The organism is Cyanobium sp. WKJ7-Wakatipu, from assembly GCF_024345355.1.
GTDB classification, from domain to species: Bacteria; Cyanobacteriota; Cyanobacteriia; order PCC-6307; family Cyanobiaceae; genus Cyanobium_A; species Cyanobium_A usitatum.
Genome location: NZ_JAGQAY010000012.1, coordinates 1 through 53,723, shown reverse-complemented (window position 1 = coordinate 53,723; position 53,723 = coordinate 1). Strand labels below are relative to the sequence as shown.

General features: G+C 64.5%; 61 protein-coding genes and 1 tRNA gene (1 of these 62 running past the window's edge). 32 read left to right on the top strand and 30 right to left on the bottom strand.

Features of this window, described 5'->3' with window-relative positions:
* Nucleotides 1-561: the 3' portion of an ABC transporter permease gene (locus KBY83_RS08825; RefSeq protein ID WP_255019195.1), read on the top strand. The gene continues 303 nt to the left of window position 1, outside the view; only the last 561 of its 864 coding nucleotides appear in the window; the start codon falls outside the window, past its left edge; it ends in the stop codon at nt 559-561.
* Here KBY83_RS08825 and KBY83_RS08820 read toward each other — a convergent pair.
* Entirely contained in the window at nt 502-795 is a 294-nt protein-coding gene (locus tag KBY83_RS08820; protein ID WP_255019194.1) for a hypothetical protein, read from the bottom strand. The two genes, KBY83_RS08825 and KBY83_RS08820, sit on opposite strands and share 60 nt — an antisense overlap.
* 21 nt (nt 796-816) lie before the next feature.
* Between KBY83_RS08820 and KBY83_RS08815 the strand changes: the two genes are divergently transcribed.
* Nucleotides 817-1,029: a hypothetical protein gene (locus KBY83_RS08815; RefSeq protein WP_255019193.1), complete on the top strand. Its 213-nt coding sequence runs from the start codon at nt 817-819 to the stop codon at nt 1,027-1,029.
* A 21-nt stretch (nt 1,030-1,050) separates the two neighbouring features.
* Here the strand turns inward: KBY83_RS08815 and KBY83_RS08810 are convergent, their stop codons facing one another.
* Nucleotides 1,051-1,746, bottom strand: coding sequence for a TrmH family RNA methyltransferase (locus KBY83_RS08810; RefSeq protein ID WP_255019192.1), 696 nt, complete (start codon nt 1,744-1,746; stop codon nt 1,051-1,053).
* A gap of 157 nt (nt 1,747-1,903) precedes the next feature.
* Between KBY83_RS08810 and KBY83_RS08805 the strand changes: the two genes are divergently transcribed.
* The gene (locus KBY83_RS08805; protein ID WP_255019191.1) at nt 1,904-2,272 is read left to right on the top strand and encodes an MGMT family protein; all 369 of its coding nucleotides are present in this window, start codon (nt 1,904-1,906) and stop codon (nt 2,270-2,272) included.
* Between the two features lie 103 nt (nt 2,273-2,375).
* Nucleotides 2,376-3,749, top strand: a complete 1,374-nt coding sequence (locus tag KBY83_RS08800) for a 16S rRNA (cytosine(967)-C(5))-methyltransferase (protein ID WP_396093724.1) — start codon at nt 2,376-2,378, stop codon at nt 3,747-3,749.
* 7 nt (nt 3,750-3,756) lie between these two features.
* Here the strand turns inward: KBY83_RS08800 and KBY83_RS08795 are convergent, their stop codons facing one another.
* From KBY83_RS08795 to KBY83_RS08785, 3 genes are read right to left on the bottom strand one after another with little or no spacing between them, the layout of a single operon-like run.
* Nucleotides 3,757-5,871: a transglycosylase domain-containing protein gene (locus KBY83_RS08795; RefSeq protein ID WP_255019190.1), complete on the bottom strand. Its 2,115-nt coding sequence runs from the start codon at nt 5,869-5,871 to the stop codon at nt 3,757-3,759.
* Between the two features lies 1 nt (nt 5,872).
* Entirely contained in the window at nt 5,873-6,853 is a 981-nt protein-coding gene (chlG, locus tag KBY83_RS08790; protein ID WP_255019189.1) for a chlorophyll synthase ChlG, read from the bottom strand.
* An 11-nt stretch (nt 6,854-6,864) separates the two neighbouring features.
* Nucleotides 6,865-7,080: a DUF2862 domain-containing protein gene (locus tag KBY83_RS08785; protein ID WP_254942391.1), complete on the bottom strand. Its 216-nt coding sequence runs from the start codon at nt 7,078-7,080 to the stop codon at nt 6,865-6,867.
* A gap of 57 nt (nt 7,081-7,137) precedes the next feature.
* On the opposite strand from KBY83_RS08785, the gene hisF reads away from it, so the two are divergent.
* The 8 genes from hisF to KBY83_RS08745 all read left to right on the top strand — a co-directional run bounded on the left by hisF (nt 7,138) and on the right by KBY83_RS08745 (nt 13,764).
* Complete coding sequence (hisF, locus tag KBY83_RS08780; RefSeq protein ID WP_254996778.1) at nt 7,138-7,923, top strand: imidazole glycerol phosphate synthase subunit HisF; 786 nt, start codon at nt 7,138-7,140, stop codon at nt 7,921-7,923.
* Between the two features lie 45 nt (nt 7,924-7,968).
* Nucleotides 7,969-8,253 (top strand): hypothetical protein, encoded by a 285-nt coding sequence (locus KBY83_RS08775; protein WP_255019188.1) that lies wholly within the window; start codon nt 7,969-7,971, stop codon nt 8,251-8,253.
* Nucleotides 8,240-8,944: a bifunctional demethylmenaquinone methyltransferase/2-methoxy-6-polyprenyl-1,4-benzoquinol methylase UbiE gene (gene ubiE, locus KBY83_RS08770; protein WP_255019187.1), complete on the top strand. Its 705-nt coding sequence runs from the start codon at nt 8,240-8,242 to the stop codon at nt 8,942-8,944. Before KBY83_RS08775 ends, ubiE begins: the two co-directional genes overlap by 14 nt.
* A gap of 46 nt (nt 8,945-8,990) precedes the next feature.
* Nucleotides 8,991-9,881 (top strand): glycine--tRNA ligase subunit alpha, encoded by an 891-nt coding sequence (glyQ, locus tag KBY83_RS08765; protein ID WP_106502163.1) that lies wholly within the window; start codon nt 8,991-8,993, stop codon nt 9,879-9,881.
* A complete protein-coding gene (locus KBY83_RS08760; protein WP_254942386.1) occupies nt 9,878-10,072 on the top strand; it encodes a hypothetical protein in 195 nt (64 codons plus the stop codon). The genes glyQ and KBY83_RS08760 overlap by 4 nt, the downstream gene beginning before the upstream one ends.
* Before the next feature lie 123 nt (nt 10,073-10,195).
* Entirely contained in the window at nt 10,196-12,139 is a 1,944-nt protein-coding gene (locus KBY83_RS08755; protein ID WP_255019186.1) for a ComEC/Rec2 family competence protein, read from the top strand.
* 36 nt (nt 12,140-12,175) lie between these two features.
* Nucleotides 12,176-12,260 (top strand) — tRNA-Ser (locus KBY83_RS08750).
* 223 nt (nt 12,261-12,483) lie between these two features.
* Complete coding sequence (locus KBY83_RS08745; RefSeq protein WP_255019185.1) at nt 12,484-13,764, top strand: integrase arm-type DNA-binding domain-containing protein; 1,281 nt, start codon at nt 12,484-12,486, stop codon at nt 13,762-13,764.
* Here KBY83_RS08745 and KBY83_RS08740 read toward each other — a convergent pair.
* From KBY83_RS08740 to KBY83_RS08700, 9 genes are all read right to left on the bottom strand, one after another.
* On the bottom strand, nt 13,737-13,943 hold the full coding sequence (locus KBY83_RS08740) for an AlpA family transcriptional regulator (RefSeq protein WP_094591469.1): 207 nt from the start codon (nt 13,941-13,943) through the stop codon (nt 13,737-13,739). The two genes, KBY83_RS08745 and KBY83_RS08740, sit on opposite strands and share 28 nt — an antisense overlap.
* Nucleotides 13,944-13,993: 50 nt before the next feature.
* A complete protein-coding gene (locus tag KBY83_RS08735; RefSeq protein ID WP_255019184.1) occupies nt 13,994-14,761 on the bottom strand; it encodes a BRO family protein in 768 nt (255 codons plus the stop codon).
* The gene (locus tag KBY83_RS08730) at nt 14,758-15,042 is read right to left on the bottom strand and encodes a hypothetical protein (RefSeq protein ID WP_255019183.1); all 285 of its coding nucleotides are present in this window, start codon (nt 15,040-15,042) and stop codon (nt 14,758-14,760) included. The genes KBY83_RS08735 and KBY83_RS08730 overlap by 4 nt, the downstream gene beginning before the upstream one ends.
* Entirely contained in the window at nt 15,042-15,695 is a 654-nt protein-coding gene (locus tag KBY83_RS08725; protein WP_255019182.1) for a hypothetical protein, read from the bottom strand. The genes KBY83_RS08730 and KBY83_RS08725 overlap by 1 nt, the downstream gene beginning before the upstream one ends.
* On the bottom strand, nt 15,685-15,930 hold the full coding sequence (locus tag KBY83_RS08720; protein ID WP_255019181.1) for a hypothetical protein: 246 nt from the start codon (nt 15,928-15,930) through the stop codon (nt 15,685-15,687). The genes KBY83_RS08725 and KBY83_RS08720 overlap by 11 nt, the downstream gene beginning before the upstream one ends.
* Nucleotides 15,927-16,691 carry a hypothetical protein gene (locus KBY83_RS08715; RefSeq protein WP_255019180.1) on the bottom strand — a complete coding sequence of 255 codons (765 nt, stop codon included), beginning with the start codon at nt 16,689-16,691 and terminating at the stop codon, nt 15,927-15,929. The genes KBY83_RS08720 and KBY83_RS08715 overlap by 4 nt, the downstream gene beginning before the upstream one ends.
* A 126-nt stretch (nt 16,692-16,817) precedes the next feature.
* On the bottom strand, nt 16,818-17,501 hold the full coding sequence (locus KBY83_RS08710) for a helix-turn-helix transcriptional regulator (RefSeq protein ID WP_255019179.1): 684 nt from the start codon (nt 17,499-17,501) through the stop codon (nt 16,818-16,820).
* A 30-nt stretch (nt 17,502-17,531) separates the two neighbouring features.
* Nucleotides 17,532-18,071 carry a hypothetical protein gene (locus KBY83_RS08705; RefSeq protein WP_255019178.1) on the bottom strand — a complete coding sequence of 180 codons (540 nt, stop codon included), beginning with the start codon at nt 18,069-18,071 and terminating at the stop codon, nt 17,532-17,534.
* Nucleotides 18,017-18,367, bottom strand: a complete 351-nt coding sequence (locus KBY83_RS08700; RefSeq protein ID WP_255019177.1) for a DUF2786 domain-containing protein — start codon at nt 18,365-18,367, stop codon at nt 18,017-18,019. The genes KBY83_RS08705 and KBY83_RS08700 overlap by 55 nt, the downstream gene beginning before the upstream one ends.
* 43 nt (nt 18,368-18,410) lie before the next feature.
* On the opposite strand from KBY83_RS08700, the gene KBY83_RS08695 reads away from it, so the two are divergent.
* From KBY83_RS08695 to KBY83_RS08660, 8 genes are all read left to right on the top strand, one after another.
* The gene (locus tag KBY83_RS08695; RefSeq protein WP_255019176.1) at nt 18,411-18,632 is read left to right on the top strand and encodes a hypothetical protein; all 222 of its coding nucleotides are present in this window, start codon (nt 18,411-18,413) and stop codon (nt 18,630-18,632) included.
* Nucleotides 18,619-21,126 (top strand): AAA family ATPase, encoded by a 2,508-nt coding sequence (locus KBY83_RS08690; protein ID WP_255019175.1) that lies wholly within the window; start codon nt 18,619-18,621, stop codon nt 21,124-21,126. The genes KBY83_RS08695 and KBY83_RS08690 overlap by 14 nt, the downstream gene beginning before the upstream one ends.
* Nucleotides 21,127-21,517: 391 nt before the next feature.
* On the top strand, nt 21,518-22,231 hold the full coding sequence (locus tag KBY83_RS08685; protein WP_255019174.1) for a hypothetical protein: 714 nt from the start codon (nt 21,518-21,520) through the stop codon (nt 22,229-22,231).
* 97 nt (nt 22,232-22,328) lie between these two features.
* Entirely contained in the window at nt 22,329-22,676 is a 348-nt protein-coding gene (locus KBY83_RS08680) for a hypothetical protein (protein ID WP_255019173.1), read from the top strand.
* Nucleotides 22,677-22,679: 3 nt separating this feature from the next.
* Nucleotides 22,680-23,084 (top strand): hypothetical protein, encoded by a 405-nt coding sequence (locus KBY83_RS08675; RefSeq protein WP_255019172.1) that lies wholly within the window; start codon nt 22,680-22,682, stop codon nt 23,082-23,084.
* A complete protein-coding gene (locus tag KBY83_RS08670) occupies nt 23,081-23,614 on the top strand; it encodes a hypothetical protein (RefSeq protein ID WP_255019171.1) in 534 nt (177 codons plus the stop codon). Before KBY83_RS08675 ends, KBY83_RS08670 begins: the two co-directional genes overlap by 4 nt.
* Complete coding sequence (locus tag KBY83_RS08665) at nt 23,614-25,269, top strand: terminase (RefSeq protein WP_255019170.1); 1,656 nt, start codon at nt 23,614-23,616, stop codon at nt 25,267-25,269. Before KBY83_RS08670 ends, KBY83_RS08665 begins: the two co-directional genes overlap by 1 nt.
* Nucleotides 25,266-25,967: a sigma factor gene (locus tag KBY83_RS08660; protein WP_255019169.1), complete on the top strand. Its 702-nt coding sequence runs from the start codon at nt 25,266-25,268 to the stop codon at nt 25,965-25,967. Before KBY83_RS08665 ends, KBY83_RS08660 begins: the two co-directional genes overlap by 4 nt.
* 43 nt (nt 25,968-26,010) lie before the next feature.
* Here the strand turns inward: KBY83_RS08660 and KBY83_RS08655 are convergent, their stop codons facing one another.
* Nucleotides 26,011-26,754, bottom strand: coding sequence for a phospholipase D-like domain-containing protein (locus KBY83_RS08655; RefSeq protein ID WP_255019168.1), 744 nt, complete (start codon nt 26,752-26,754; stop codon nt 26,011-26,013).
* Nucleotides 26,755-27,157: 403 nt separating this feature from the next.
* On the opposite strand from KBY83_RS08655, the gene KBY83_RS08650 reads away from it, so the two are divergent.
* The 5 genes from KBY83_RS08650 (at nt 27,158) to KBY83_RS08630 (ending at nt 31,763) form a co-directional block, all read left to right on the top strand.
* On the top strand, nt 27,158-28,747 hold the full coding sequence (locus KBY83_RS08650) for a DUF4055 domain-containing protein (RefSeq protein ID WP_255019167.1): 1,590 nt from the start codon (nt 27,158-27,160) through the stop codon (nt 28,745-28,747).
* A 16-nt stretch (nt 28,748-28,763) separates the two neighbouring features.
* The gene (locus KBY83_RS08645; protein ID WP_255019166.1) at nt 28,764-29,261 is read left to right on the top strand and encodes a hypothetical protein; all 498 of its coding nucleotides are present in this window, start codon (nt 28,764-28,766) and stop codon (nt 29,259-29,261) included.
* A 3-nt stretch (nt 29,262-29,264) separates the two neighbouring features.
* Complete coding sequence (locus tag KBY83_RS08640) at nt 29,265-30,437, top strand: LysM peptidoglycan-binding domain-containing protein (protein ID WP_255019165.1); 1,173 nt, start codon at nt 29,265-29,267, stop codon at nt 30,435-30,437.
* 69 nt (nt 30,438-30,506) lie between these two features.
* Nucleotides 30,507-31,466 (top strand): hypothetical protein, encoded by a 960-nt coding sequence (locus KBY83_RS08635; RefSeq protein WP_255019164.1) that lies wholly within the window; start codon nt 30,507-30,509, stop codon nt 31,464-31,466.
* Between the two features lie 21 nt (nt 31,467-31,487).
* Nucleotides 31,488-31,763 (top strand): hypothetical protein, encoded by a 276-nt coding sequence (locus tag KBY83_RS08630; RefSeq protein ID WP_255019163.1) that lies wholly within the window; start codon nt 31,488-31,490, stop codon nt 31,761-31,763.
* Nucleotides 31,764-31,804: 41 nt separating this feature from the next.
* Here KBY83_RS08630 and KBY83_RS08625 read toward each other — a convergent pair whose 3' ends face one another.
* From KBY83_RS08625 to KBY83_RS08605, 5 genes are all read right to left on the bottom strand, one after another.
* On the bottom strand, nt 31,805-32,023 hold the full coding sequence (locus tag KBY83_RS08625; RefSeq protein WP_255019162.1) for a hypothetical protein: 219 nt from the start codon (nt 32,021-32,023) through the stop codon (nt 31,805-31,807).
* A 488-nt stretch (nt 32,024-32,511) separates the two neighbouring features.
* Nucleotides 32,512-32,850 (bottom strand): hypothetical protein, encoded by a 339-nt coding sequence (locus tag KBY83_RS08620; protein WP_255019161.1) that lies wholly within the window; start codon nt 32,848-32,850, stop codon nt 32,512-32,514.
* Between the two features lie 115 nt (nt 32,851-32,965).
* The gene (locus KBY83_RS08615; protein WP_255019160.1) at nt 32,966-33,232 is read right to left on the bottom strand and encodes a hypothetical protein; all 267 of its coding nucleotides are present in this window, start codon (nt 33,230-33,232) and stop codon (nt 32,966-32,968) included.
* 51 nt (nt 33,233-33,283) lie between these two features.
* Nucleotides 33,284-34,027 (bottom strand): L,D-transpeptidase, encoded by a 744-nt coding sequence (locus tag KBY83_RS08610; protein WP_255019159.1) that lies wholly within the window; start codon nt 34,025-34,027, stop codon nt 33,284-33,286.
* A gap of 96 nt (nt 34,028-34,123) precedes the next feature.
* The gene (locus tag KBY83_RS08605; RefSeq protein WP_094592161.1) at nt 34,124-34,324 is read right to left on the bottom strand and encodes a hypothetical protein; all 201 of its coding nucleotides are present in this window, start codon (nt 34,322-34,324) and stop codon (nt 34,124-34,126) included.
* 261 nt (nt 34,325-34,585) lie between these two features.
* Between KBY83_RS08605 and KBY83_RS08600 the strand changes: the two genes are divergently transcribed.
* The 7 genes from KBY83_RS08600 to KBY83_RS08570 all read left to right on the top strand — a co-directional run bounded on the left by KBY83_RS08600 (nt 34,586) and on the right by KBY83_RS08570 (nt 39,019).
* Nucleotides 34,586-35,494: a major capsid protein gene (locus KBY83_RS08600; RefSeq protein ID WP_261354021.1), complete on the top strand. Its 909-nt coding sequence runs from the start codon at nt 34,586-34,588 to the stop codon at nt 35,492-35,494.
* Nucleotides 35,495-35,559: 65 nt separating this feature from the next.
* Nucleotides 35,560-35,994: a hypothetical protein gene (locus KBY83_RS08595; RefSeq protein ID WP_094592159.1), complete on the top strand. Its 435-nt coding sequence runs from the start codon at nt 35,560-35,562 to the stop codon at nt 35,992-35,994.
* 10 nt (nt 35,995-36,004) lie between these two features.
* Nucleotides 36,005-36,712 (top strand): hypothetical protein, encoded by a 708-nt coding sequence (locus KBY83_RS08590; protein ID WP_255019158.1) that lies wholly within the window; start codon nt 36,005-36,007, stop codon nt 36,710-36,712.
* Nucleotides 36,713-36,792: 80 nt separating this feature from the next.
* A complete protein-coding gene (locus KBY83_RS08585; protein ID WP_254942882.1) occupies nt 36,793-37,035 on the top strand; it encodes a hypothetical protein in 243 nt (80 codons plus the stop codon).
* Between the two features lie 46 nt (nt 37,036-37,081).
* Nucleotides 37,082-37,759 (top strand): hypothetical protein, encoded by a 678-nt coding sequence (locus KBY83_RS08580; protein WP_255019157.1) that lies wholly within the window; start codon nt 37,082-37,084, stop codon nt 37,757-37,759.
* Nucleotides 37,760-37,771: 12 nt separating this feature from the next.
* Nucleotides 37,772-38,821, top strand: a complete 1,050-nt coding sequence (locus KBY83_RS08575) for a hypothetical protein (protein ID WP_255019156.1) — start codon at nt 37,772-37,774, stop codon at nt 38,819-38,821.
* A 3-nt stretch (nt 38,822-38,824) separates the two neighbouring features.
* Nucleotides 38,825-39,019 carry a hypothetical protein gene (locus tag KBY83_RS08570; RefSeq protein ID WP_255019155.1) on the top strand — a complete coding sequence of 65 codons (195 nt, stop codon included), beginning with the start codon at nt 38,825-38,827 and terminating at the stop codon, nt 39,017-39,019.
* Between the two features lie 11 nt (nt 39,020-39,030).
* Here KBY83_RS08570 and KBY83_RS08565 read toward each other — a convergent pair whose 3' ends face one another.
* The 10 genes from KBY83_RS08565 to KBY83_RS08520 form a co-directional block, all read right to left on the bottom strand.
* Complete coding sequence (locus KBY83_RS08565) at nt 39,031-39,660, bottom strand: sigma-70 family RNA polymerase sigma factor (protein WP_255019154.1); 630 nt, start codon at nt 39,658-39,660, stop codon at nt 39,031-39,033.
* Between the two features lie 360 nt (nt 39,661-40,020).
* Entirely contained in the window at nt 40,021-40,233 is a 213-nt protein-coding gene (locus KBY83_RS08560; RefSeq protein WP_190546106.1) for a hypothetical protein, read from the bottom strand.
* A gap of 238 nt (nt 40,234-40,471) precedes the next feature.
* Nucleotides 40,472-41,770, bottom strand: coding sequence for a HEPN domain-containing protein (locus KBY83_RS08555; RefSeq protein WP_255019153.1), 1,299 nt, complete (start codon nt 41,768-41,770; stop codon nt 40,472-40,474).
* Entirely contained in the window at nt 41,767-42,570 is an 804-nt protein-coding gene (drmC, locus tag KBY83_RS08550; RefSeq protein ID WP_255019152.1) for a DISARM system phospholipase D-like protein DrmC, read from the bottom strand. The genes KBY83_RS08555 and drmC overlap by 4 nt, the downstream gene beginning before the upstream one ends.
* On the bottom strand, nt 42,567-44,465 hold the full coding sequence (gene drmB, locus KBY83_RS08545) for a DUF1998 domain-containing protein (RefSeq protein WP_255019151.1): 1,899 nt from the start codon (nt 44,463-44,465) through the stop codon (nt 42,567-42,569). The genes drmC and drmB overlap by 4 nt, the downstream gene beginning before the upstream one ends.
* Before the next feature lie 20 nt (nt 44,466-44,485).
* Nucleotides 44,486-48,025 (bottom strand): DISARM system helicase DrmA, encoded by a 3,540-nt coding sequence (gene drmA, locus KBY83_RS08540; RefSeq protein ID WP_255019150.1) that lies wholly within the window; start codon nt 48,023-48,025, stop codon nt 44,486-44,488.
* A 3-nt stretch (nt 48,026-48,028) separates the two neighbouring features.
* Complete coding sequence (locus KBY83_RS08535; protein WP_255019149.1) at nt 48,029-48,403, bottom strand: DUF86 domain-containing protein; 375 nt, start codon at nt 48,401-48,403, stop codon at nt 48,029-48,031.
* A complete protein-coding gene (locus KBY83_RS08530; RefSeq protein WP_255019148.1) occupies nt 48,400-48,717 on the bottom strand; it encodes a nucleotidyltransferase family protein in 318 nt (105 codons plus the stop codon). The genes KBY83_RS08535 and KBY83_RS08530 overlap by 4 nt, the downstream gene beginning before the upstream one ends.
* Entirely contained in the window at nt 48,714-49,001 is a 288-nt protein-coding gene (locus tag KBY83_RS08525) for a hypothetical protein (protein WP_255019147.1), read from the bottom strand. The genes KBY83_RS08530 and KBY83_RS08525 overlap by 4 nt, the downstream gene beginning before the upstream one ends.
* Before the next feature lie 773 nt (nt 49,002-49,774).
* On the bottom strand, nt 49,775-53,590 hold the full coding sequence (locus KBY83_RS08520; RefSeq protein ID WP_255019146.1) for an Eco57I restriction-modification methylase domain-containing protein: 3,816 nt from the start codon (nt 53,588-53,590) through the stop codon (nt 49,775-49,777).
* Nucleotides 53,591-53,723 lie beyond the last annotated feature (133 nt).

Below are 53,723 nucleotides of genomic sequence, written 5' to 3'. Positions count from 1 at the left end.
GGCATGGTGAGCGGCTACCTGGGCGGCTGGGTGGATCGGGTGCTGGTGCTGCTGATGGACACCCTCTACACACTGCCGGTGCTGCTGCTCTCGGTGGTGCTGGCCTTCCTGCTGGGCCGGGGTCTGCCCAATGCCGCCGCCGCCCTTTGCGTCGTCTACATCCCCCAATACTTTCGGGTGGTGCGCAACCAAACCGCCCAGGTGAAGGCCGAGTTGTTTGTGGAGGCGGCTCAGTCGCTTGGCGCCGGCCCGATCTGGATCCTGCGCCGCTACCTGCTGCGCAACGTGATCACCTCGGTGCCGGTGCTGCTCACCCTCAATGCCGCCGATGCCGTGCTGGTGCTCGGTGGCCTCGGCTTTCTTGGCCTGGGCCTGCCCGAAACCATCCCCGAATGGGGCGGCGACCTGCAGCAGGCCCTCACCGCCGTGCCCACCGGTATCTGGTGGACCGCCCTCTACCCGGGCCTGGCCATGTTTGTGCTGGTGCTGGGGCTTTCGTTTTTAGGTGAAGGGCTCGAGAGCTGGCTTAGTGGTGGCAGCGCTCAGCGGACTGGATCCTGAAGCCCAGAGCAGCAAGCGCTCTGCCTCCGGGTAGTCCTCGCCGAAGGCCCGTAGCGCCGCCATATCCGCAGCCAAAATGGAGTTTTGCTGGCCATTTTGCGCGGGATCTAGGCGTTTGCTCGCTTGTTTCTGGATGGTCCAGAGCTTGGCATTGATCTGCCGTTCGCCGCTGAGCCGCGCGGTCTTGAGCTCCAGGGGACACGGCCGGCAAGGAGCACCCCACAATGGGAGCACCCAGTCACCCTGTGGATAGCCATGCCCTGGTGGTTGGATCTGCTTCTGCTCTCTGCCGCGGCAGCGCTTTGGTGCAGCGGCAACGCCAATGACGACGACGTTTGGAGCCTGTTCCAAAAGTTTCTCGCTGCCGTTGCCCTGGCGGTGGTGCTGCTCGGCGGCCGCCAGATTCTCCTTGAGCTGCTGGCCCTCGGCCTGGCCCTGTGGCTGCCCAGTGCCCGCAGATATCAGTAGCCGAGTATCAGTAGCCGAGCATCAGTAGCGCAGCTTGATCGTGCGGGGCATGGTTTCGCTGATGGCCCCCTCGCTATCAAGGGCTGGGTAGGGGCGGCCTTCCCGCTGGCACCAGGCCGCCACCTCCGGATAGGCCCACTCAAACAGCAGGTTGTCGTAGCGCCCCGCCGGCACCCCTTCGCCGTGGCTGGGCAGCACCCCGGCGGCCTGCCGCTGACGCAGCGCCTCAAACAGCAAGGTGGCGCAGGCCACGCTCACATTCAGTGACTGCACCATGCCGTGCATCGGGACCACGATCGGCTGATCTACCAATGCCGCCGCTTCAGCGCTTAATCCCCACTTCTCGGCCCCCAGCACCAGGGCGCTGGGGCCGGTGAAGTCGCACTGGCGGTAGTCCACCGCTTCCACCGACAGGTGGGTGCCATAGAGCCGAAAGCCCTGGTCCTTGAGTTGGCGCAACAGGGCCACGCTGGCGCCGTCGCTATGGCGATGCAGCGGCACCCACTTTTCACTGCCCTTAGAGGTGCAATTGAAGGTGGGCGTGCGGCCCGCCAGGCTCACCACATGGGCCTCCAGCACCCCCACCGCATCGCAGCTGCGCAGGATCGCCGAGAGGTTGTGGGGCTTATCCACGTGCTCGAGCACCACGGTGAGATCGCCCATGCGGCGATCGAGCACGGCCTTGAGCCGCTCAAAGCGGCGGGGCAGCAGGGGCATGGCGTCGGGCTTAGTTGAGGTGCGGAATCACGGGCATCTCCCGAATGCCCAGTCTCCACAAGTAGGCCTTCGGCAGTCACTTTTTTGTTTTTAGGCTGGGTTCAACACTCGGTCGCCCAAGCTCAAGCCAGCTTTGCTTCCTCCCGCCCGGCGCTCGATGCAAGCTCCCGCCCCCACGTTTGATCAGCGGGTTTACGCCGTCGTGGCCCAGATCCCTTGCGGACAGCTGGCCACCTACGGCCAGATCGCTGAGCTGGTTGGGGTTTGGGGCGCCGCCCGCCAGGTGGGCTGGGCCCTGCGGCGGCTGCCGTTGCCGTCGCCCATTCCCTGGCAGCGGGTGGTGAATGCCCGCGGCCAGATCAGCTTCAACCCAAGCCGTGAAGGCAGCGACTGGATCCAGCGTGAGCTGCTGCTCGCTGAAGGCATCCCCGTAGATGCAGCGGGCCAGCTTCCCCTGGCCCAGCACCGATGGCGGGCTGGAACTGGAACTGGAGCTGGGGATGGAGAAGGTGTGTTTATCAATTAGTTCTCCTTAGCTAACTAGCAAAAAACATCCGCCTCCCCAGCCGCCTCCCCAGCCGCCTTCGCCGCCACCTCCCCCCAACCCGTCACACCCCTGCGCGCTAGTTGTGGAGCCTTGCCCTCCGCTTTCCCACTCCCTGGCACTCGCCCCCCCAGCCGAAACTCCCGCGATTGGCCTGGCGCCGCGCCAGCTCGCCTGGCAGGTGTTGCTGGCGGTGGGCGCTGGCGCCTACGCCGATGTGGCGCTCGAGCGGGAGCTGCAGCGCCATCCCCTTGAGGGCGCCGACCGGGCCCTAGCCACCGAACTTGCCTACGGCACCATCCGCCAGCGGCGCCAGCTCGATGCCTGGCTCGATGCCCTCGGCAAGGTGCCCGCAGCCCGCCAGCCGCCCAAGTTGCGCTGGCTGCTGCACTTGGGGCTATACCAGCTGCTGTTCAGCAGCCGGGTGCCGGCCTCCGCGGCGGTGAGCACCACCGTGGAGCTGGCGAAACGGGGCAAACTAGGCCGGCTGGCGCCGGTGGCCAATGGCCTACTAAGGGCTTGCGGGCGCCGGCGCGCGGAGGCCGGGCCTGAGCCCTGGGATGGTCTGGGCCCCCTGCCCAGCGACCCCGCCGCCAGCTACGGCCTGCGCCATTCCCTGCCCGCCTGGCTCGCTGAGCTTGCCTTGCAGTGGCCTGATCCCGAGGCCTTCGGTCTGGCCTGCAACCAACCACCCGCCCTCGACCTGCGCCTCAACCTGCTGCGCACCACGCCTGCTGCTGCTTTGGAGGCCTTCACTGCCGCCGGGATCGAGGCGGCCCCCCTGCCGGATCTGCCCGGGGGCCTCACGCTGCTGGGCCGCAGCGGTGAGTTGCGCGCCCTGCCCGGCTACGCCGAGGGGCACTGGTGCGTGCAAGACCGCGCTGCCCAGGCGGTGGGTCTGCTGCTCGATCCCCAGCCCGGCGAGCGGATCCTCGATGCTTGCGCCGCCCCCGGTGGCAAGAGCACCCATCTCGCTGAGCTCATGGGCAACGAGGGTGAGGTGTGGGCCGTGGATCGCTCCGAGGGGCGCCTGCGCCGGGTGGGCGTCAATGCCGCCCGCCTTGGCCTGCAGTGCATCCACACCCTGGCCGCCGATGCCACCGCCCTGGCGGCTGAGAAGCCTGAGTGGCTCGGCTGGTTTGATCGCATCCTGCTGGATGCCCCCTGTTCGGGCCTCGGCACCCTGGCCCGCCACGCCGATGCCCGCTGGCGGATCAGCCCTGAAACGATCATCGAGTTGGTGCCCCTGCAGCGGGCCCTGCTGGAATCCCTGCTGCCCCTGCTCAAGCCTGGCGGCCAGCTGGTGTATGCCACCTGCACCGTGCATCCGGCTGAAAATGGCCAGCTGCTCGCTGGCTTCCTTGCTGATCACACCGGCTGGCAGCTGCAGCAGAGCTGGCAGCGCTGGCCAGCCGCCAGTGGTGGCGACGGCTTTTTTGCCGCCCGGCTGCAGGCCTAAGGCGGGATTAGGGGGGTGGTGGTGGCGCCACCACCGGGGGTGGCGGGGCTTCCAGCGGTGGCGGTGGGGCGGGCGCTGGGCTAGTGGCAGCAGGGGTGCTTGGGGTTTGCGGCTGGGGCGCGGCAGGGCTGGCCGGTACGGCTGGTGTGTAGGGCTGCTCGTTGAGGCTGGGGGGGGGATCAAGCTCCAAGGGCTGGGGTGCCGGTTCACGCCAGCTTTCGGGGCTGGCTGCCGGTTCACGGCGGCGCTCAGCTTGCTTCTTATCGCGCCGGTAGGTGTCCTCTAGCTGCGGCTTGGGCGGAAACTGGCGCACTGGCAGGTCCTTGCTGATCGGCGCCATAAAGGCCCGCCAGGCGTAGGTGGCCACCACGCTGGTGTCCCTGGTGGTGCGGCTGTCGTCGTAGCCCAGCCACACCCCAGTGGTGAGCTGGGGAATCGAGCCGATAAACCACAGGTCGCGGCCCCCCTCTGATGTGCCCGTTTTGCCGGCCACCGGCCGGTCCGGCAGGGCCGCGCCGCCGCCCGTGCCCGACCGCACCGCCTGCTCCAGCATCCACAGCATCAGGGCAGCGATGTCGCTATTGACGACCCGGCGCCCTTGATCGCCATCCACCCGGCGGCTCCAGAGCAGCTCGCCATCGGGGCCGAGAATCTCCTCAAACGGTGTTGGTTTCACGTAGATGCCACCGTTATTGATGGCGGCGTAGGCGGCGGTCATGTCCACCACGGTTTGCTCGGTGGCGCCAAGGGCTAGGGGGTAGAAGCGCCCAAGCTCTCGGGTGATGCCGAGGTTCTTGGCCGTTTCAATCACCTTGTCGAAGCCCAGCTCCTGCAGCAGCCCCACCGCCACCGTGTTGAGCGAGTTCTGCAGCGCCATCACCATCGACACCGAACCGAAGTAGCGGTTGCCGAAGTTCTTGGGGCAGTAGCCGGCGAAGCAGCGGGCCGAATCTCGGAATATTCGCTCCGGCAGCATCCCCTGCTGCAGGGCCGTGAGATACACAAACAACTTGAAGGTGGAGCCGGGCGAGCGCAGGGCCTGGGCTGCCCGATTGAACTGGCTGTCCTTGAAGTCGGTGCCACCCACCATCGCCCGCACCAGGCCGGTGCCTGGCTCCATCGCCACCAGAGCGCCCTGCATGCTGCCGGTGGCATAGATGTTCACCGCCGACTGGGCCTTCTCCTGCCAGACCAAATTGACGCTGCTGCGCACTGTCAAACCACCCACCTCGAGCTGCTCGGGGCTGAGCACCTTGGGCAGTTCCTGCTGCACCCAGCTGCTGAAGTAGGGGGCGCGGCTGTCCAAATATTTGGGTTCAGCGGGCTTGAGTTGCAGTGGTGTCGCTTCAGCCTGCTGTTGCTCACTGATGCTGATGAAGCCCGCCTCCTCCATGCGGCGCAGCACCACGGCCCGCCGCTCCAGGGCCAGGTCGGGATTCACCAGGGGCGAATAAACCGAGGGGGCCGGTGGCAGCCCTGCGATCAGGGCGGCTTCCGGGAGGGTTAGCTGGTCGGGGGTTTTTGTGAAATACACCCAGGCCGCGTCGGCAACGCCGTAGGCGCTCGAGCCGAGATAAACGACGTTGAGGTATTCGGTGAGGATCTGCGGTTTGCTGAGCTGGCGCTCGAGTTTGCCGGCCAGGGCGGCCTCCTTGAGCTTGCGAATCAGGGTGCGGTCCTGGCTCAGAAATACGGTGCGGGCCAACTGCTGGGTGATCGTGCTGGCCCCCTCCTCCACCGAGCCCTTGCGCAGGTTGCGCACCATGGCCCGGCCAATCCCCACCGGGTCAATGCCGTCGTGCTGATAGAAGCGCCGGTCTTCCGCGGCGATAAAAGCCTGCTGCACCAACGGCGGCATCGTTTCGGGCGTCAGCTTTTCGCGAGTAACCGGCCCGATCTTGTGCACCACCTGGCCATCGGCCGAGAGGATGGTGAGGGTGCCTGGGCGGTTGAAGTGGTTGATGCCACGGGCGTCGGGCAGCAGGCTGTCAAAGCCCGCCAATAGCGCAGCCTGGCCGCAGGCAACGCCGCCGCCAATCAGGGCGGCAAGCAGCCCTACTCCCACCAGGTTGGTGCGGCGGGGCTGGGGAGCTTTGCCGGTGGCGGGGGGCTGGCGGTTCACCTCAGCTAACTAAGGAGCTGTGGCCGATTGCCAGGGCGGTCACGAGCATGCCGAGCACCAGGAAGGGTTGGGCACTTGCCTGGTATTTGACATCGAAGGCAACTGGATCACGCAGCAGCCAGATGTCCTGGAAGGTGATCTGGGGAATGATCAGCAGCACCAACAACACCGATGCGAAGTGTTGGCCGATGGCGATCAGCACGGCCACCATCGCCAGCTGAAACAAATCGATCATGCTGGCGCTGATCCAGCTGGCTTTCTCGATACCGAAAGCCACCGGCAGGGATTGCAGGCCCATGGCTCGGTCGCCCTCGACGCTCTTGAAGTCGTTGACCACGGCGATGCCTAGGCCGGCTAGGGAGTAGGCCAGGGTGAGCAGGGCGGTGGTCCAGGTGAGCTGGCCAAAAAGTGCCTGCCCTGCCCACCAGGGCAGGGCGATGTAGCTGGCGCCAAGGGCGTAGTTGCCCAGCCAACCGTTTTGCTTGAGCTTCAGCGGCGGAGCTGAATAAATAAAGCTCACAAAGGAGCCGCCAAGTGCCAGCAGCAGCAGCACCGGGGTGGTGTGACCGGCCCAGAGATCAAGGCCGTAGGCCACTCCTAGCCCTGATAGCAGCAGGATCCAGATCTGGGCCTTCACCTGGCCTAAAGGAATTGCTCCTGAAGGGATTGGCCGGTAAGGCTCGTTGATCGCGTCGATTTCGCGGTCGTAGTAGTCGTTGATCGTTTGGGTGTAGCCGGCGAGCAGGGGCCCGCTCATCAGCATGCAGGCAATCGAGGCGCCTACCTCGCTGATGCTCCAGTGGAAATTGCCTGAGGCGGCAGCACCGCACAGCACACCCCAAATCAGGGGTATCCAGGTGACCGGTTTCATCAGCTGCAGCCGGATTTTCCAGATACTGCTGGTGCCGCTGGCACCCTTCATGCCGAGCAGCTGACGGGCGCCGCCGCCGCTGGCTGCTTCGGGATTGGGGCTGTTGCTCAACGGCCTAGGCCTCAGGCGAGGGTGAGTTCGTCGTCAAAGAACCAGGCGACTTCTCCATCGCTCAGTTCAACCACCACGCCGATGCCCTTGCCATCCACCGTGCGGAAGCCGGTCACGGTACCGCTGGAGTCTGCCTTTAAGGAATCAACCATTTTGCTCGAGATGCGATCCCGAACCCGGGTGATCCGCACCTTCGAGCCGATGTTGATGGTGGCAGCCTGGGACATGGCCGGCGCGACTGGAAAGTTGCGCAACCTTAACAGTGCCCTACGGAGCTGGAGTCCATGGTTGCCAAGCGGATCATTCCCTGTCTCGACGTGGCCGATGGCCGGGTGGTGAAAGGGGTGAATTTTGTTGGGCTGCGCGATGCCGGTGACCCGGTCGAGCTGGCCTGTCGCTACAGCGCCGCTGGGGCCGATGAGCTGGTTTTCCTCGACATCGCCGCCAGCCATCAGGGCCGCGGCACCCTGGTGGAGCTGGTGCAACGCACCGCCGAGGCGGTCACCATTCCCTTCACCGTGGGCGGTGGCATCAGCAGCGTTGAGGGCATCACCGCCCTGCTGCGCGCCGGCGCCGACAAGGTGAGCCTCAACTCATCAGCCGTGCGCGATCCCGAGCTGGTGGCCCGCGGCGCCGAGCGCTTTGGTTGCCAATGCATCGTGGTGGCGATCGATGCCCGGGCCCGCGCTGGCGGGGGCTGGGATGTGTACGTCAAAGGTGGCCGCGAAAACACTGGCCTCGATGCGGTGGCCTGGGCCCGGCAGGTGGTGGCCCTCGGAGCTGGCGAGATCCTGCTCACCTCTATGGATGGTGATGGCACCCAGGCGGGCTACGCCCTGGAGCTCACCCGCGCCGTGGCCGATGCGGTGCAGGTGCCAGTGATCGCCTCCGGCGGTGCCGGCTGCATCGACCACCTCGCTGAGGCCCTCGACCCCGGTCCGGCGGGTGGCCATGCCTCAGCAGCCCTATTGGCCTCCTTGCTGCACGATGGCATTCTCAGCGTTGAGCAGATCAAGACCGAGCTGCTGCGCCGTGGTTTGCCGATCCGGCCCCTCGCATTGAGTTGTTAAGGCTAGTTACATTGGATAAAGACCCTCAATTGTCTCGGCCAGCACTTGTTTTCTGCCCTTCCCGTACTTCCAACTACTGCCTCCACCGCAATTGCCCTCGGCATGGTGGCGGCTGTGGTGGCTCTGGTTGCTTGGGCGCTGCAGCTGATGCAGGCCGCCAGTGATCGCCGGGAATTTTCGTTGATGCTGGCTGGCTGCATGGTTTGCTCAGCTGCAGTTGGCCTGGCCACCGTGATGGTGCTCACCTTCACCAGCCCCAGCTTGCTGCCTGCTGTGGATGCAGGAATCAGTCTCGATTCGATTGTGTTGCCTTGGGATGGCCAGCTTTAGGCCCGGAGATCCACAGGCTGTTCAGGAGCTGTTCGGGCAGATCGCGCCCCGCTACGACCAGCTCAACGACCTGCTCAGCTTTGGCCTTCATCGCCTCTGGAAACGTCAGGCGATTGCTTGGTTGCAGCCCCAGCCTGGCCAGCATCTTTTAGATATTTGTTGCGGCACCGGCGATCTGGCCCTAATGCTGGCTGGCCGGGTGCGGCCGGGTGGAAGCGTGCTCGGCATAGATGCGGCCGCTGCCCCCCTGGCGGTGGCGGCCCGTCGGGCAGCCGCCCAGCCCTGGCTAGCGGTGAGCTGGCAGCAGGGGGATGCCCTGGCCACTGGCTTGGCGAGCGCTAGTTGCGATGGGGCCGTGATCGCCTACGGGCTGCGCAACCTCGCTGATCCAGGGGCAGGCCTGCTGGAGTTGCGGCGACTGTTGCGCGACGGCGGCCGCGCCGCAGTGCTTGATTTCAATCGCACCTCTGGGGCGGTGGCGAGCTTCCAGAGCTTTTATCTACGCCGGTTGGTGGTGCCCACCGCCGAGCGGTTCGGCATTCCCGAGCACTACGCCTACCTGGAGGAGAGCCTGCAGCGGTTTCCCACCGGCTCCGAGCAGCAGCAGCTGGCGCGGCGGGCGGGCTTCAGCGAAGTGAGGCATCGCCCCTTGGCTGGTGGCCTGATGGGTTTGCTGGAGCTGGTGGCCTGAGGGCTGCCGGTACCGACAATGGGACCACGATCCAGCCCGCGGCTCTGTGAACTTCCAGGACATCATCAGCACCCTGAACCGCTTCTGGGCCGACCAGGGCTGCCTGATCCTGCAGCCCTACGACACCGAAAAGGGCGCCGGCACGATGAGCCCCCACACAGTGCTGCGGGCGATCGGGCCCGAGCCCTGGGCCGTGGCCTACCCCGAGCCCTGTCGCCGCCCCACCGATGGCCGCTACGGCGACAACCCCAACCGGGCCCAGCACTATTTCCAATATCAGGTGCTGATCAAGCCCAGCCCCGATGGCATCCAGGAGACCTATCTGGCCTCGCTGGAAGCGCTGGGCATCCGCGCCCGGGAGCACGACATTCGCTTCGTTGAAGACAACTGGGAATCGCCCACCCTCGGCGCCTGGGGTGTGGGCTGGGAGGTGTGGCTCGATGGCATGGAGGTCACCCAGTTCACCTATTTCCAGCAGTGCGGCGGCCTCGATTGCCGTCCGGTGTCGATTGAAATCACCTACGGGCTGGAGCGCCTGGCCATGTATCTCCAGGATGTGGAGAGCATCTGGGATCTGAGCTGGGATGGCAATCGCTCCTATGGCGACATCTGGCTGCCATTTGAGAAGGGCCACTGCGCCTACAACTTCGAAGCCTCCAACCCCGAGCGGCTTCAGCAGCTGTTTGCCATCTATGAGGCTGAGGCGGCAGATCTGGTGGCCAAGCAGCTACCCGCTCCAGCCCTGGATTTCGTGCTCAAGTGCAGCCACACCTTCAACCTGCTGGAGGCCCGCGGCGTGATTTCGGTCACGGAGCGCACCGCCACGATCGGCCGCATCCGCACCCTGGCCCGTCAGGTGGCGGAGGCCTGGCTGGCCGAAAGGGAAGCCCTCGGTTTTCCGCTGCTCCCTGAGGCCAAGCGCCCCGTGGCGGCGTGAAGAGGCTGCTGCAGCGCAGCTTGCTGGTGGTGGTGCTGGCCGGCGGCAGCTTCCAATTGGGGCGCTTAAGTGAGCGGGCCGTGTGGCCCTGTCGCCTACGCCCGGTGGCCAAGTTGGTGGCACCGTTGCTGGGCCAGGAGATGCCGAGCCGGGAGCTCTGCGAGCTGTTGCTGCAGATTCCTCGCCTCTAACCCAGCCCGCGTGGGAACCCTGGCTGGGTTCATGTGGAGTGGCCAGTGGCCTGTTGTGGGGGTGGGGCGGACACTGCCGGCGCAGCCAGGCTGCGCCTGAAGCCGCTTTTGTGGGGCCTGCTTTTGTCCTTGCTGCTGCTGCGGGTGGGCTGGCTGGCATTTACGCCGCCCCAGCCGGCGGCCGGCGATCCAGTGCGTCAACTCGAGGCAGCCGGTGGCCCGCTGGAGCTGACGCTGCGGGGTGTTCTGCTCAGTGATCCGGTGCCCAGCGGTGGTCCGGTGTCCAGCGGTGCTGGTGGTGCCTGCCGGGCCCTGCTGCAGCTGCCCGTGGGCCGCACCGAATTGCGCTTCGGCCAGTGCCCGGAGCTGCAGCAGGGCTGGCGCCTGCAGGTGCAGGGCCGCCTGCGGCGCCCCCAGGTGTCGCCCCATCCCCTGCTGGCCGCACCGGCAGAGCGCCTGGCGCGCCAGGGAAGCTTCAGCCAGCTGCAGGTGCAGGATTTTGAGGTGCTGCAGCGTGCGGCAACGCCGGTGGCAGACCTGCGCCGCCGCATGGCCCAGGCCCTGGTGCAGCATGCCGGCCCAAACAACGGCAGCGTGCTGGCTGCCTTGGTGCTCGGTAGCGCCGTGGTGCCCGTGCCGGCGGAGCTGCGCGATGCCTTTCGGGCAGCGGGGCTATCCCATGCCCTGGCGGCTTCCGGCTTCCATTTGTCGGTGCTGCTGGGCGTGGTGCTGCCCCTGGGCAAGCGCTTGCCGCGGCTGGGGCGGCTCACTTTGGCGGCCGCGGCGATGGGTCTATTTGTGCTGTTGGCAGGCCCCCAGCCTTCCGTGCTCAGGGCAGTGCTGATGGGGGCCCTGGCCCTGGGGGTGGTGGAGTGCGGCTATCACGGCAGGCCCTTGGGCATCCTGGCCGCCAGCGCCCTGGCGTTGCTGCTGGCGCGGCCCGACTGGCTGCTCGATGTGGGTTTCCAGCTCAGCGTTGTGGCGACTGCTGCGCTGGTGGTGTCGGCCCGGCCGCTGGAGCTGGGCCTGCGCCGCTGGCTGCCGGGTTGGTTGGCGGTAGCCACGGCGGTGCCGCTGGCGGCCTCGCTCTACACCCTGCCGCTGCAGCTGCTGCACTTCGGCGTGGTGCCCCTTTACGCGGTGCCCGCCAATTTGGTGGTGGCACCCCTGCTCACACCCCTCACCCTCGGGGCGATGGCCCTGGCTTGCCTGGCGGTGCTGCTGCCGCCGCTGCTGCCGCTGGCCACCGCGCCAGTGGCCTGGCTTACCGGTGTGTTGGTGGCGGTGGTCAAGGTGTTTGCGGCGCTGCCCATGGCCCAGTGGCAATTGGGGCGTCCCGCCCCGGGCCTGGTGCTGCTCTTCACTGTGGCGCTGCTGGCGCTGGCCTGGCCTGCCCTGGCCCGGCGCTGGCGCCTGTTGGGTGGTGCCCTGTTTGCGCTGGTGGTGGCGGTGCAGTTCAGCTTGCTAAGCGCCGACCAGTTGTTGCTGGTGCACCAGGGGCGGCTGGATCTGCTGGTGGCGCGGCACCAGGGCCGGGCGGTGCTGGTGAGCAGTTCTGGTGATGGCTTCAGTTGCAGCCAGGCCAGCCAGCTGGCCCGGGGCCTGGGGGTGCAGCGCTACGACTGGGCCCTACTGCTAGATCCGCTGGCGCCCGAGCAGCCGCACTGCTGGCAGGGGCAGGCGGGCCTGGTGATGGCGAGTGCCGATGGCAGTTTGCCGTTTCAGCCTGGTCAAAGGCTGGCTAGCCCTGGGCTGAGCGCCGCACCGGTGGCGATCGAGAGCCGGGCCATCCAGCTGCATCTGGGCCGTTGGCGCTGGCTGCTGTTGCCCGACCGCCAGGCGCTCTGGGCCTGGCGGCAGCTGGCCGCCGCTGGCTCAGAGCCAAGCGTGCTGCGCGGCCGAATTGATGGTGTCTGGCTGGGTTTTGCGCCCTCCGCCCGCGAGCGCCACCACCTCAAGGAGCTTGGCGCCAAGCGGCTGTGGCTCAGTGGCGCCATCCCGGCGGGCTTGCCAGCGGCCTGGGTGGCCAGCGGTCCCAGTGGATACCTGCAGGCCGCCCTCGGCTGACCGATCCTTAAAGTGATCAAGACCCAGCGGGTCTTTGGAGAGGTGGCTGAGTGGTCGAAAGCGAACGACTCGAAATCGTTTGAAGGGAAACCTTCCGTGGGTTCGAATCCCACCCTCTCCGTTTTTACAGGATCCGAAGGGATCCGCAGAAATCCCAAAACCACTGCAGTGCAGCTGATCTGCGCTTTTGGGTCGTCCGGGTAGATCCGCTGAGAGCCCGCTACAGCCGCTGCGGATGACGGTATTTTTGACGGTATAGCCAGCCGGGTCCGGGTCTATACCGTCACCCTGCTTGCTGAACCGCCGACATCCACTCCCGCGCCAGCGTTCCGGCGCTGTCCGCCATGCTCAGTGACAAGGCGATCCAGGCCCTACGGCCCGACCCGGACAGGCCGGGTACCAAGCACCACGACCGGGATGGCCTCTACCTCTGGGTGGCGCGCTCCGGCTCCAAGACCTGGCGCAAGGACTACCGCTGGCAGGGAGCACGCCGCACCTTCACCATTGGCGCCTACCCGGCTATGCGGCTCGCCGATGCCCGCAAGCAGGCCCTGGAGCTGAACACCTGGATCAAAACCGGGATCGATCCACGCACCCAGGCCCCAGGCCAGCAGCGCAAGCAGGTGCAGAACAGCCGCCGTCCGTTTGCCCAGATCGCTCAGGCCTGGTTTGAGCACCACAGCGCCAGCTGGAGCCCCCGCTATTGCAGAGATATGCGAGAGAAACTTGATCACTTCGTGATACCGGCACTGGGTCAACTGGATATCGATGCGATCACCCGCAGCGACATCGAAACCCGTCTGCTTGCGCCCATCCTCGCCAGGGGTGCCCATGAACAGGCCCGCCGCTGCAACGACGTCACCCGTCGCGTGATCGAGCACGCGGTTGACCTCGAACTTCGACAGGACAACCCCGCCGTCAAAGCCCGCAAGGTCATCGCCGCCACGCGCGTTACCCACTACCACCGCATCAGCTGGGTGGAGCTGCCCGAGCTGCTGGAGATGATCGATCGCTTTGAGCGGCAGCGCCTGGCAGAGCGCAGCAGCCTGATCGCTCTGCGCCTGATGATGCTCACCCTGGTGCGGCCCAGTGAACTCCGGGAAGCCCGTTGGAGCGAAGTTGATATTGAAGGTCGTCAGTGGATCATTCCCGCTGAACGCATGAAGACCCGCGTTCGCCACATCGTGCCGCTCTCCTCGCAGGCCCGGTTGTTATTTGAGTTGCAGCGGCCGATCAGTGGCCATACCGATCTGGTCTTTCACACCCCCAACCACCGCGGCAATGGAGAACTGCGGGTGATGAGCAATGGCTGCCTCTCGATGCTGCTGCGGCGCATGGGTTTCCAGGGGCGGCAGACACCCCATGGTTTCAGGGGCTTCGGGCAGACCAACTGCATCGAGCAGCTCAAGATCCCCAGGGTGGTCACCGAAAAGCAGCTGGCCCATGCCGATGGCAACAGCGTCAGCCGGGCCTACGACTGGGCCGAATATCTCGAGGAGCGCTCCGACATGCTGCAGCGCTGGGCCGATCTGCTCGATCAGGTGGCCGTCGCTGCTGGTCTGGCGCCGGTCTCAGAGCTGAGCGCAGAGATGGCTGCTCAACCATCAGCGCTGCAGGCAGCCTGACGCTTAGAGGTGATCCAGGCCTCCAGCTCCTGCTGGGACCAGGCCACCGCCCGTGGGCCAATCACGATCTGCCTGGGGAACTCGCCTGTGGCGATCAGGCTGTAGATCGTGGTGCGTGAGAGGCCGACCCGGTGGATCACCTCCGGAAGCCGCACAAGTCGATCGGTTGCGGATGTCATGGCTGATGGTCTGGGTCTCAGGTGCTTGTGTTGGATTGATTTGGTGCCTTTCAGTTGGTCTGGTGCAGCAACGCCACCACGGCCGGATCCCAGAGGATCCGCTGGCGGCGCTCTCCCCGACTGCAGAGCGGCAGGGCGACGCCCCAGTCCAGGCCGGCTTCTGTGAGCTGCCAGTCGTCGTCCTCGTTGCGCTGCTGCAATCCGGCGGCAGCGAGTCGCTGGTTGGTGTGGCGAAGCGTGCCATCCAGTCGGTCAGCTACCTGATCAGCCGTGAGCCAGGCCACCCCTGCGCGCTGCGAGACGCGTTGCTTCACGTCAGCGGCGGCGGGACTGCTGTGGGCCTGGATCTCCTCCAGGACGCTGAGCAGGGCATCGGCATGGGACACGCCGGTGAGGTGGATGATCTCGTCGGCCCCGCGCAGCACCTCTGCTGCGGTCTGCCTGCGGATCGCCTCGATGCTGCGTCGCGGCAGCTCTCCGTTGCCCTCTTGGCGGCGCTGCAGGGCGGGCAGCAGCTCGTGGGTGAGCCAGCGCCGCATCCGCGGTGCGCTGGGGTTGTCGCTGTTCAGCAGCCTGCGCAGCAGCGTGGCTTCGTTGATCAGCGCCAGGGTGAAACCACCGGCGCCGGGACCCTCCTCTGAATGGAGGCAGTGCTCCTCCTCGTCTCTCCTATTCGCCATGGCCCAGACCATCGGGCTCTCCGCCAGCGCAGCGCAGGCATCGGCGACGACGATCCAGGCCTCGACCTGCTGATCGGTGCTCACCCGGATGCGGTGCCCCTCGAACAGGTAGGGCACCAGAGCGGACGTGTTGCTCATGGCTGGGAAGACGAGGGGACAGGGGCGTCATGCCGCGCCGCGAACTCTGCGGGGGTGAAACCCCCAGGGGTCGCTGCCAGTGGAGCCGGCACCGGGCCGGCCAGGACCAGCAGAACCGTGCTCAGCTGCAGGGCCAGCACCAGCCACAGCAGCCACTGCAGCTGCCGCAGGTCGCCCAGTCGCACGGTGGTGGTGATAGGCCGGCGCGTGCGGCAGAAGGCCGGCAACTGTGGTTGCGCCATGGGCCGCGGCGTGCGGCCGGGGTGTTGGGGGTGGGCCATCAGAACGGCACCTCCTCATCAGCGAACTCATCGCCGTAGTCCTCCCCATCCGCCAGCGGAATCGCCCGCTGCTGGCGGGCAGCGGCTTCATCGGAGCGGTAGGCCTGCTCCGCCGCCTCGATCCAGGCCGGGTCCGTGCCTTCGCGGATGCTCAGCGGCCCGTAGAAGCCGATCGTGACGTTGCGCGGCACAGCATCGGCCGCCGCCTGGTCTTCGATTTTGGGGCCCTTGGGGTTGCCGTCCTGGTCGTACTGCTGCGCCCAACGGGTCTCCAGCACCAGCACATCCCCGACCGTCAGCCGGCCGCGGCGGTGCTGACGGCGCGCCTCGATCCACTCGCCGAAACCCTTGGCCTTGAGGATCAGCCGCACCCGATCCCCCGGGGCCGGCACCCCGCCCTCATCACCGATGCGGGCCTCCATCGTCGTGCCGGGCATGGCGATGGCATGGATGACCATCTCCTGCTTCACTTTGGGCCTGCCCTGGCGGTCGGTGCCGTTGGGGATCGATTCCATCGCGCCGCTGCTGAGGTTCTTGCGCAAGCGGTCGCGCTGCTCCGGGCGCACGATCGCCAGATAGGCCACCTCACCGAGGCGCTGTTGACGGATCACCGGCGCCGCGATGCGGCTGCCGTCGTTGAGTTCAATCGCCATGAGACTTGCTGTTCAGGGTGGAAGAGGAAGAGGAAGAGGACAGGGGAAGCAGGGGCTCCAGGCCGGCGCCCAGCCGCAACAGGTGATGGGCGGCGCCGGAGAGACTCAGTTGGTGCTCGGCCGACAGCTGCCTCACCTGCCGGTAGACATCGCTGTGCACGCAGACGCACAGGTAGTGACGGCCGTGCTGCGACCGTGGCTGGGACCTGGCGTAGGCGCGGCGGCAGACGCTCATGGCGTTCCTCCCGCCAGCTCGCGCTCGAATACGTCGATGAAGTCCTTGTGGCGCCGCTGGGTGATGCGGTCCTTGATCGTCCGCACCGTCCTGGGCACCTGGAAGTGGTGGCGGAACTCGATCGTGAAGCGCTTGCGCGCCTCCTGAGGCATCGCCCCGAGGAACTTGTGCAGGGTGGCGATCTCCTCGTCCGACAACGGCTCCAGGCCCGAGTCGCTGGCTTCGGGCCCATCTGGAACGCCGGTGTCCCACTCGTCGTCTGCGGCCTCAGGGTCGTCCGCAGCGGGGGCGGCTGCGCCAGTGGCCGTTAAGGTCGCGCCCGTGGCACTTGGCTCCAGCGGCTGCGATTGTTTCGGCTCGATAGTCCGAGGAGATTTGCTCACGGGAATACCGAGCAGGCCCGCCAACAGGGAGGCGGTGAGCGCATGCCAGGTCGCACTGCCCTCCTGGGGCGCCTGGGCTTCGCTGAACTCCTCGGCGCCGCCGCGGTGCCGCAGGGTCACCCGCAGCACCTCGTGCTCCTCGTTGATCAGCTTCTGGGCGCTGAACGAGAAGCCCAGGGCAAAGGCCGGCGCCGCCGCCTGAACGACCTCCTGCATGGAGGTTTCGGCGATGGCTTCCATCTGGGATTGGAACTGGGCTAGACCATCGGCCCACTGGGCGCGGGCCTGCTCGCGGCTCTGCAACAGGGCCTGGTTGAGATCAAAGGCGGCGGTGGGACCTGGCGTCGGCTCCATCCGCCCGCAAGGGGTGGTGGTCATCGAAGGCACTGCGGGACCGGCGCCCGCTTGCCCAAGATATTAGCGGCTCGCTAATCCGAATCTGTGTCCTGTGCAACGCAAGACATGGCGTACTCCGAACCTGTCCGGGAGGTGTTCGTGTCTGCCTCAGCTGGCGCCTGACTTGGTGGACCACTCCTCCAGCCAGCGCTGCGGCAGCCACGCTTCTCCGTCCCACATGCCCTGCAGCTGCTCGGCGGAGTACGGCTCAAAGCCGGCCAGCATCGCCTGAAAGGCCTGCCGCTGCTTGACTGGCGCTGCCTTGGAGGCGGAACTCAGGGCCTCCATCACGCCGATGCCGTGCTGCTTGGCGGTCTGCGCCAGCTGGCCGCGCCATTGCTCGCTCAGCTTCGCTGCTTCTGTGGCATCGACCTCGGGCTGGGCCGGCACGGCAGGCGCCTGGTAGGCGCTCGGCACCGGCAACAGCCCAAGGTGACAGCTCCAGAACTCCGCTGGCCCCCACAACCGCTCCTCGTCATCCACCAGGGGCTTGGCCTGGCTGATCAGGTCCTTGAGGGCGCGGGTGCGCACGCCACTGAAGTCTTTGGCGGCTAGCCGGCGGTTGACCTCGGCGAGGGCAAAGAAGCTCTCCGGGCGTGGCTTGGGCGCCTTGCCGTTCTCGAACACGCTCAAGGTGCTGGGGGCCATCACTTCAAAGCCGGCCTCCTTGGCCCACTTGTAGGCCGTGTACTGGGTCCAGTTGTTCAGCTCCCGCCAGCGCCTCAGCATCCGGCCGAACTCCTGACCGGCTTCCAGTTGCCTGGCCTCGATGTACCGGTACTCAGAGGACATCAGGGCTGGATTCTCGCCATTAGCGAAAGGCTAAGGCTTCTGCTGCCGATTGGAATCGGCAGCACCGTGATGCCAGCGGCCATGGGCCCTGGCCCGCTGTCGCCACTGCCGGCCCTTGCCGCGCCGAATCTCAGGCTCCACCAGGCCACAGAAAACGGCTTGATCAGGCAGGAATAGCGGCGCAGGCCAGCAGATGGCCTGCCGCAGCAACCGCTCCAGCTGCAGTCGTTGCTCCGGCTCCAGCAACGCCACGGGCTCGACGATGCGGCTGTCCGGGCCAAGGGTCCAGTCGTCGCGTTGGCAGCCGTAGACCCAATCACGGCCGTCGGCCGCCTGCGCCCAGAGCAGCGCCCCAAGCTGGTCGCGCTCGATCGCGATCTCCAGCTGCCAGCCGCTGGCCAGATCGAGCCGCATCCGCCCCCACCAGATCTCACTCCAGGGCCTGTCTGCCAGGAAGGCCTCTCCCGCCAGCAGCGCCCGCAAGGCCTGCTGGATCTCGGCGGCGCAACAGCGGCTCAGGGGGTGCAGAGCGGGTGACGCAAGCCATTGCCACGGCACCACAACGCCCACTCCCCGAGGGCGATCGGTTTGCCGCAACAGCGGCAATGGCCGGGATGGCGGACGCGGATGCGGCAAAAGCCATGGGGGTCGGCTGTGGGCTGCCTGTGGGGCACCCCTGCCGTCGGCACTCCTGGCGCGGATGCTGCAGAGGGAGGGTGCCCGCTGACCTGCAGGCCGTGCTCGCGAATCAGGCGACAGGCCAGGAAGGCGCTGGTGCGCGCCTCCTCCAGGTGGGGTGAGGCGCTCATGGCCACCAGCTTGCGGACCTTCTCCGCTGCCCGATCCGCCGCTGCGCTGTCGACCATGCCCTATTCGTCAATCGGATCAGCTTAGCGAGCCTGTGCCAGCATGAATAAGCTGATTCGATATGCCGAGGTTTCCATGCCCTCGATGATGACCCCGCTCTCCGTGCAGTTCACGCTTGAGCAGCGGGACTGGCTGGATGCGCGCACCCGCGGCGGTGTGCTCTCGCGTTCCTCGGTGATCCGCCTGATCGTGGCCGAGGCCATGGAACGCGACGAGCTGGCCAGCAGCCCCCGCAAGCGTCAGGGACAACATGGCCAGCGCTGAAGCGGCCACCAGTCCCACTGAGGCCTGCATCGACTGCGCTGCCGCCAAGCAGTTCCTCTCCCTGCTGGGCAAGGACCCGGCCAGCGCCCGGCTGCGCGCCTTTCCCCACCGCGCCAACCCCTCCAAGGGAGCAATCGGTGCCCGCAAGGGCCCTTTCGAGCTGGCGGTGGCGGAGCAGTGGCAGCGGGAAGGTCGCGGCATCTACCTGGTGATCAACGACGGCGGCGACCGCAAGAGCGAGATCACGGCCTGCCGGGCGTTTTTTGTGGAGTGGGACGACCGGCCGATCGCCTGGCAGCTGAACGCCTGGCGGGAGCTGGGGCTGCCGGAGCCGTCGCTGATCGTGCTCAGCGGCGGCAAGTCGGCCCATTGCTACTGGCTGCTGGAGCAGCCCATCCCGCCGCAGGAGTGGGCGCCACTGCAGGCCGAGCTGATCGCCTATGCCGGCGGCGATCCCCACTGCAAGGACGCCTCACGGGTGATGCGGCTGCCGGGCTGCTGGTACATGGATGCCGGCGGGCAGCCCACCGCCCTGGTGGAGCTGGTGCACGTCAGCGCTCAGCGCTACGCGCCGGTGGACATCGCACTGGCGCTGCTGCCCGATGAGTTTGCTGAACCCGCTGTAGGCACCACGCCGCAACAGGAGATTCCCCTGGAGCAGCCCTACGAGGTTCCAGGCACTGGGATTCCACTGCCCGAGCTGGGAGACGAGGACTTCGGGCCGCCGCGGCCGCTGGAGCAGATCCGCAGCGCCCTGGCCGCCATCCCCCGCCGTGTGGCCGGCAGCAACACCTACGCCGACTACCGCAACCTCCTCTGGGGGTTGATCCAGGCCTGCGAGCAGGCCGGCCACGACCGGCAGCTGGCGATTGCCCTGATGGAGGCCCACAGTCCCTCGGCCAGCTGCGGCTGGGACATCCGCCAGGTGGCCAGCTCGGGCGGCGAGCAGATCAGCGCCGCCACCTTCTGGTTCCACGCGCGTCAGCACGGCTGGCTGCCGCCGGAGCCGCCTCACACCCCCAGGCCTCCTGGGGCGCAAGCCACAGGCAGCCGCCGCCCCCAGGGCGAGACCGGCGGGCGCCATCCGGGTGGCAAGAGCAGCGACCGCACCAGCAATGCCAGGGGCACCAAGGGTTCCGGGCCTGGCCCGCAGCGTTTCTCCCCCAGGCCCGACACCCGGGTGCGCTGGGGAAAGGTGCACCTACCGATCAACCGCCGCCTGAACGCCTTGGAGCACTGCATCCGTTCCCTGGTGGGCCGCGAGCGCAACAGCCTGCGCCGCTCGGCCCGCGTGCGCGAGGCCCACGCAGCCCTGCAACTGAAAACGGCCCTGCGGCTGCAGGAGATCGGCCAGCTGATCCTTGAGGCCCACGACCTGCGCAACGGCAACCGCTTCCGCGGTCTTGATCAGGCCGAGCGCCTGGCGATGCCGCAACCGGTGGTGGCCTGGGAGATCCCTGGCTGCATCCCGCGCCGCGACCTCTCGATCGTGGGCGGCCGGGCCAAGGTGGGCAAGACGCGGCTGGTGCATGCCCTCGCCCGCTGCCTGCTCTGCGGCGAGGACTTCCTCGGCTTCGGGGCGCCGGAGGAACCGCGGCCGGTGATCCTGGTGACCGACGACCAGGGCGACGGGGACACCGCCCAGATGCTGCAGCAGCTGGGGATCTGGGATCACCCGCTGCTGCTCTGGTCACGCAGGTTCCGCGTCACCGAGGCCAACCTCGATGCCCTGCTCGCCTGCCTGGCCGCCCATCCCGGTGCGGTGGTGATTCTCGACTCGCTGCGCTCGATCACTCGCAGCTGCTGCTTTGGAGAAAACGACCCGGAAATGGGCTCGCTGATCTACGACCTCAAGCGCCAGGTCACCGACGCCGGCGGCACCATGCTGCTGATCCATCACTGCAACAAGGCCAACGACACCACCGGCACTGAGGCCCTTTCGGGCCATAACGCCATCGCCGGTGCGGCCAACACGATCATCACCCTGCACTACCTGGCCAAGGGCAACCGCCTGATCAAGGACTCGCCCCAGCGCCGCCTCGTGCGGGAAGCCCGCTCCGGCCCACCCGCGGATGTGGTGGTGGCGATCGACGGCACCACCGGCACCTTCTCGCGCCTGGGCACCTACGACGCCCTGCAGGAGCAGCAGGAGCAGGAGAGCGATCTCGATCGCGCCAGCCAGCGGGTGCGCAAGGCCAGCGAGAAGCAGAAGGAGGCTCTGCGTTATCTCCAGGCCCTTCATGCCAATGGTCTGGCTGGGGTGGGCCTGCTCGAGCTGCTGCAAGCGATCGACGCGGCGCCGGCTGAGGCGCGCCTGAGACGAGATCTGGAGGGAGAGGCGCTGAGCACTTACACCACCCTCGGCCGTTTCCTCAGCAAGCTCGACGGGCTGGTGACGACCACCCGGGTGGGCACCAGCGGCCAGAGCTACTACCTGCGCTACGGGCTCAGTGACGCCGGCGCGGAGTGGCTGGCGCGTGAGTTCGACCTGTAGGGGGCTGAAATCTTTGTTTTCTTTCCCATCGACTGCGCCGTAAGCGTTTTCAGCGAATTTGCGGGAGTGTTTTCTTTGGCAAACTTTCGAATCTTTGCTGCCACCACAGGGCATGAGCATCGCGACGCCGCTGGCGTGAACGCTCGTCGTACAGGGGCTGGAATCTTTGCTTTCTTTCCCATCGACTGTGCCGCAGTCGTTCTTAGCGATTTCGCGGGTGTGTTTTCTTTGACGATCTTTCGAATCTTTCATGGGTGTCGTCCCTGGCTGTCGGGGGGCAAAGATCGTCAAAGATTTCAAAGATTGCGCTGGGCCCAGATCGCCCCAGATGCACTGCGCCAGAGGGGATTGCAAAGAATTGAACGATTTTGGTGTATCACGTGAGGTTCTGGTGATCAGGCGTTCTTCCACCCCAACCAGCTGCGCTGCTGTCGCTGGCCCCAGCGACTGGCTGCCATCGATCCCAGGTCTGCGGCGCACCGACCCGGAGCACCGCTACTGGCTGGGGGACCACCTGTTCGCCGTGTCCGTCACCGGCGTGGTCGGCTCAGCCAAGAGCGACTGGGCGATGGCCCGCATCGAGGCCACCCGCCACGTCTGGGAGCCGCGGGGCCACACCGTGCACCTGGCGCTGGAGGCCCTGCTCAAGGCGCGCTTCCATCCCCTGCCCCAACACCAGCAGCGGGCCAACGAGCAGCTCCAGCACCTGCGCTCTGGCGACTACCGGGACTGGATCGAGCCGCTGCTGGCCCACCCCCACTGGCGCCAGGTGACGGTGATCGCTTCAGAGCGGCCTACCTGCTGCCTGATCCGCAACCTGGCCGGCACCTACGACACCGGCTACATCCAGCACGCCAGCGGCCTGCGGGTGCTCGCCGACCTCAAGACCCTCTCGCGGCCCGGCTCGGGCAGCTACTGCACCCGCGCCCAGCTGGGCGGCTACATGGCCCTGGAAGCCACCTGGGGTGTGCACTACGACGCCGGCCAGACGATCTGGGCCCGGCCGGGGGAGACCCGCCTCTCGCCGCTCTATTCCCGCGAGGAATGCCTGGCGGCCTGGGCAGCGACGTGGGCGGGCTACGCGAGCAGGTTCCGGCCGTGGTGATGCACTGTCCGAACTCATCTATTCGGACTATCGAGCCGCTATGGTTTGTTGCGGGGGCTTCTTGCCTGCGCCTCTTCGCTCCTTGCTGGCTCTGCTGATGGCTGCCACCACCGCCAGCTCTTCCCCAATGGCTGGCGCCGCTCTCGACGCACTGCTCGATCGCATCACGGTCCTCAAACTGCAGCTGAAGGCGATCGAGGCCGAGCTCTCCCCGCTGCTGGAGCAGCTCAGCGGGGCCCTGGAGGCTGGCGAGCTGGATGCCTCCTTCTCCCACAACGGCTGCAGCTTCTCCTGGTCGGTCGGGCGCACCAGCTACGCCTACCCCGAGCCGCTGCAACAGCAGGAGCAGGCCCTCAAGGAGGCCCAGCGGCTGGCAGTCGCCACCGGCGCTGCCACGGAGAAGCACGGCAAGGCGTTCTGGACGATCAAGCCGGGCCGGAGCTGAACGATGGTCAATCCCCAGAAGCGCAAGGGGGATGCGGCCGAGCGGGAAGCGGCCCAACTGCTGAGCGATCTGTTGGGCCTGGTGGTGCGCCGCAAGCTCGGCGCCGGCCGTACCACCACTGCCGGCGGTGACACCGGCGATCTCGATGGCGTGCCGGCCCATGTGATCCAGGTGGCCAGCTGGGCCAACACCGCTGCAGCGGCCCGCCTCAAGCCAGACGAGGCCGCCCTGCAGGCCGAGCACGCCGCTGCGGGATTCGCGGCGACCTTGGTGCGCTTCCGTGGCGGCACCTGGCGGGTGGTGCTCACCCCCGAGCAGTGGGCCGCCTACGTGCGGCTGATCCTGAGGCAGTCCCCCCAGGGGACGGCGCTCCCTGATCTGCCGCCCAGTAGTGGAGGTGGAGCATGAGCCCCGAGCACCCACAGGCGGCGGTCGCTGGCTCAGAACCAGGCACTGAGTCGCTGGAGGAGCTGCGTGCTGCCCCGCCCCAGCAGGACGACGACGGCAACCCGATCTGGCCGGCCGCCGACCCCAGCAGGCCGGTGGGGAAGGGCAACCCACCGCGGGGCCGCCGCAGCAAAACCCACAAGCCCCGTGCCACCCACATGGAGGTGGAGACCCGCATCGCTGAGGCGCAGCTGTGGATCGCGCAACGCCTGCCGCTGGCCGTAATCAGGGAAAAAGCAGCCCAGAACTGGGGAATCACCAACATCAAAACGGTGAGCCGTTATCTGGCGCTGGCTCGGCAGCGGATGGTCGAGGAGCTGATCTCTGACCGGCGCCGCCACCAGGCTGAGCAGATCTTTGCCCTCAATGACTGCGCCAGGCGGGCGATGGACGCCGAGCAGTTCAACGCGGCGGTGGGCGCCTTCCGGGTGATCGCCGAGATCGGCGGTCTGCTGCGGGCACCGATCAAGCCGCCGAAGCCACGGGCATGATGGCGAGCACCGCCGCCACTGCGATACCAACACCGGTGCTCACGCCACAGGCCCCTGCTGAAGGCGGCCTGCTGCTGAGCGAGCTCGACCCCTGGGGCGATGCCGGCCTCCTCCACCTCCCAACGGCCACTGCTGCCGAGCCATCGGAACCCCAGAGCCTGCGGAGCTTCATTGCCGAGGCCTACCCCCGCTACGGCTTCCACCGCTGGGCTGACGTGCTGATCGAGCTGCTCCAGCAGGTGGCCGATGGCCAGATCAGCCGCCTGATCGTCACCTGTCAGCCGCGGCTCGGGAAATCGCTGCTGGTGTCAAAGCTGTTCCCAGCCTACTTCCTGCAGCGCTACCCGCAGCTCTTCGCGGCGATTGCCTCGTACTCGGCGGAGCTGGCCTATGCCCACTCCCGAGAGGCCCGCCACTTCTACCGGGTGACCGGGCACCTGCTGGCCCGCGATTCGGCGGCGGTTGGCAACTGGCTGACCCGCCAACGCGGCGGCTGCATCGCGGCTGGTGTGGATGGCCCCTTCACAGGCAAGGGCTACAGCCTGGGGATCATCGATGACCCTTACAAAGGACCTGGTGATGCCGCCAGCCCTGCGCTGCGGCAGAAGCTGATCGACTGGCTGCGCTCGGTGTGGCTGACGCGCGCCGAGCCGGCCTCGGTGCTGGGGCCGGACGGGAGGGAGCAGCCGAATCTCTCGGCCCAAGTGGTGGTGCTGACCCGCTGGGACCACCAGGACGTGATCGGCTGGCTGAACGAGCAGGAGCAGGGGGAGGCCCCGCAGCACTGGACCGTGCTGGACCTGCCGGCCATCGCCGAGGACCCGACCGAACGGCCCAAGCTGCCGCCCACCTGCACCCTGATCCCCGACTGGCGCCAGCCAGGAGAAGCCCTTTGCCCGGAGCGGTTCCCCCTGCCGGAACTGCTCAAGATCAGGGCTCGCCTTGGTGCCTACTGGTGGGCGGCGCTGTACCAGCAGCGGCCCAGCCCAGCGTCTGGATCGATCTTCCTGCGGCAGTGGATCCGGCCGCCCTTCCCCCGCGAGGACGCAGGAGCGGCCACTGGCCCGCAGCGCCAGTACGCCCTGCTGGCGCTCTCCTGTGACCTGAGCTTCAAGGGGGAGGCAGAGAGCGACTACTGCGGCTTCTGCCTGGCCGGCCTGCTGGCACCACCAGCCCGCTCTGCCATCCCCCGATCGGGTGAATCTCAGGGTCCATCGGGTCCAAAGGAGTTGGAGATTGAGGTGCTCTGGGCCGCCCGCCATCGCTTTGGCCTGCCGGAGGTGATCCGCTTCCTGTTGGGTTGCCTGGAAGCGCTGGAGCAGCAGGCCCTCAGGCCCAACGCCGTGCTGATCGAGGACGCCGCCAACGGTCCGGCGGTGCTGCAGACGCTTCGCCGCAGGGTGCCGGGGATGCTGCCGATCACCGCCAGAGGCAGCAAGGAAACCCGCGCCCATGCCGTTGCCCCCCTGGTGGAGGCCGGGCAGATTCGCTTTCACCACCGCGCCCAGCCGTTGGTGGAGGAGGCGATTCGCTTCCCCAAGGGCAGCAAGGACCTGGTGGATGCCTTCTGCCACGGCGCTCTCTGGCTGGAAGGCCGTTACTGGAAGGCCCAGGGCATCCAGCCGGTGGTGACGCCGCTGCTGGTGAGCCGGTGAGCGAGTCGATGGTGTCCGCGGTGCGGGAACATCCCAAGCCTTCCGCAGTGGAGAGCCCACGCCCTGTCTTGCTGACTCCTCCTGCTGTGCAGCTGGTGCTGCCGCTCACGGTGGTGCTGGTGGGCAATGCCGCTGGGGCGGAGAGAATGCTGCGGCAAAGGCGCTTTCGCCGGCCGGCGTGCCATGCCCGTGCGCAACAGCTGGAGATCAGTCTCCAGGCTCCAGTGCGTCACCACTCCAGAGGCCTGGGTCAGCGGCCCCCGCGTTGCAGGCCCCGGCGAGAACGACCGGTACGGCCTCATGCCGCTGCTGATGCCCTGGCGCTGGAACACATGGATTTGGCGGAGAAGATCGCCGGCAACTTCGCTCGGCGCACTGTCCATCCGAAGGAGGACTTGCGGCAGCTGGCGATGATCGGGCTGATCAAAGCGGCACGGCGCTACGACCCCTCACGAGGCCCATTCCGGCCCTACGGGCGCACCTACGCCAATGGGGAGATCACCCACTTTCTGCGGGACAACGGCTTCCTGCTGAAGGTGCCGCCGACCTGGCGGGAGCTGCATGCGCGGGGGCAGCGTTTGCTGACCTCAGGAGTTGGCGTGGGCGAGATGTTGGTACGAATAGGGATTGGTCGCGAGCAGTGGATTCAGATCGTCGATGCATGCTCAGTACGGGTGGTTGCTTTTCCTGTTGAGTGACGGCCAGATGTCCGGCACGGCGATTTCTGCCGCCGCCGCAATGCTATTGCTGTGTGGTCTTCTGATTCTTGAGTTCAATAAACTGAGCCGCAAAGTCTTCTGCTATTTCCCGGCTGTCAGTAATCATGATGCTTTCATTATTGTATTGAGCACTGCCAGTCCAGTTGTACGATCCATGGATAACTGTGCGCAGATCAATTACGCAGAATTTATTGTGCATTAACTTTTTACCCCAAGGCGAGCCCGGAGACACTTTGGTGCATTCGATCCCTTTGTCGTCAAATTTTAGTCCGTTCAGTCCTGTTATTTCATCGTCATTTACAATGACTCTAACATTTACGCCTAATATATGTTTTTCTCTAAGTGCGTTGCCCAGCTCTTTATCCGTGAACCACGCAACGGCAACCCACACAGTGAACCTGGCGCTTTCTATGTATTCCAGTAACTGAGTCTTGATCCCCTGGAAGTGAGCCTCGACAGTAATGAGGTCATCGAGCTCTTTGCCGGTAATTTTGTATATTTGCAAGTCATCTTTTTCCAGCTTGTAACCATCATGCTTTATAATAGCATTAATCTGGGCCGCTATCTCGTCGGGATTGCTTACTCTTCTGACATCCGCCAATGCTTCTACCAGAGTCTTGAGCTGTGGTTTTCCATTCAGCTCCTCTAGTCGCTTAAGCGCGTAGCTGCCCCTTGACAATCCGCTCGGAAGCCCGCCTTCTTGGTGTATATATTCGTCGTCAAATCCGACAGCATTAAAAAGTTTAACCAGGTCCTGTCCTGTCATGCGAGGCGACGGGGAACCGTCTCCAGTCACAAAGGGCTGTAGTGCATTTAGCGTTAAATCCGAAAGTCTCAAAGCTAGTGATTCTCCTTGGTTTGCGTTGGGCGCCGAGATGCATGGAGCCATTTGGGGCGGACTCTCGCCAAGCAGTGCGCCGGCCCTTCCTGGCCCGCATGAGAGCCCAAGATTATTCCCGATTCGATTTTAGGCCCGCTGCGTACTAGCCAATCTCAGGTAGTTAGCTCATTAAGACTGGTTCTTGTGTGGACCCGCATTTGAACCCATGTACGTCGGTCAGCCCGCCCTGCCTGTCCTGATGACCTGGCCGGGATTATGCAAATCCTGCATGGCCCCCCTCGCGGCTCGTTGCACCCTCTGGCAATGGCTCTGACTCCACCAACAGCCAGTGCCAGCAACCCGCCGCCGCAGGACAACCACGCCCAGCAGACCCTTCATTCCGCCAGCCGCGCAGCACCAAGCTCCTGCCCACCCCCCCTGGCGGGAACACCCCACCCTCAGCGGTCTGAGGGACCGCCTGCAACTGGTCTACGACTGCTGGACACTGCTGGAGCTTCCCGACGGCACTAGCCGCCGGCCGTTGTATCTATCTCGCGGCATAGAAGAACCTGAGACCTGCTACCTCAAGCGACTGGAGGCAGCCCGCCCCACCGGCTTCTATCGCGACGCCCTACGCACCTACGCCGGGATGCTGTCGCGCTTGGCCTGGCAGGAGCTGCCCGACTCCCTCACCCGGGTGGCCACCGATGTCGATGGCCAGGGCACAGATCTGGGGGTGTTCCTCTTCCTGGCCGACCTGCTCACCCTGCGCGATGGCGGCTGCCTGATCCTGCAGCTGCCGCCCCAGCACCGTTGGCCTTCAGAAGGGGACCGGCTGGAGGCGCTTGCCAAGGGGGACCGGCTATCCCTGCCCCGTCTGCAGCTGGTGCCCCGGGGCGACCTGCTCAACTGGCGCCACCCCACCGAGGGCGCCACCGGCGCTTTGGCGTCGGGACCTGTGGAGATCGTCTGGCGGGAACCGCGCCGCCATGCCCTGCCGCCCCGGTTCGCCAGCGGCAATGCCGCCGTGCCCACGGTGGTGATCGACGCCCACGGCGGCCTGGTGCCCGATCCACAGGCCTGGCTCTACCGCAGCATCTCGGTCACGGATGACGGCCTGGTGCTGCGCAGCTGGCAGGCCGACCCCAACCCTGGTGCCGTGGATGGCTACGACGTGGTGCCGGTGGGTGAGCCTTCGCTGCTGCCGCAGCGCTTTGACCTGCCGGCCCTCTGGTACTCGGTGGATGGCACCGCCTTTGGGGAGGGCGATCTCCCGCACCTGGGCCTGGCACACCAGTACCTCAACCACTACCGCTGCCGCAGCGACTACGAGGATCTTTTGTCGCGCACCGCCCTGCCGGTAGGCGTGCGTACCGGCCTGGTTGATGCCTACGGCTTCCGCCGCAGTGATGGCGCCATGGGTTCCGGTGCTGCGACCGGCGGACCAGAGGGTCAGCGCCCCCAACGTCTGGTGCTCTCCACCTCCTCCTTCATGGACCTCCCTGAGGGTGCCAAGTTCGAGTGGGTGGAGATCGAGGCCCGCTCGCTGGCGGAGCACCGGGCCTACCTGCAGCAGCTGGAGGAAGCGATGCGCCGTGACGCCCTGATCCCTGCTGGTGGCCACGGTCCAGCCCGCACCGAGCTGGAGATTTCCCTGACTGCCGGCCAGAGCTTTGCGGTGCTGCAGTCTCTTGCAGGCCAGAAGAGCTCGATGCTCAGCACCCTGCTGCGCCAGTGGACCCGCCTCACCGGCGAAAAGCTGGCGGACACACCGGCCTGCAGCGTGGAGATCTGCCCGCTGGTGCCACCCCAGCCGCCGCGCAAACCCCAGCCCTCGGTGCAGGAGTGGCTGGTGCTGCATGAGCGGGGAGTGATCGACGGCGCCGAGCTGCGTCAGCAGCTGGGGCTGGGCCAGCCCAACGCGGCCAGTGGCGGCTGAGCTGGCAAAGGAGGACATGTCCCAGTCCTCCCCACCCACCTGCAGCTGGCGACCCGGCGACGCCGAGGCCCTGCGCATCGCCCTGTCCATCCCCGTCACCAGTGCTGCCCTGGCGGCCCTGAACCGGGAGATGGCCCAGCTGCAGACCCACTACCCCACAGGTGCCTGTACAGCACAGCGGCATCTCGACGCCATTGCTGAGCTGGACCAGCAGCTGGCGGTGCTGAGTCCGGCCGAGGTGAACAGTCCGGTGCGCAGCAGGCGCAAGGGCGTAGCTGGTGGCGTCGTGCCCAACCCGCTGCCGCTGAGCAAGTTGGCGGTGGTGGAGTACGCCACCGAGCTGCTGCTGGAGGAAACCGAGAGCGAGTGGAACCCCGCGGGCCCATCACCGGCGGTGGTGCTGAACCGGCAGCGCAGTCAGCACATCGGCCAGCTGGCGCTCCTGCTGCCGCGGCTCCAAAACTGGCGCCAGTGCAACCCGGACCCGTTCCGGGGATCGCTGGTGCGGAGCTGAGTAATGGAGCAGCCCCTCTCACCGCTGAACCAGGGCCTCAACCCCCTGCGGGGAGCGCCGCTCTGGGGCCAGCTGGTATCTCTTCCCGCAGCCACCCCGGCGATCGACAGCCGGGTGGCCCAGCCGGCGATGGCCTCACCTCTCTGGCTGGCGCTACAGCCCTACGCCAACGCCCGCCTCTGCCTGTTTGAGGTGGACCGGCCCGAGAGCCGCAATCCGGTTCCCATCCGCCGGCATGTGATCGACTGCTTCTTGGAGCAGAGCGGCATCGTCAGCGGCTACAACGACACCGCGCTCACCGACCCCGGCGATGTGCTGCTGCGCGGCTACCTCTGCCGTGCGGCGACCCTGCCGGTGAGCACCAGCAACACCTTCGACTGGCTGTCGGCCGAGCTCGATTGGGGCACACCCGGCTTCCGCGAGGAGGCGCCATTGCCCTGGGACCCAGCGCTGCTGGGCACGGTGCAGGCCCCCTGCCAGGGTGTGATGTGGCTGGGGGATCTGGCCCTGCTGCAACCTGAGGGCGGGCTTCCCAGTGGCGGGCGGGCCCAGTTCGCCGGCTGCCAGGTGATGCACTTCGGGGCGGACTACGGCCCCGGCGGCATCGGCCTGCTGCTGCAGCCGCTGCTGGGGGAGGCGATCCAGCTGGTGCTCAGGCCCCACAGCGTCTTGGTGCTCAGGGATGGCGACACGTTGAACCTGATCGCCGAGCGCTACGGCACCACCGTGGCCACCCTGCGGCGGATCAACTCCCAGCTGGAGAGCACCCAGACGATCACCGCCGTGGAGGGCGACTCGTTGGCGGTGCTGGCCGGACGCCATGGCACCACCGAAAGCAAGCTGCGCAGCCTCAACCCGGAGCTGCAGCAGAGCGAGGCCTATGTCACCGGCGAAGGTGAGACCTTGACCAGCGTGGCGGCCGACCAGAACCTCAGCCTCTCCCTGCTGCGCCAGTTCAACCCGGAGCTGAGCAGCTGGCCCAGCGAGGAACCGCTGCAGGCTGGCACCACCCTGCTGCTGCCCATCTACCGCTCCACCACGCCCATCCAGCCGGGGATGCAGTTGCTGGTGCCTGGCTACATGCCCTCGACGCCGCTGCCGGCGGGGGAGTGGATCTACCTGCCAGCCCGGCGCTCTGCTCCCGTGCTGGATGAGCTGCCTGAGCAGGGCTTTTGAGGAGCTGGCAACAGGGAGAGCGAGCGCAGCCCGGACGGGGCGCCCGCAGCACCACAGCCGTGATGGGTGATGCCCTCCTCCTCCTTCTTCTCCTCTGATTCCAGCAGCGCCAACAGCGGGACTGCTCCAGCCCCCCTGGCCCCGGCTGCTCCGTGGCGGAGCTACAGCCAGCACCAGCAACAGCCCAACCAGGGATCTGCTGGCTCTGTCCAACCTGCCGCTGACCCCGACCTGCTCGACAGCGACGGCGCCGCTGATGCGGGTCTGGATGCTGCTGATGGCGACGACACCCTCGACCTTTCCCTGCCCCAGGACCCAGGTGCCAGCGGCAGCGGCGACAACGACGCCCCCCCTTCCGCTGCTCCCAGCAGTGCTGATCCCCTGCGAGCCGAACGCCGCCGCAGCAACCAGCTCGAGAAGGAGCTCCGCAAGGCCCGCGCCCAGCTGTCGCGCTTCTCGGAGATCAACCCGGACGAATACGCCCGCCTGCAGGACGCCGAACGCAAGCGCGAGGAGTTCGAGCGCCAGGTGGGCGAGCGCGAGCGCCAGCTCAACGAGGCCAACCTGCGCCGCGTGCGTAGCGTCGAAAAGGAACGGGACGAGGCCCGCTGCCAGGTGCAGAACCTGCGCAAGGAGCGCTTAATGGAGCGCCTGTTCTCCGAGGCCGAGGGCCGCGTCGGTGGCGATGAGCGGGGGACGTTCTTTGACACATTTGTGACGCTCTGCGGCGGCCACTTCCAGCTGGGCGAGGTGGACGGCCGCGAGCGGCTGCTGCCGGTGGACGGCAAGGGCCAGCCCCTCACCGCCGATGGCGTGGCCCTGAGCGATGGCGACTACATGGAGGAGCTGCGCCGCCACCCGGTGTACAGCTTCCTGTTCCAGCAGCGCAGTGGCCTCTATTCCGCTGCGGTGCCTGAAACGGGCCATGAGCACGGCGGCGCGGTGAATCTGCAGACGCTGAGCACCGCCGAGCTCTACCTGGAGGCCGTCAAAGGCACCACGCCCCGGGCGGCTGCACCGCGGCGCTGATCAACCCGCCGGGAGGGAGCTATGGCCTGGTATCTGGTGTTCTGGCGCAACCGATCCACCGCCACGGTGGTGCCGGCCGCCAGCGCCAGCCAGGCCCGCTCCCGCGCCCAGCACAAGCAGAAGAAGGGCTATGGGGCGATCGTGGCCGCCCGGCGCGCCAATCCCCAGGACAGCCAGCTCATTCGCCGTGGCGTCTGGGTGCGGCGGCGACGTGACGGATCCAGCCCCCAGTTCGGCAGTGCTCGCGCCAAGGCCCGGGCTCGGCGGCAGCGGAGTGCTTACCGCCATTGGCTGTAAGGCCCGGCCACCAAGCGGCAGCCGGGCCTGAGCCCCCAGGCTCAGCAGACCGAAACGGTGCAGCCGGGGGTGCCCTGCAGCTTGCGGGCAAAGGCAAATGCCCTCTCAGCGGGGATCAGCCGCATCTTTTTGACGGGCTTACCGCGGCGGCCAAAGAACTCGACCTCACAGGGAGTGGAGCCGAGCTTCTGAACGCCGGGCTGATAGCGGTGAACCACAAGCAGGCGGACTTCACAGACGGGGCCTTGGGGAGTGGCCATGGCTGGGGTGGAGCGGAGAACACCGACCAGACGCCCCGCAGGTGAGCACTGGCCAGGGGCGAGCAAAGCGAGCCTTGCGTCAGCCCTGGCCAGCGCGAGCCGTAGGGGCATGCTGCGGAGGGGTTTCGCTCCGCCCAGCCAGCCAGCCTCCAGTGGCAACGGTGCAAGTGCCGTGCTGCCATCCCACCGCGCCCGGTGAACAGAGGTGCTGGCTCTCCTGGGATCGAGGGCTGTCCCAGCTGCTCCCGTCAGATCTGATGCGGCCCGCCGCACAGCGGCACCCTGCTAGCCGGCTCTGCAGCACCCCGGCCACCGTTTGTCTGTGGCCTGGGTCATTGGTCCCGGTCTGGCTGGTGGCCGGGCAATCCCTGGTGGCGATCACCCTCCTGCGGCTGCCACAGCGTCTGGCCAGAGCCGCGGAGCCCGAGCAGGCGCGAGAGGCTGAGCGGCGCAGGCCGAAAGGGGGCCCAGGGCCCCCGCAGCATCCATCAGACGACCGGCATGCACCTACTGCACTGCAGCCCACCCCGCCGCAACGCGGCTTCTGCCTCCACCTGCTGGCGGTAGCTCAGCTGGGCTTCTGCTTCTAGGGCGCTATCGATCTCATCCATCCGCGCCAGGCACAGCTGAATCGCTGGCAGCACCTCTTCCTCCAGCCGGGAGATCTCCTCTTCTCCATAGGGCCGATCAATCCAGGTGCGCCGCAGCGGCCGGCCGGCATGACCCCGCAGGATTGATTCGATGGCTTTGCCGCAGGACTCCAGCAGCAGGAACGGATCCTCCTCAGGCCTGCAGAACGGAGAAGCGGCAGATGAGAGCGTGGCCATGGTGATCGGCGCCAAGAGCGGCGCAGCGACGGGACCGATCCCAGCGGAGGCGCGGCCGCAGGACGGGCCTCAGACTGGAGAGGCCCGGAGCAAGCCCCCCGCTCGCTCCCAGTCGTTACCGGTCCATGCGCGTCAGCGCTGCTCCGCCCAGCAGCGCCAGCAGCAGCTTGAGGGTGGAATCAAAGCCGCCCTGCAGCTGCTCCAGCGTGCCGGGGCAGATCTGCCCGATCGATCGCCCCTCCAACGCCCGCTGCCCGCAGACCCCGGCAGCAAGGGAATAGATCAGCAGCTGGGTGCCGATCACCACCGCCAGGATCTTGAAGACGAACCGCTCGCGGTCGAACGGCGGCTTGGGCGGTCGGGCCAGTGGGCCTGAGTCCATCGCTGCTCTTCCCTCGCGATCAGGCCTCAGCTGGCGGCACCAGAGCCGCCGTCACTTTTTTTCCTGGAAGACCCCCAGATAGACGGTGCCCTGGCGGTAGAGGGGCAGCACCTTGTCGCGCAGATCGGCGTTGTGCAGGCGAACGCAACCGAGGGTGGGGTGCAGGGGCTGCTGCGCTGCCCAGGCCCCGGGCCAGCCGCAGTCCGATCCACCGCCGTGGAGCATGATCCCGGCCCGGCCGACCTTGACCTCCTGGCCCTCCAGCTCCTCCATGTCGAAGGAATACCAGCCGTAGGCCATGGCGGTGTCGCTGCAGGGCGGGTTGGGGTTCTGCTCGTAGTCCGCGTAGAGCTGGCCGAGCCGGTAGAGCCCAGGCGGCGTATCGGTGCTGGTCTGGGTCCAGTCGGTATCGGCGCATTGGCCGCGGGCCAGGCAGGGGATCTTCCAGAGGAACTGGCCGCTGTGGTCGTAGGCCTCCATGTCCTGGTCGCGGTCATTCACCAGCAGGTAGGTGTCGCCGGGCTGGACAGGGGCAGCCTTTTGGGGGCCGGCCATGCCGGCCTCTTCTGATCCGCGGGGATCGAGGCCGCCGCTGGGGCCTGCTGGTGCCGGGGGCGCAGCGGGTTTCTGGCTAAAGGTGAGCGCCCAGGGGGCCTGCTCATCGAGGACGGCCTCGCTGCCGGGCAGGGCCTTGATCGCGGCATGGAGGGTCCAGACGCCGGAAACCTGCTGGGGTTCACCGCGAAAGGCTTCAAAGCGGTCCTGGAACCGCTCGGGGGTCATCGGGCTGGCCATGGGCGTTGTGCTGCTGAGCCCTGTTGCCAGTGCTGACTTGGGGCCGCCGGCTGCGGGCACAAAGAGAGCGCCCCAGCTGCAGCCGGGGCCGCCCCCTCAGAAGGGCAGCTCGCTCTCGGGGCACCAGACCGGCACCGAAGCTGGCGTGGCCACCTGGCGCTCAAAGAGCAGATCAGCGCAGAGCTGCTCCAGCCGCTCCAGAGGAGCAGGGCGGTGGGCCGAGGCCTCTTCCCAGAGCAGCTCCAGGGTGCGGGAGCTCAGGAGCCGGAAGGCGCGGGTGCGGGATGCGGAAGCCATGGCAGGCGTAGCGGAGACCCCGAAGCAGGCCGGGCGGGGTCAAGGGGCAGCCCCCTCTGCAATGCGGAGCGCAGCGCAGCCAACGCACCAGTCCGGCTGACTCGCGTCAGCCCTTGAGGCCGCCCGGACCATGAGGAGGGCTGCGCGTAGCCGATCCACCAGGAGCTGGGCCACCACGGTTCTGTCTCCTCGGTGGTTGAGGCGTGGGTCACCTGGCAACAGCTGCTGTTGTCACTGGGGCGAGGCCCCGGGAGCGTGCCCTTGGGCCTGACCTTGATCGAGGCGCAGAAATACGCCCGCCGTGCCGAACAGCTAGCGGTGCTTAAGACCTTTGCGGAGGGGGAGCTGCTGCGCCGCCTGCCCTTCCGCAACCTGGTGGGCGGCTCGCTGAGCTTCCCGGCCGAAACGAAACTCCCCCGCGTCGGCTTCCGGGCCGTCAACGAGGGCTACCGGCAGAGCTATGGGGTGATCAACTCCGATTCGGAGTTCGTGCACCTGTTCGGCGGCGACCTGGATGTGGACCGCTCGATCGTGGATCTGCAGGGCCCCGAGGCCCGTGCCGCCCAGACCGAGATGAAGGTGCGCTCCATGCGCCTGACGCTGGAGGCGGCGATCATCAATGGCGACGACACCTTCGATCCGCGGGCCTTCAACGGGCTGAGCAAGCGCCTGGCACCTGGAGAGGACCAGACGATCGACAACGGCGGCAGCACCCTCAACCTGCTGGCGCTGGAGGCGCTCACCGACAGCGTGATCGGCTACGGCGGCGACAAGGTGCTGATCGCCAGCAAGGCCGCCCGCCGCCAGATCAGCACCGCCTCCCGTCAGGCCGGCGGCGACCTCTACGAGGTCATTGACGGCCGCCACTATTTCGAGGGGATCGAGATCCTGCTGGTGGAGGAGGACGCCGAGGGCAACGCTGTGCTCGGCTACGACGAACCGGGAGACACCACCTCGATCTACTGCTGCGTGCTCGGGGATGCCGCCGTCTGCGGTCTGCAGGGCCCGTTCGAGGGGCGCTACGGGATCTCGGTGCGGGACTTCGGGGAGGTGCACGACGCGCCGGTGTTCCGCACGCGTGTGGATTGGTACGTGGGTTTTGCGGTGTGCAACCGCAAGGCCGCCGCACGCCTGTTCAACGTGGCGCCGATGCCGCTGGTACTGCCCTGAACGCCAGCCCCAACCCAGGAGAACTGCCCAGAACCACTCATTCATTTCCCCCAGGAGCTCCATCCATGACCTCTCAAGCCACCCGGCTGCTCGACGCCCAGACGGTGCTCGTCGGCTGGATCAACCACTCCGCCACTGACTGCTACGAGCACACCCGCAGCAGCGGTGATGTCGTCAACCTCGGCACCGATCTCGATGCCACCAGCTCCTTTGTGCTGGTGGCTTCCCACCCCGGCCATAGCGGGGCGGTGACGGTGACCCTGGAGCTGGCGCCGCTGCTGGCCGATGGCAACGCCGGCAGCTGGATCACCGCCGCGGCCGTCGCCATCCCCGCCGCAGGCGGCAAGGTCGAGGCGATCATCAGCGGCGCCGCCCTGCTGATCAACCCGGCTGACAGCGCACTGATCACGCCGCCCTGCCTGCGGCTGGCGCGGGCGACGGTTTCGCCTGGCACGCCTGCCGGGATGACCGTGGCGCTCACCGCCAACCAGGGGCTGTGAGGTGAGCGCCATGGGCAACCCACTCGACACCCTCAACGTGGCGGCCGGAGCTGAGGCCCTGCCGCTGGAGCTGCTGCAGCCTCTCGACAGCAGCAACCCCGCCTCCACGCCTGTTCGCCTCTCGGGCCCGGAGCAGCGGCTCAACGTCACACCGGATCCAGGTGTAGGCGATGCAGCGCTGCTGCCGCCCAGCCAGCTGCTGATCGGCAAGGACAGTGCGACCCGCTCGATCTGGCCGGTGCACCTGGCCGGCTGGCAGGCCCTGGGCTGGCAGTTGCTCAGCCCAGCCAGTGGCGGCGATGAGCCGGTCCCGGTGGACTCCGGGGACAACGCGCCGGAACCGGAGCTGGCGGATGCGCTGGACCTCGAGCCCGAGCAACCGGAAGCGCCGGAACCCGCCCCGGCAGCAGATGAGCCCGCCCCCACCGGTGAGCCGCTGGAGTCAGCGGCAACCACCACCAGCGACGGAGAAGCCCTGCTGGCCACTGAGGCCACCGACTTCCAGGCCATGACCAAGGCCCAGATCGTCGAGTTCTGCTCCACCGTTTACGGCGTGGAGCTCGATGGCGGCCAGACCAAGGCCGAACTGGTGGAGCAGGCCACGGCACTGGAGGCCCAGGCCAGCGGCAGCAGCACGGCCACCAGCGACGGCACGGGTGTCGCCAGCAGCGATCCTGCCGATCTGGCGGCCCTGGAGCTGGGGGATGCCCTGCTCTGATCCCAGCAGCCAGCGCAGCCTCAGCCAGCGCATTCCTGGCTGGGGCCTGGCAACAGCTCTGCAGCACTGCCCTGGCGCCGATGGCCACCCCCGATCCGGCCGTGCTGGCCGAGCTGACGGCCCGGTGCCGCAGCAACAGCCGGCCGCAGGGGGTGATCTTCCTGGGCCAGGCCCAGCTGCAGGACGGCGGCACCCCTGAACCACCCCCGTCCGGTGGGCTCAAGGCAGTGCACGCCCTGGCGCCGCTGGTGAGTGCCACCGACCGCAATGGGGTGGTGGTGATCGCACTGGATCTGCGCCTGCTCAGCCCCCTGCCGCCTTGATCGCCGGCGCCGTCTTCATCCCCCTTCCCTCTCACCGTTGATCCCGATGGCCACCAGCACCGAAACCCGAACTTCCCCCCGCGGCCTGCCCCAGCCCACGGACCTGCTGCTGGTGCAGCGCGGCAGCACGCCCTACCGGGCGACTGCTGATGAGGTCAAAGCGTTCATGCTCACCCCCGCCACAGCGGCGGCGATCGGGGCGATCAGACCCGGCACCAACCTCAGCGTGGATGCCGATGGCACCCTTCACGCCGCCATTCCCGGCGCACTGCACTACCGGGGTGCAATCGACCCCACCACCGCGGAGGCCCCGGCCGATGCCGCTGTTGGAGACGTGTATTTGGCCAGTGCCGGCGGTCCTGCCCTGGCGAGCTGGAGCGGCATCGCTGGCCAGGACATCGCCCAGGGGGATCTCCTGCTGTTTGACGGCAGCAACTGGAGTGCCAACGCTGCCCTGGGCCCCGATGGCGCCGGCGTGATCCGTATCCAGGTGGCTGCGCCACTGAGCGTTGATGAAAGCGATCCCGCCCAACCGCTGCTCAGCGTTGAGCCTGCCTCCACCACTGCTGCCGGCGTGCTGCGCCTAGCGGCTGCCGAGGACCTCATCGCCGGCACCGATGGTGCCGCCGTCGATGCAGCAGCTCTCAAGGAAGCCATGGCCACCGCCCAGCCGGCCGGCGACTACATGCCGCTGGACCTGAGCACCCTTCCAGCTCTGCCCTGAGCGCAGCAGCAGATGACCCTCCAACCAGGCGACCTGCTGGCGATCACCCGCACCACCGGGCCCCAGGCCGGCTCCTATCAGCTGCCGGCAGTGGCATTGGCTGAGCTGCTGAACCCGCCGCCAGTGCTGGCTATTAGCGGTGTGCTCTGGTCAACTGTGCGCTCGGCGGCAGACAACAGCTGGCAGGCGATCTGCTGGTCGCCGGAGCTGGGGCTCTACGCCTGCGTAGCAGGGAGCGGCACGGGCAACCGGGTAATGACCTCAAGCGATGGCATCCGCTGGAGCCCCCAACCATCAGCAGCCGATCAGAACTGGGTGGCGCTCTGCTGGGCCAAAGAGCTGGGGCTGTTTGTCGCCGTCAGCGACAGCGGCCTTGGGAATCGGGTGATGACCTCACCGGATGGGCGCAGCTGGACCCTGCGCCAGACGCCAGCCAACAACAACTGGACCGCGATCTGCTGGTCGCCCGAGCTGAGCCTGCTCGTGGCAGTCGCCAGCAGTGGCACAGGCAACCGGGTAATGACCAGCAGCGATGGCATCGAGTGGACGGCAGGCGCAGCTGCTGCAGATCAGGAGTGGCGCTCGATCTGCTGGGCCCCACAGCTGGGGCTGCTGGTGGCGGTGAGCAGCACCGGAGGCAACCAGCGGGTGATGACCTCAAGCGATGGGCGCAACTGGACCCTGCGGACAGCGGCCACCACCAACAACTGGACGGCGATCTGCTGGGCAGCAGAGTTGGGTTTACTGGTGGCGCTGAGCAGCAGCGGCAAGGGCAACCGAGTAATGACCTCGCCGGATGGGATCAGCTGGAGCAGCCGCAGCTCAGCAGCCGACAACGCCTGGACCTCCCTCTGCTGGGCGCCGGAGCGGGAGCTGTTGGTGGCGGTGAGTAGCAGCGGCACCGGCAACCGGATCATGACCAGCGGCGATGGCCTCAACTGGATGGTGCGCAGCTCCCCAGCTGATCTGGGTTGGCGCTCGCTGTGCTGGTCACCCCAGCGGCGTCAGCTTGTGGCTGTGAGCAACAGCGGCGCTGGCAACCGGGTGATGGTGAGCCCCTGAACCATGACCGACACCAAGGCACCCCTGCCATTGATTGGCTCGCGTTGCTGGCGTGACCAGATCGGCTCAGAGGCCGGCGCCACGGTGCTCAGCCTTGCGGCTGAGACGCCCGAGGAGGATCCCATGGTGGAGCTGGCCTACGACGAGGGCGGCAGCGGTTGGTGGCCGCTCTCCACGTTGGTGTTCGAGCTGGCCTGAGTGAAGGAGCCTCAGCCCCCACCAGAGAGCTGCTGGCGGAGGGCCGCGATGGCCTTCTTCTGGGCTCGCTGCACCGACATGGCGCTGATCTCCAGCCGCTCAGCCGCAGCCCGCAGCGACAGGCCCTCCAGGACCGTGAGCCGGAGCGCTGTGGCCTGGGCGGCAGGCAGCTGCTCGACGAGCTGCTCCAGCGCCAGGCCACACATGGCCTCGCTCACGGCTTGCTCGGCTTCTGGAGCGGCCAGCTGATCGAGCAGGCAGGGCTCGCCATCAGAGCTGGCATCGAGGCTGAGGTGCCGCAGCGGGCAATGGCCCTGCTCATGCAGCCGGCGCGGCACGCGCACCAGCCGCACCCGATCGCGCAGGTGGTGCTGCAGGGCCCCTGTGATGCAGCGGCGCAGATAGGGCGCCGCCGGCTCGCCAGCTCTGCAGCGGGGAGCGGAGCGGACCAGGGCTTCACGGGCCACCTGGATCAGATCCTCCCGCTCCACCAGCGGGAAGAGGCGCCGGGCGGCGGCGGAAGCCAGGGCATCGGCGAGCGAGAGGTGCTCCAGCACCAGGGCATTGCGGGCACGCAGGGCAGAACTGCTGAGAGGCGTGGACTGCTGCTGGCGGCGGGAGGAGGAAGCGGGGGAAGCCACCTGAGGGACGGCAGAGAACCCCACCCCCAACGGCCGGCCGCAGCGCCGCGGCAAGGACGCCCCACAGGGGCGCCTGGCCCGATCCTTGACGCGGCGTGAGGACTGGCCGAGGGATGCGGTGGGTGTGCGCCGGCCCGGGGGCAATTCCCTCCCTCACTGCCGGTGCTGCAGGGAACTTCCAGGCCCAAGGACCGCCCAGTCGAACCGTCAGGCCGTTGCGGTGAGCCGCCTCACTGAGGAACCTGCGGTGTCCGCCCGCTCGCTGGAGAGGGAGGTGTCCATTGCTCCAGGAAGCCCAAGCCCACGAATGATGCGGCGACACCCGAAAGCCGGAGGCGGAGTGCCTCCGGCCCCGGAGGCTCAGAGCACCCGCACCTCGGCCTGGGGACCGAGCACCCGCTGCTGATTGGCAGCCAGGATCAGGGCTTGCTCGCGGGGCACGTAGTGCGGCTCGGCGCTGATGTGCCCCTCGCGATCGAGGAACAGCACCCGCAGCAGCTGGCCGGCGGCATCGAGGAGATGCACCGAGATGATGCGGATCGGGCAGGAGCGGCTGAGGGGAGTGGCGGCCATGGCTGGGCTGGCGAACGACACCGCCGTTGAGCCCCGGCGCCGCCAGCGCCGCGCAAGGGTCGCGGAGCGACTCGCGTCAGCCCTTGCGCGGTGCGCAAGCCGGGGCAGGCCGGGTGGCGTGATCGCCAGCACAGAAAATGGGGTTGTCACTCCACAACTGATCTCTGCTGTCGCTCGCCGAAAGTCGAAAAGAGGAATTAAAGACTCGACTGAAGGCCGAGTAGCAGAGCCTGAGGCTTTACAGATCTGCCTTGGCACCAATCCGAGCGCGCTCAAGATGGGCCTCTAGCGCCTTTCTCGTGGCGTATTTGTGCCGGATTCCTACGACCCGCATTATCACCGCACCGACGACCTGCTGGAGATTTGCAATATCAGAATCTGATGGCTCCGCGGATCCGCCGTGGATTATCTTGCTTCGCACATCATACATTGACCCAAGGAAGTGGAAAAGCTTGAGTCGTTCTTCAAGGCCCTCGGATCCGACAAGTAATACCGCACTTTCTGAGACCCCAATGCGAAGTGGCTTCCCGTTTGTGGGATTCAGGAGGCATTCAAGTGCTGTCATGAGCGATAGCACTTGCTGTTGAGGCTGTGAATCTGAATGCGCTCTCCCAGCCCATTGAATAGCGACCAGGATGCGTTCCTCAATTTCCGAGCGAGACCGACTCACGATGATCTCGCTTAGGCTCTCTAATGCGTCTCCATGGCGCTGAAGGAATTGATCATCGATCTTGAAGGGAAGATAGCGGCCCGCCAATGGGAAGTCAGTATTGAATGATCCATCCTCAGAAAAGACGATGCTGCTATACGCAGCCATAGCAAACTCACCCGGCAGCCCTAGTCCGACATATTCAGGTAGATCCTGGGTATAAGGAGTCAAAAATTTCAAGACGCTCAATGCCATTCCAATACTCTGCGATGAACTAATGCGAGCTTGGTTGACCTCAGCGACCGTTTCAGAAAAAGCAAGCGCGTCGAACGCCCCTAGCCTGTCTTCGATCACTTCTCGGCTATGGTCACGCCAGTATTCCTTGTCTTCGTCAGAACACTTAAGAGTTTGAATTGTTTTCTTAGCTCTCTCACTAAGTTGATCGAGCTGGATCTGATCGGCAGACCTAAATGTGATGCCACCAAGATGAAAAGCCTCTACTTCGAGCTTAAGGCCTTGAATTGGCATCACCAATTCACAAATCCCCTTAAACTCCTGAAGGAATTTGATGAATTCCTCCAGGCGTGGATTCAAGGATGCGGGTGTTCCAGTCGACAGCCCAGCCAAGATCTTCCTGAGCTCCGTTGAAATATATTTCTCAGAGAATTTGCCGCGCCATTCGGGCTGGGATGAAAGGTTTGACGTGAGCCCCCGAAACGCTGCCACAGCTTCTGCACCTGATATGACATAACTCTCGCCCCCATTCGAGCATTCAATCATCCCGTCACTCATCACGGTCGCGGGATTGAGCGGCTTGTTCTTGTCCTTGATGGTCGCAACTGCTTTTTGGATGTAGCCGAGATGGTTACCTTGCTTCTTGCATGTCATCTTGAGGCTCCAGTGGCCAGAGGCAAGAATAGACCTTGATCGACTAACAATGAAAACTGCTTATGGATCTCGCACGCCCTTTGAACAGATGTCGTAAGCCAGCCGGCCTCATAGTTATGTCGCTGGGCGGTCTCACTAAAGTTGGCGCTTGTAACCAGGGCTTTGGCCCCTGGCGTTTCCGCATCAGCAATCACCACCTTGGCGTGCTGGTAGCAACGTTCGAGGGAGCTGGTGATCAGGCGTCGGTCCACGTAGGCGTGGGGTTTGGCTGGCCAAGGCCAGACTTCTCGGTTGAACCATGTTGAGATCGTTGCCAGCGGATCAGCGCCCAGGCGATCCTCAATCTGCTTGGGATGAAAGAACAGGTCGACCCGGTTCAGCTGACCATGGGCCAGGCGGTCGGCAATGGAGGCAAACAATTCGCGAAATTCGCTGCTGAGGCCGATGTTGTAGGTGGCGATCAACAGGCTGCAGCGCGCTTCGTTGATGAGCTGATCCACCGTGGCAAACGTGTCGGCGGTTTTGGCATGAAGAGGATCCGGGCCTGACCAGACAAAGCTCCAGGCGTTGCGCTCCTTTTGGAGAGCGTCCTGGGCATCGGCGAGGCGATCCAGCAGTAATGCCATCAAGCGGGGGTGAGCCCCCTCTCGCACCATCTCCACCAGCAGTGACTCGAGCTGCAAGCGGATCGCTTCGCTGTGAGTGGAGAGCAAGCCCTGCCAACTGGTGGGTGTGTAGTTCAGACGCCGGAGATCGGTAGCTACTGCCCGCAGTGTTTGAGCTGGCAGCGTGAGGCTCATGCGTTGATGAACTCCCAGAAGGAGGGATCACCGAATTCGGGATTGGCCGAAACGGTGGGGCTCACCAGTGCTCGATCGAGGAACTCATTGCGGATCTCGCAGGAGGTTTCCGCGATCAGTTCACATCCATGGCAAGCGGCGCCATGGGTGGGACGGATGTCGAAGGGATGGTTGGGGTCGTGCTCGGAGCAGAAGGGATCATTGCTGCAGAGCTGGCCGCGCTCGAAAGCTTTCTCCAGGTAAGACACGATCCGCTTACCGGCTCCGACCAGGCCGCCCAAGGTGCCCTCTGAACCGGAACTACTGGTAAACAACAAGATTCCATAACCGATCTCTTTGTTGGCGTAAATGCGCTCGCGAATCGAGCTGGCGCCATAGCCACACTCCAGCGCCATCTCAGTGATCAAGAGGTGACTGAGGCTGTGCAGCAAGAGGTAGGGAGCTCCTGGGAAGGGGAACTGGACTTCGTCAAGACCGCGAGAAGTGAGCCATTCGTTCTCGAAGGCCTTCGTGAACTGGCCGGCTCGCATGACCACCGGATCACTGGCGGCCCAGGCCTGGATCGTGCCTGGATCGAACTCGATGAAGATCCCTTCCCCCTTGTTTTCATTGGCCGGCACCCAGCGCAGATCATTAGCCAGCGGTGCCCGGCGGTTGACCTTGGTGGTGTCGATCGGCAAGCCACCCAGGCTGCTGGTTCGGGCGGTAAAGCGGGTGAACCCCACCAGGGCCTGAGCCTCCCTCAAGCGGTGCACGAGCAGAACCCGCTTGATGGCTTTGTGGAACCACGCTGGCGGGTTGGGGGGCTGCCACACATCCGCCTCGAACAGACTCCCCTCCGCTGAGCTGGAGACCCCATCCATCGGACCGATCAGCAGTGCCAGTTCCTCATCCTTGGGTTGGGCGACATCGGCGGCTGATCCGCCCCGCTGAGCTTCGATCGTCTGCCAGAGGACTGCTGGATCGACACCGGCGAAAGCGCTCTTCAGCCGCGGGTTGAACTTGATGGCTGCAGACACATCTGCTTCAGCCTCAATCAAGGCGAGGTCGTCCTTGAGTTCAGTGACGCGCTTGGCGAGGGAATTGACTTCTTCCGGAAGGGAGATTACCGAGATTGTTTCGGTGAAGTAGGCGTTGGTGGCCGAACGCACCAGGAGCCGGTTCTTGGTGGGCTCACCATCGGTCTGGCACTTTTCAGGGTCACGGGTGTTTCGGCCAAGCCAGGGCGTGTGCCCCTGACAGAGACCCAGAGGGCTCATTTCTGTGAGGAGGGCGTCGGCAAGCTTGCGGGTCGTTCCACCTTCCGACTGCACGTAGATCTGCGTGAAGTCATTGCCGGTACCGGCCTCGAGTAGATACAAGCGCTCAGTGTTCTTGCAACCGAACTGGCGAAAGCAGAAGTCGCGCCAGCGGATGTCGCTGAGATGGCCGTGGGGACAAGCCATCACGAAGCGAACGGGCACAAGCGGATACTTGCCTTCATCGTCTTGATAGGTGCGCCAGTCCGAGATGCAGCCGTCGTTGAAATGCACCAGAGGCCTGGCCCGGCAGGGGATCCCGAAGGCCATCCGCTCACTCACCTTCTGAGCCACCGACCACTCGGGAAAACGCAGCGCCTTGATCGAACCGCTGATGTTCTTGAGCGGATCCACCTCCTTGGGCGGGGTCCGCAGGTCGACTCGGGCCGCCCCCGTGGCCTGCCGCACCAACTTCAGCAGCCGTGGTTCATGGATCAGATCGCAGCCACGGTCGTTCCAGAAATCCAAACCCCCGATAAGTAGGGAGTAGTCGGGCAGATCGACCATCGCCCCGGGGCCGTAGAGCTGGAGCACCTGGCTCTGGCGCGCCTCGCCGAGGGGCGGGGGAGCAGCTTTGCGGCGGTTGGATGGGGGCATTGGGGTGTTGGCTACCGGGCTCAGTCGTCGGTTGTGATTTCTTCCTTAAAATTCACCATCCGGATCGGTGCGGAGGGTTCCACGTCGCGGAGGCTCCAGTTCGTGGTTAACTGCTTGTAGCCCTCGGCTTGGTAGATCGGGTCGTTGTCGAGGGCGGTGTGAAGGAAGCCTGCCCCGGCACCTTTTTCTTCATGGGTCCAGTACTGCAGCTTGGCCTCTGGCTCCTGGGTCAGCTTCCACCAGGCTTCAAGCAGATCGATCACGTGATCGCGCACTTCGGTGGGGAGGTGTTCGTCGAGGCTGTCATCGGCGGCACCGGTGGCTACGCAGCGATCCTGCAGCGCCTTGGCGATCTGAGCCTTGATGCGCTGCAGGGCGTCTGCCGCCATGGCGCCCTTCGCCCCAGCCAGGGCTGGATCACCGTGGCGTGCCATGGCCACGACAACCCCGGGCAGGCCGCGATCCAGAGCACGGCTGGCAAAGGGGGTACAGCTGGTGGCCTCCACATGGCGGTAGAAGGTCTGGTGCCAGTAGGGGAACAGTTCGAAGTGGGAGCGATCCCGCGGGCGGTTGGGATTGAGCAGCACCAATACCAGGCCGGGTTTGTTCTGCTCCGGGTTCTCGCTCAGCTGGCGGCCGACGCGACTGGTGGCCTGGATGTATTCAGCGGCGGTCTTGGGCTGGTTGAGCACCACCATCAAGCCGAGGCGCGAGATGTCGAGGCCCACCGAAATCATGTTGGTGGCCAGGGCCACATCGAGGTGGTCCTTGTCGACGTAGGGCTTGGAGAGCCGATCTTTGGTGCTGCTGATCTTGGCGGTGTTGACGCGAGAGGTGAGCTCCTGCGGTTCATTGGGACGCTTACGAGAAGCAAAAGGATTGATGAAGCCCTCTATATCAAGGGCTCGGTTTTTTGCAAATTGCTCCAGCTGGGCGCCGAGTTCGTCTTCCAAGATGCTGCGGGTCACGCCCAGCTCCTTGAGGTTGGAGAAGTAGCCCAGGAGCGTCATATAGGGATCAGCTGGGTTGTTGGCACCCATGGCCTTGTTGTCGTTCCAGGCCTTCTGAGCTGCTGCCATCAGGCCCAAGTAGGAGCGCAACAGCACACCCTTGAGGTTTCGGCCTGGCGCTGAGAGGCCTACGTAGAGACGGGCTTGGTCAGGGTCGGAGATGGTGCGGGAGAAGAAGTTGTCATCGCGCTCAGGGCCAGGCGGGGGGAAGATCCGCACCTGGCTGCGGGCGAACAGGGCCTTGATCTGGGCCTCAGCCCGTCGCACGGTGGCCGTTGACGCAATGATCTTGGGGGGCGGGGTGGAGGCGTTCGGCCGCATCAACCCCTCGATCACCGTTTCATAGAGGCCAGCGAGGGTGCCAAGGGGGCCACTGATCAGGTGCAGTTCATCCTGGATCACCAGTTCCGGCGGCAGCAGGCGGCCGTGGGGGATCTTGAGGCCACCGGCGCCTTTCTCGGCCGGACCCCAGAAACCGGCAGCTGCACTCCCTGTAGGCAACTGATAGGTGCTGACGTTGCCGAACAGCGAGGACGTTTTCCCGACCCAAGGGAGGGCGGCGAACTTGTCGATCGTGGCGATCAGGAAGCAGGGCAGACGGCGGTAGATCTGCTCGTCCACCGACAACACTGGCAATGGTGTGCCCTTATGGAAGGGACATGGCCCCATGTGGGCGAATTCCTGCTTGGCCTCAGGAGAGCGGGGTTCGCGGCAGTAGATCTCCAGTCGATCGGGATTCCTCGGGGGCAGCAAGTGAAAGCCTTCCGGCTGGAGGGGGCGGTTGCACCAGGGGCAGGTTTCGATCGGGATCGGCCGATCGCGCTTGCCGGCCTTCCACTTGGTGAGCACGGCATGGGTGGACTGCTGGTCGCTGTCGCCCGGTCCGCCGAGTTTGTTGGGGGTGGCGGCCTTGCCGACCCACATCCCAATCTCGAAGGGCCATTCACCCAGCAGGTAGGGGTCGCTCTTCTCGATTCGCTCCAGGCGTTCGAGCTCCAAGGCGCAGATCAAGGTGGCAGCGCGGCCGAGCTGATCGAGGGTGAGCAGCCGCAGGGTGTAGCGCATCAGCACTGTGATGCCGGCTGATTCGATCCCAGGGCTCTGCAGCCGGCGATGCACCAGGAGGAAAGCCGCTAGGCCCAGATAGGCCTCCGTCTTGCCGCCACCGGTGGGGAAGAAGAGCAATTCGACGGCCTCACGATCCAGCCGGCCTTCTGGGGTGTCTGGTGTGGCAAGCCCCGGCAGATTCATCAGCACAAAGGCCAACTGAAAGAAGCGCCACTTCGGGGCGCGGGTGTTCGGAGCGATACCGATCTGATCCGGAGGCACCTTGGCGCTGAAGGCACTGCGCTGCCGGCTGGCGCAGGCCATCACCAGGTTCATGGTGCGGAAGGCCTCGCGCACCAGGGGATCGGCGAGCAGCTTGATGCCGTTTTCGATGCGCGTGGCGCAGGCTTCTGCCTGGGCCCGGAGTTGCTTGGCTGTTTCGTTCTGAGCTTGGTCGCTAATGGGGTGTTTGGGTTGCTGGGTGATCCATGCCCGGTAGGCCTTCACCATCGGCATCAGCTCCTGGCCGATGCGTTCGCTCCGGGCCAGATCCGCTAGGGCCTCCATGTTCATCGGCACGTTGGTGCCAGGGGGTGGCTCAGGAAGCGTGCGGTAGACCCGGGCTGTGGGTAGCCAGGTGGTGGTGAGGGTGTGGCAGCGGGAGGGATTGTCGTCGGGAATGCCCGAGGCGATCACGGCGACGTTGTGTCCACTCGCGAAGCAGTAGTCGCGCCGGTACTGGAGGGCTGCGAGGCGTTCGTCGGGATCCTTGGCGGCCTGCTGCAGGGCATCGCGACGCGGTGGGAAGCCCTGGGGGCACTGGAGGCTCAGCTCCACCTGGAAGGCAGAAACCGGATCGCGGTGACGGATCTGATTGGTTTTGGGCGGCTCCCGCTTGTTGAGCAGAAAGAGCGACATCGACAGCTGATCACTGGGATAGCCGAGCTTGCTGGGGGCTGGCCGGGCGATCCAGCGCAGGCAGAGACCCTGAGGGCTGGCCTCCAATGGGATGTCTGGGCTGGTGCCCTCGCCGGCAATCGTCAGCGTCACGCTGTGACGCTGAGGGCTGCGCAGCCAGAGCTTCTCGTCGCCGCCATCGGCCGGGGCTGTGTAATCCCCCCAGGAGACAGTGGCCTCGATGGTGGAGCCACGCTCCAGGATGAAGCTCAAGCCGCAGGAGGAGGTAAACCAGCTGCGGCGGGTATTGGCCTGATCAAGGGCATCGTTGGCGTCGTCGTCCTTTTCCTGCTTCTCCAGGCGATGGGTAGCGTCGCTGCTGGGTTCTTCGCCAGCGAGATCAGAGAAGGAGAGCTGCTCATCTGTTGTGGTGCGGCCAGCTTCCTGCTGGAACACATGGGGCACCAGGAAGCCCGTGGTGAACCAGACAGAGGGCGGCTGGGGCAGTTGCTCATGGCGACGGGCAACATCGTCCCAGCCTGGCCCGATCAGATCGCTGTGCAGGGCGGCGACCAGCTGGGAGCGGATGTCGGCGGAGGTGGCCATGGTTCAGGTGCTCTTGCTGGCTTGTTCTTCGAGGGAGCGAATCGCGCTGAGCACAGTTGGCAAAGCGTCCTGACAGATCAGCAGCACCTGCTCAGCGTCCAGATCGAAGTACTGATGGGCGATCACATCGCGGAAACCCATGGCTCCCTTCCAGTCGATGTCCGGGTAGTTGGTGGTCAGCAGGCCAGGCTCAAGCTTCTCCAGCCGCTTGAGCGCCTCCCCCGCCGCGAGGAACTGCATGCAGATGATATCTAGCAGGTCCTGGCCTTCTTCGCCGTCCAGCAGCGCCGGATCGGCGAGCAGGGGCGCAGCCTTGCGCTCGATGCGCTCCAGTGCCTGCCGGAGGGGCGTGAGCAGCACAAGCCGATCACCGCTCATGCGCTGATCCCCTCCCGGAGGATGGCCTGGCGCAGGGCGGGGTTCATCCGCTCCCGCAGCCGCACCAGATCAACCGGGCGCTGCAGCAGCTCCTCCAGCTCCTGCTTCAGGTGGACGGTGGCGTAGGGGGTGAGGGGATCGAGTTCAACCCACACATCCACATCGCTCTGGGCTGTGGCTTCGTTGCGGGCTGTGGAGCCGAACAGGCCGATGCGTTGCAGCTGGTAGCGCTGTCGCCACGCACCCTGGCGTTGACGCAGGAGCGGCAGCACCTGATCGGGGCTGAGAGCAGGCAGGGCGGCTGAGCTGGTCATAACCCCAGACCGATCTGCTCGGCTTGCACGAAGCCAGTCTCGCCGGCCGGGGCCGATTTCGGTGGCCGCCCCCGGCGCTTGGCTCCCGGCGCTGCCGGGCCTGAAGCTTTCTTGCTGCTCTTGCTGTGCAGGCCATGGGCGACCTCTTCTTCGTAGCGCTCGGCATTCAACGCCAGCAGCCTGGCCTGCACGCCATCCCGATCGTTGCTCGGCTCTTCACCAGCAAGATCAGCGAATGAATACTTTTCTTGGTCTGAAATACGGCCAGCCTCTTGCTGGAACACATGGGGGACCAAGAAGCCAGTTGAATACCAGACAGACGGAGGCTGTGGCAGTCGCTCATGACTGCGAGTCAAATCCTTAAAACATGGCCCGATCAAGTCGACCCCAAGAGCAGCCAAGAGAAACTCACGAATTAATGCAGTTGTCGTCATGTCAGCAACAGAGGCAATTCATTGCAATTCAAACTAGCTTTCGCGCATGGCAGGACAATAAGGAATGGATGACATGAATCGAGTGCCTGCATAAAATATGTAAAATGCATCACGAAGCGCCCTTCATGACTAGTGAATAAAGGAATACAGTGTCGCTTCTAGAAAGGCTTCTGGGACTAACTCTGAGCGATGAAGCCCACCTGTCCTTGTTTTTTAAGCCCCTAAAAAGACCAAGGGAACCAAGGTGCTGACTAAGGTCGATTTCAGTAATTGAGTCCAATAACAAGAGAGGCTCGCATTCTACTAACACTGGATAACTACCGGGACTTCCGTAGATACTCGACTGGTTGTCGACCCTAGCTTTCGATATAGCTCGGAGGACACCACGAAGAACCCTGGATCCTGTTACGTAGGGGAAAAGAAGATCACCGGGCGATATGCGTTTTGCTATTCCGGCCCTGTGAAGAGTAAAGCATGCATAAGCAAAGTTGATACCAACTGCCTGAAGCAATGTATCAGGAGAGAAAATACACAGCCATCCTTGACTTCCAGGGGGAAAATAAGATAAGATATCGGCACTTGCATTGATCCGAGGAGAATCAATGTGAGAAATAGCTTTAGAACTATTCATGAAAGATGCTGCCTTGAGCGATTTGATGCTTCTCGGATTCCGATCTTAAATAAGTTTTTACAGGATTTAGGCTGGGTTTATTGGCGTAGTTCTTTGCAGTTTCATGAAGACACTCTAATATATCTTCTTTGAGGCTTTGCGCAAAGCTGAGTCTTTTACTTGTGCCCACCTCTTCAAAGATAAAATCACTATAGCTTACGCTAATGCCATAAGACCCTGCAATTACAATACATAAGTCCTGATAGGCTGCCTTGATCTCAGTGTGGCCTCCGCAATCATTTATTTCATCTGATACTTGTGAAAGCGAGTAACCCTTTTGATTCATTAGCTGTCTCCGGACATCATCAAACCTATCCCATGCATTAGATGCCACCAGGCTTGACTTAGTGAAAGGGAAAGTTTCAAGACAAAGTGTTGGATTATATGTAAAGGCATTTCCAACAAAACTTCCATCTTGCTCGCACCAAGCCTGGTGAACCAGGCTTTGCATAACAGACTTGAAAGACCTGTCTTGGGATTTAAAGATAATTACTTTACTATTGCAGACAGACTGCTTTGGTACATCGATAAATTGCCAGCACTTACGATCGGAATCTCTAGCTTTCACAAAAAAGCTTGTGTGCGCTGCTATTGACATAAACTCCTTGACTCGCTTATCATAGTGCTTCCAAAAAGATTCTTCATGTAGCTGACCCTTGATTTTGGAGCGAATAGGTTCCACCGTTTCTAGGAGATGCTGATATACAATAGGAAACCCCTGAAGATCAGCCAATGAAAGATTGTTTACATTTATGCAGTGCACTAGAGTTTTGCCGCCATTCCATTGATTTAGTGTTGTTCCGCTAAAATAGAGCTCAATTAGCGAAAGGCTTTCAGGAGAGTTATGCCTCAAGTACTCGATAAACTCTTCGCCCACTTCAAAGCCTTTGCCGCGAAGCTCAATCCCACGGAAACAGAGCTTTGGGTTGATTGCCTTAGGTGCATTATAAGCAGAAGATGAATCTGTACTCTTTGATTGCCTCTTAATTGTTTCTTCTTCTATGCAAAAGTCAACAATCTCCAGTTGGGCATCCCCGGGCCAAGGTCGTTTATTTTCAAGCCTAGCTAATGGTATAAACTTCCTAAGAGCAAGCACATTATGGCCTTCGGCAATGCTCGAAGTGTTTATCAATCTTGCAACTCCATGGGTCGATAGTAAGGAGCGGCATCTTAGGTCAAAGTAAAAGCAAATATCAATCCTGCCTGCGTGATCATTGATTTGGGATTTCAGGTATCTTTCGTAGCTCTTATTAAGCGCTCTTGAAATCATAGAGCCCCCGATAAAAGGAGGATTCCCAATTATTACATCAAATCCGGCACTTGAATGACCAAAGACTTCGGGGAATTCATAATTCCAATGAAACGGCATTGCACCACATAAACAGGTACGAAGTCTGGCTCGTATGTCTGCAATATCTTGCTTTGCATCATGGAGTTTTATCGAGTCTTGAAACAGCTGACTGTATATATGCCTTGCTAACTTGCGGTCTGATGCGTTGCCGTGAAGAAGGAACGATGCTGCCAGTAGATCGCCAGCAGTAGCATTTAATTCGTTGCCTCTCGATTGTGCTTTTAGTGCTCTTAGTTTGTCCTCGTAGTCCTCATCAGACCTGCTGTCTCGATGAAACAGATTAATGTGTGACGTCTTGCTCTGGCTGTCAGGACTTTGCTTGGTGAATAGCTCTCCTTGAAGGATCTTGGAGTCCTCAAGAAATCTTTGAATCTCATGTGGATGGATTCCGATAAGCGAATCTCCGCACTTTAAGGCATGATCCAGAAAAGTGAATGGGGCTGACTTGCTAAGGCTAACTAGCCATAGCGAGAGCTTTGCCAGATTGACTGCGAAGGGGTTCTTGTCAACTCCATAAACGCACCTTTGCGCAATAAGCCGCCGAGCATAAATGAGTGGTTCTTCCCCATATGCTCTGCCCCCGATCTGTAGATCTGCTGGCAGACCATTTATATTCCATGCCTCTTCTAGAAGTTCTGCTAGGTAGCGACAGCTTTCGACCAGGAAGGCACCAGATCCCATCGCTGGATCACAAATCCTCAAGGACAATATCTCTTTTTCGTTAGGACTGCTACCAAGTCGACTAATCCAAGGGGCCAATGCTTTGATTATCGCGGCCCGCGTCAAAGAGCGTGGAGTGTAGTGGCTACCACTTCGCCTTCGCTCATCAGTGGGCTGAAATACTAGGCTTTGAGCAGGAAGGGGAGAGGTAAAAAGATTGCGATCGATCCTTGAGTCAAGAGATTCCAGAAGTTGACTTACTGTTTCAGCTTTATGGATTTCCGAGGCAGACTTAGCGCTTAGGCTCGTCTGGGCAAACTGCTCAACGAGTTTCTTGCGATCTTTGCCTGGCGTTAGAAGTAGGTCCGTGAGGTCAACCGTTGTCGTAAGCTGCTTTTTGGAGCCCTGGCCAACGCTCTTGATCCCAATAGATGCACCATCTATACGCTTGACTTCATATCCCATAATCCCTTCGTAAACAGAGCCAATCTGTTCGACATCAAGGGCTCGATAGCTTATTCTCTCCCCATTTACAACCAGTAAGTTGCCTAGTACGGAGTAGACGGCGCCGTCGCTGATCCAAGGCGTCTCTAGCCAAGGGTAAGGCTCAGGATCAAAGAGTTGCCCATGGCGAGCTGGTAGATAATCAGCTGTGGCGCCGCCACCATCAAATACTAAGCGACACAGGCTCATTAGACCTGCCCACGCACCGAAGCGCTGCTCCATGGTGTCAGGAAATTCGGCCGCATCTTGTTGTAGCTGTTCGAAGATGCTACTGACTTTATAGTTCTGCTCGTAGATCGCATCGTTTGGCATCAGTGCCTCGTCTTCTGCGTATAGCAAGAACACGAACCGCATCAGCACAGTGATCAAGCCGCCATAAAGCTGCTCGGGTGCCGTGTCGGGAATGTCTCCAAGTAGAGAACTCCCTTGCTGCTGCGACAGCTGATCAGCCCTTTCAAATCCGCGAAGAAGATCCCATAACGCCGCCAGCACCTGATCTGCCAAGGCATTGCTAACGACTGCCTGGTAGCTGCGGCTCTTGTTGAGCACATCAACCAACCGATATCCATCGGGGTCGAGGAAGACATGACTCTGCCCCAGCAGCAGATCCAGCCCTGAGAACATCAGCCGACCGCTTACCTCTGCGAGATCTTTGAGCGTGAAAGTGAGATGGCCGGAGCTCTCCCCTTTGGGTGCTACCACGAGCCTTAGCTGGCTGCCGTTGAACAGCAACCCTGCCTCGACGCCTGCCTCCCGCAGCAGCCTCTCGAAGCGCTCTTGGGCGCTGGCGCGCCAGTGTTGTTCGCCACCGGAAAACTTTTGATCCAGTGGCGTCAGCAAAGGCAATTCCTGCACCAGAAGCTGCATCCCTTCGCCGCTGGCGGCAGGGACCAGAGCTGTGGGTTGCAGCGTCTCTCCGAGTTCAGGCAATTCCTTGATGTATCCCTCAATCAGGTTCGGGTCGCTCTGAACCTGATCGCTACTCCAGCCCAGGTGATCCACCAGCAACGTCTCGATGCTGGCGAAACCCAGCTCCCGGTCTTCCGCATCAGCCTCTTCATCAGAGCCAAGAGCTTCAAGCGATTCCCGGTAGCGCTCCTGCCGCTCGATCAGCTCACTGCCACTGCGGGTCACCACCCAGCCGGCGTCCTGCATCGCCGCAGGAGCCACCACCAGGCCCACAGGCTGCAGGTAGCCCAGCCACTCCTGGTGGGCCAGGAGTTCGGGATCGCGTTGGATCGTTCGTTTGGCCATGGTTATCCGCTGATCGGCCAGAGGTAGACGAGCCCGGCTGGTTCCAGTCGATGGGTGATCACCCGATAGCTCTCCTGAATCCGTTTCGGTTCGGTGGCCAGCTCCGTTTCGATCGCCTCCAGGCGCCGCTGCC

Excerpts from the sequence above, each read along its gene's own strand:
- KBY83_RS08690 (WP_255019175.1), top strand. The coding sequence starts at position 18,619 with ATGGCCAGCGCTGAAGCGGCCACCAGTCCCACTGAGGCCTGCATCGAC.
- ubiE (WP_255019187.1), top strand. The coding sequence starts at position 8,240 with ATGGCCAGCTTTAGGCCCGGAGATCCACAGGCTGTTCAGGAGCTGTTC.
- KBY83_RS08655 (WP_255019168.1), bottom strand. The coding sequence starts at position 26,754 with ATGACAGGACAGGACCTGGTTAAACTTTTTAATGCTGTCGGATTTGAC.
- KBY83_RS08810 (WP_255019192.1), bottom strand. The coding sequence starts at position 1,746 with ATGCCCCTGCTGCCCCGCCGCTTTGAGCGGCTCAAGGCCGTGCTCGAT.
- KBY83_RS08635 (WP_255019164.1), top strand. The coding sequence starts at position 30,507 with ATGCCCTCCTCCTCCTTCTTCTCCTCTGATTCCAGCAGCGCCAACAGC.
- KBY83_RS08615 (WP_255019160.1), bottom strand. The coding sequence starts at position 33,232 with ATGGACTCAGGCCCACTGGCCCGACCGCCCAAGCCGCCGTTCGACCGC.
- KBY83_RS08735 (WP_255019184.1), bottom strand. The coding sequence starts at position 14,761 with ATGAGCAACACGTCCGCTCTGGTGCCCTACCTGTTCGAGGGGCACCGC.
- KBY83_RS08700 (WP_255019177.1), bottom strand. The coding sequence starts at position 18,367 with ATGGTCGACAGCGCAGCGGCGGATCGGGCAGCGGAGAAGGTCCGCAAG.
- KBY83_RS08570 (WP_255019155.1), top strand. The coding sequence starts at position 38,825 with ATGACCGACACCAAGGCACCCCTGCCATTGATTGGCTCGCGTTGCTGG.
- KBY83_RS08715 (WP_255019180.1), bottom strand. The coding sequence starts at position 16,691 with ATGACCACCACCCCTTGCGGGCGGATGGAGCCGACGCCAGGTCCCACC.
- KBY83_RS08815 (WP_255019193.1), top strand. The coding sequence starts at position 817 with ATGCCCTGGTGGTTGGATCTGCTTCTGCTCTCTGCCGCGGCAGCGCTT.
- KBY83_RS08605 (WP_094592161.1), bottom strand. The coding sequence starts at position 34,324 with ATGGCTTCCGCATCCCGCACCCGCGCCTTCCGGCTCCTGAGCTCCCGC.
- hisF (WP_254996778.1), top strand. The coding sequence starts at position 7,138 with ATGGTTGCCAAGCGGATCATTCCCTGTCTCGACGTGGCCGATGGCCGG.
- drmB (WP_255019151.1), bottom strand. The coding sequence starts at position 44,465 with ATGCCCCCATCCAACCGCCGCAAAGCTGCTCCCCCGCCCCTCGGCGAG.
- KBY83_RS08645 (WP_255019166.1), top strand. The coding sequence starts at position 28,764 with ATGTCCCAGTCCTCCCCACCCACCTGCAGCTGGCGACCCGGCGACGCC.
- KBY83_RS08745 (WP_255019185.1), top strand. The coding sequence starts at position 12,484 with ATGCTCAGTGACAAGGCGATCCAGGCCCTACGGCCCGACCCGGACAGG.
- KBY83_RS08555 (WP_255019153.1), bottom strand. The coding sequence starts at position 41,770 with ATGACATGCAAGAAGCAAGGTAACCATCTCGGCTACATCCAAAAAGCA.
- KBY83_RS08665 (WP_255019170.1), top strand. The coding sequence starts at position 23,614 with ATGGCGAGCACCGCCGCCACTGCGATACCAACACCGGTGCTCACGCCA.
- KBY83_RS08620 (WP_255019161.1), bottom strand. The coding sequence starts at position 32,850 with ATGGCCACGCTCTCATCTGCCGCTTCTCCGTTCTGCAGGCCTGAGGAG.
- KBY83_RS08585 (WP_254942882.1), top strand. The coding sequence starts at position 36,793 with ATGGCCACCCCCGATCCGGCCGTGCTGGCCGAGCTGACGGCCCGGTGC.
- drmA (WP_255019150.1), bottom strand. The coding sequence starts at position 48,025 with ATGGCCACCTCCGCCGACATCCGCTCCCAGCTGGTCGCCGCCCTGCAC.
- KBY83_RS08675 (WP_255019172.1), top strand. The coding sequence starts at position 22,680 with ATGGTCAATCCCCAGAAGCGCAAGGGGGATGCGGCCGAGCGGGAAGCG.
- KBY83_RS08720 (WP_255019181.1), bottom strand. The coding sequence starts at position 15,930 with ATGAGCGTCTGCCGCCGCGCCTACGCCAGGTCCCAGCCACGGTCGCAG.
- KBY83_RS08740 (WP_094591469.1), bottom strand. The coding sequence starts at position 13,943 with ATGACATCCGCAACCGATCGACTTGTGCGGCTTCCGGAGGTGATCCAC.
- KBY83_RS08680 (WP_255019173.1), top strand. The coding sequence starts at position 22,329 with ATGGCTGCCACCACCGCCAGCTCTTCCCCAATGGCTGGCGCCGCTCTC.
- KBY83_RS08580 (WP_255019157.1), top strand. The coding sequence starts at position 37,082 with ATGGCCACCAGCACCGAAACCCGAACTTCCCCCCGCGGCCTGCCCCAG.
- KBY83_RS08710 (WP_255019179.1), bottom strand. The coding sequence starts at position 17,501 with ATGTCCTCTGAGTACCGGTACATCGAGGCCAGGCAACTGGAAGCCGGT.
- KBY83_RS08785 (WP_254942391.1), bottom strand. The coding sequence starts at position 7,080 with ATGTCCCAGGCTGCCACCATCAACATCGGCTCGAAGGTGCGGATCACC.
- KBY83_RS08695 (WP_255019176.1), top strand. The coding sequence starts at position 18,411 with ATGAATAAGCTGATTCGATATGCCGAGGTTTCCATGCCCTCGATGATG.
- KBY83_RS08590 (WP_255019158.1), top strand. The coding sequence starts at position 36,005 with ATGGGCAACCCACTCGACACCCTCAACGTGGCGGCCGGAGCTGAGGCC.
- KBY83_RS08625 (WP_255019162.1), bottom strand. The coding sequence starts at position 32,023 with ATGGCCACTCCCCAAGGCCCCGTCTGTGAAGTCCGCCTGCTTGTGGTT.
- KBY83_RS08520 (WP_255019146.1), bottom strand. The coding sequence starts at position 53,590 with ATGGCCAAACGAACGATCCAACGCGATCCCGAACTCCTGGCCCACCAG.
- KBY83_RS08730 (WP_255019183.1), bottom strand. The coding sequence starts at position 15,042 with ATGGCCCACCCCCAACACCCCGGCCGCACGCCGCGGCCCATGGCGCAA.
- KBY83_RS08560 (WP_190546106.1), bottom strand. The coding sequence starts at position 40,233 with ATGGCCGCCACTCCCCTCAGCCGCTCCTGCCCGATCCGCATCATCTCG.
- KBY83_RS08575 (WP_255019156.1), top strand. The coding sequence starts at position 37,772 with ATGACCCTCCAACCAGGCGACCTGCTGGCGATCACCCGCACCACCGGG.
- KBY83_RS08610 (WP_255019159.1), bottom strand. The coding sequence starts at position 34,027 with ATGGCCAGCCCGATGACCCCCGAGCGGTTCCAGGACCGCTTTGAAGCC.
- KBY83_RS08640 (WP_255019165.1), top strand. The coding sequence starts at position 29,265 with ATGGAGCAGCCCCTCTCACCGCTGAACCAGGGCCTCAACCCCCTGCGG.
- KBY83_RS08595 (WP_094592159.1), top strand. The coding sequence starts at position 35,560 with ATGACCTCTCAAGCCACCCGGCTGCTCGACGCCCAGACGGTGCTCGTC.
- KBY83_RS08535 (WP_255019149.1), bottom strand. The coding sequence starts at position 48,403 with ATGAGCGGTGATCGGCTTGTGCTGCTCACGCCCCTCCGGCAGGCACTG.
- KBY83_RS08530 (WP_255019148.1), bottom strand. The coding sequence starts at position 48,717 with ATGACCAGCTCAGCCGCCCTGCCTGCTCTCAGCCCCGATCAGGTGCTG.
- KBY83_RS08670 (WP_255019171.1), top strand. The coding sequence starts at position 23,081 with ATGAGCCCCGAGCACCCACAGGCGGCGGTCGCTGGCTCAGAACCAGGC.
- KBY83_RS08630 (WP_255019163.1), top strand. The coding sequence starts at position 31,488 with ATGGCCTGGTATCTGGTGTTCTGGCGCAACCGATCCACCGCCACGGTG.
- drmC (WP_255019152.1), bottom strand. The coding sequence starts at position 42,570 with ATGAGCCTCACGCTGCCAGCTCAAACACTGCGGGCAGTAGCTACCGAT.
- KBY83_RS08725 (WP_255019182.1), bottom strand. The coding sequence starts at position 15,695 with ATGGCGATTGAACTCAACGACGGCAGCCGCATCGCGGCGCCGGTGATC.
- KBY83_RS08805 (WP_255019191.1), top strand. The coding sequence starts at position 1,904 with ATGCAAGCTCCCGCCCCCACGTTTGATCAGCGGGTTTACGCCGTCGTG.